The following is a 44,552-nucleotide window of genomic DNA, read 5'->3' as shown; positions in this document are numbered from 1 at the left end:
CGCGGCGGGGGCGCGGCGCGGCGGGGGCGCGGCGCGGAGCGGGAGCTCGGCCGCAGAGCGGGGGCGGGGGGAGCCGGGCCGCGTGGGGTGTTGGGGTCGGCGGGGGTCAGGTGTCGCGGAAGCCCTCGCGGAAGCGGCGGAAGAAGCCGCCCTCCGGCGGCAGCGAGGGCGCGGGCGGCGGTGCCGCGGTGCGCTGCCGGCCGACGGGCTGGTCGTAGTCGGTGCGCGCGATCGCGTCGACCACCTGCTGCTCGGTGAAGTGCTCGGAGTTTTCGATCATCGGCACGAATCCCACGAGGACGCCGTCGCGCATGACCTGGGCTTCGAGCCCGGCCGTGCCGTCGGTGTCCCAGATTGCCTGGCGCCCGTCGGTGAGCATGACCCGCACGCCGTACTGCGCCACGCCGGCCCGTTCCAGGTGCGCCGGCACGCCCCGCGCGCGGAGCGCGTCGACCACTCGCCGTGCCCGTACCTCGTCCATGCAGCGACCGTAGCCAGCAAAACTGGGAAGCGGCTGTGCGAAAGATGTGCGAGCATCCAGCGATGCCATCGCCCGAGGGATTCGACTACGACACGCGCGCCGACGGTGACGTGGTGATCACGCACCGGGGTCGTCCGGCGACCACGCTGCGCGGCGGCCGGGCGGCACAGTTCCTCGCCGAGGTCGACAGCGGCGACCCCCAGGAGGTCATGGCCCGCTGGACGGGCAACTACCGGCGCGGCAACGAGCGCACCGCCCGCAACCATCCGCGCAACCGCAGCTAGGGCCTGTGCCCTAGCGCGGCGCTATCGGCCACTCCTCGAAGTGCCGGCAGCGGCCATCGGGAGCGAACTGGACGATCCACAGGTCACGCCATACCTCTTCGACCGGGTCGCCGTATCTCACCTCGACCCGGACCACGGCGGTCTCGCCGTCGGACACGACGACCGAGCTGGTCATCGCGAACACCTCGTCGGGTCCGTCGCGCTCCTCTTCCCACATCGCCGAGATGGCTGACAGCCCGACGATCGGTTCGTGGTAGGGCCCCTGGAGGTAGGTCGCGTCGGGCGTGAAGAGCTCGGCGAGCACGTCGGTGCCCGGCGTGCGCCAGGCCCGCTCATAACCCGCCACCCACGATGTGACGTCCATGCCCCTCCAATCCGGCGCTCGTCTTGCGCTCACGCGGGCGTATGACCGTCAGACTGCCAGAGATACGCCGGGCGGCAGGGTCGCCTCGCGGAGGTGGTGCCGGACGGTGTCGCGCAGCGCCGACGCGGCGTGGGTCAGGGACGACTCGCGGCGGTGTGCCAGCGCGATAGTGCGCCGGATGCCGGGCGGAGCGAGCGGGGTGGCCCGGAGCCCGGGGCGGTTGGCGATCACCATGCTCGGCACGAGGGCGACGCCGAGGCCCGCCTCGACCAGGCCGAGCACGGTGTCCATCTCGCCGCCTTCGACGGCGAACGGCGGCACGAAACCTTCGCGGCGGCAGGCCTCCAGGGTGGCGTCGCGCAGGTCGTAGCCGGTCCGGAACATCACCAGCGGTTGCTCGCGCAGGTCGCCGATGCGCACCGAGCCGGCCGGCAGGGGCTCCGAGGAGGCTACGACCAGGCTCTCGCGCAGAATCGGCTCGGCGCTCAATGCGGGGTCAGTGCCCTGCTCGGGGAGGATGATCAGCGCGAGGTCGAGCTCTCCGCCGGTGAGGTGGCCGACCAAGTCCTGCGAGCCGCTCTCCTCGACGTGCAGGTCGATCGCTGGGTACGCCGCGCGGAACCGTCGCAGCACCTGGGGTACCAGTGAGGTGGCGACGCTCGGCGTGGCGCCGAGGCGCAGGCGCCCGCGCCGCAGGCCGACCAGGTCTTGCACCTCACGCCGCGCGGTTTCGACGTCGGCGAGGATGCGGCGGGCGATCGGCAGCAGCACAGCGCCTGCCGGGGTGAGCGTCGCGCCACCGCGCGCCCGGTCGAGCAGCGGGGCGCCGATGTCGGCTTCCAGGCTGTGAATCTGCTTACTGAGGGTGGGCTGGGTCACGCCCAGGCTTTCGGCCGCCCGAGTGAAATGCCCGAGATTTGCCACGGTCACGAAGTACCTGAGGTGCTGGATCTGCACACCGATAGCTTAGGTCTATTGTGAGCAGCACCGCCATGCATTGGACGAATCGTCGCATCGCACCTAGCGTCACCCGCATGGTCCTCCTAGCGACCCGCTCCACCGTCGGTAAGAAGGCGGTCATGGCGGTGACGGGCATCGTCCTGGTGCTCTTCCTCGTCGCGCACATGCTCGGCAATCTCAAGGTCTTCGTGGGCGCGGAATCGTTCGATCACTACGCCCACTGGCTGCGCACCATCGGCACGCCCGTGCTGCCGGAGTCCTGGTACCTATGGATCCAGCGCCTGGTGCTGACCGCATGCGTTGTCGCGCACATCTGGGCGGCGACCGTGCTCGCGATGCGGGCCCGCAGGGCCCGTCCGGTGCGCTACGCGCACCGCCGCCCCGTGCAGGGCAGCTACGCCGCGCGGACCATGCGCTGGGGCGGCGTGATCATCGCGCTCTTCGTCGTGTACCACATCCTCGACCTCACGACCGGCCACCTCAATCCGGTCGGCGACCGCGAGCACCCGTACGGGAACGTGCTGGCCGACTTCGCGCCGGAACGATGGTACGTAACGCTTTTCTACGTACTCGCTGTGGTCTCGCTGGGCTTCCACCTGCGCCACGGCCTCTTCAGCGCGCTGCGCACGCTCGGCCAGCGCACCACCACCGGCGAGCGCCGGGCACGGGCCGCGTCGCTCGGCTTCGCCGTCGCGCTCTGCGCCGGCTTTCTCTCGGTACCCCTGGCCGTCACCCTAGGGCTGGTGAACTGAATGTACTATGTGGACGGCGAACCGATCGCGGACACCAAGTCGCCGGACGGACCGATCGAGACCCGCTGGGACCGTCGTCGATTCGGCGCCAAGCTGGTCAACCCCGCCAACCGCCGCAAGCTCACCGTCATCGTCGTGGGCACCGGGCTCGCCGGCGGATCGGCTGCCGCGACGCTCGGCGAGGCCGGTTACCGGGTGAAGTCATACTGCTATCAGGACAGTCCACGTAGGGCACACTCGATCGCGGCGCAGGGTGGCATCAACGCGGCCAAGAACTACCGCAACGACGGCGACTCCATCCACCGGCTCTTCTACGACACGGTGAAGGGCGGCGACTTCCGGTCCCGCGAGTCCAATGTGTACCGTCTGGCACAGGTATCGGTCGAGATCATCGACCAATGCGTGGCGCAGGGTGTGCCGTTCGCGCGGGAGTACGGCGGGCTGCTCGACAACCGGTCGTTCGGCGGCGCCCAGGTGTCCCGCACGTTCTACGCGCGCGGTCAGACGGGCCAGCAGCTGCTGCTCGGCGCGTACCAGGCGCTCGAACGGCAGGTGGCCGCCGGCACCGTCGAGACCTACACCCGGCACGAGATGCTGGAGCTCATCGTCGTCGACGGGCGAGCGCGCGGGATCGTCGTGCGCGACCTCGTGACCGGCGAGATCCGTACCGACTTCGCGGACGCGGTGGTACTGGCCACCGGTGGCTACGGCAACGTCTTCTTCCTCTCCACCAACGCCAAGGGCTGCAACGTCACCGCGAGCTGGCGGGCGCATCGCAAGGGCGCGCTCTTCGCGAATCCCTGCTACACGCAGATCCACCCGACGTGTATCCCGCAGTCCGGCGAGCACCAGTCGAAGCTCACCCTGATGAGCGAGTCGCTGCGCAACGACGGCCGTGTCTGGGTACCACTCGAGGCCGGCGACCCGCGTGCGCCGGGCGACATCCCGGAGGCCGAGCGCGACTACTACCTGGAGCGCATCTATCCGTCGTTCGGCAACCTGGTGCCTCGTGACATCGCGTCGCGCGCCACCAAGAACGTCTGCGACGAGGGGCGCGGCGTCGGCCCGGGCGGCCTCGGCGTGTATCTCGACTTCGCCGACGCGATCGGTCGGCTCGGTCGGGACGCGGTGGAAGCCAAGTACGGCAACCTCTTCGAGATGTACGAGCGCATCACCGGCGAGGACCCGTACGAGGTGCCGATGCGCATCTACCCGGCCGTGCACTACACGATGGGCGGGCTCTGGGTCGACTACGACCTCCAGGCCACGATCCCCGGGTTGTTCGTGATCGGCGAGGCGAACTTCTCCGACCATGGCGCCAACCGGCTGGGTGCGTCCGCGCTGATGCAGGGACTCGCCGACGGGTACTTCGTGCTCCCCAACACCATCAACGACTACCTGGCGGCGGGCCCGTTCCCGCAGGTGGACGCCGGCCACCCGGACGCGGTCGAGGCCCGCACAGCCGTCGAGGACCGCCTCACCCGCCTGCTGGCCGTCGACGGCGACCGCACGGTCGACTCGTTCCACCGCGAGCTGGGTCGGATCATGTGGGACTACTGCGGCATGGAGCGCACTGAGGAAGGCCTGCGCAAAGCCATCGATTTGATCCGAGCACTGCGCGACGAGTACTGGCAGCGGGTGCGCGTCCCGGGCTCCGCGGCCACACTGAACCAGGCTCTGGAGAAGGCCGGCAGGGTCGCCGACTTCTTCGAGCTCGCCGAGCTGATGTGCGTCGACGCACTGCACCGCACCGAGTCGTGCGGCGGCCACTTCCGCGCCGAGAGCCAGACCGAGGACGGCGAGGCACGCCGCGACGACGAGCACTTCACGTACGTCGCGGCCTGGGAGTGGGCCGGCGCGAGCGCGCCGCCCGTCCTCCACAAGGAGGACCTGACCTTCGAGTACGTCCAGCCGAGCCAGCGGAGTTACAAGTGAACCTGACCCTGCGCATCTGGCGGCAGCCCGGTCCCGAAGACAGGGGCCGGATGGTCACGTACCGGGTCACCGACGTGTCGCCGAACATGTCCTTCCTCGAGATGCTCGACGTGCTCAACGAGCGGCTCACCCTGGACGGCGAGGAGCCGGTCGCGTTCGACCACGACTGTCGCGAGGGCATCTGTGGCATGTGCGGCCTGATGATCAACGGCGTGGCCCACGGCCCCGAACGGGCCACCACGACGTGCCAGCTCCACATGCGCCAGTTCAAGGATGGCGACACGATCGATGTCGAGCCGTGGCGCGCGCGAGCGTTCCCGGTAGTGAAGGACCTGGTCGTCGACCGTTCCGCGTTCGACCGGATCATCCAGGCCGGCGGGTACGTCAGTGCGCCCACCGGCAGCGCCCCGGACGCCCACGCGGTACCGGTGCCGAAGGCCGACGCGGACGCCGCGTTCGAGGCGGCGACCTGCATCGGCTGCGGCGCGTGCGTCGCCGCGTGCCCGAACGGTTCCGCGATGCTCTTCACCGCGGCCAAGGTCGCGCACCTCGGCCTGCTTCCTCAGGGCCAGCCGGAACGCCGCGACCGTGTGCTCGACATGGTGGCCGCCCAGGACGAGGCCGGCTTCGGCGGCTGCACCAACGCCGGCGAGTGCACCCCGGCGTGCCCGAAGGGCATCCCGCTCGAGGTGATCGGCCGCCTGAACCGCGACCACCTGAAGGCCACCGCCCGCCCCGCGCGCTAACCCGCCCCGGCCTGATCACGGCGGACTTCGTCGGGATTTGGCCTTGATCGGCGGGGAAAGGGCCAGACTGGGACGCCCTGGGGACGGCACAATGGCGGCGTGGAGCTGCCGATCATGCCGCCGGTGCCGCCGATGCTGGCCAAGGCCGTCAAGGACATCCCGCACGGTGCGATGAGCTTCGAGCCCAAGTGGGACGGGTTCCGGTCGATCATGTTTCGCGACGGCGGCGAGGTGGAGATCGGGAGCCGCAACGAGCGGCCCATGACCCGGTACTTCCCCGAGGTCGTCGACGCCGTCCTCGCTAGTCTGCCCGACCGCTGCGTGATCGACGGGGAGATCATCCTGATCGGTCCCTCGGGTGATCGGCTCGACTTCGAGATGCTCCAGCAGCGCATCCATCCCGCGGCGAGCCGGGTCAGGCTGCTGTCGGAGAAGACGCCGGCGCGGTTCGTGGCGTTCGACCTGCTCGCACTGGGTGACACCGACTGGACCGGGCGACCGTTCGCGCAGCGGCGGGCGGCGCTGGAGGAGGCGCTCGCCCGGGTCGCGCCGCCGATCCATCTGACTCCGGTGACGACGGACCGCTCGGTGGCGGAGCGGTGGTTCCACCAGTTCGAGGGTGCGGGGCTGGACGGGCTGGTCGCCAAGCCGCTCGACGGGGTGTACGAGCCGGACAAGCGGGTTATGTTCAAGGTCAAGCACGAGCGCACCGCCGACTGTGTCGTGGCGGGGTACCGAGTGCACAAGAGCGGGCCGGACCGAATCGGGTCCCTGCTGCTCGGTCTCCACAACGCGGCCGGGGAGTTGGCGAGCGTCGGGGTGATCGGAGCGTTTCCGATGGCTACCCGCCAGTCGCTCTTCGCCGAGTTGCAGCCCCTGGTCACCACGTTCGACGAGCATCCGTGGGCGTGGGCCCGGCAGGAGGAGGGCACCCGCACGCCCCGCAACGCCGAGGGCAGCCGGTGGGCGGCCGGCAAGGATCTGTCGTTCACGCCGCTGCGCCCGGAGCGGGTGGTGGAGGTGCGGTACGACCACATGGAGGGGGTGCGTTTCCGGCACACGGCGCAGTTCGTGCGGTGGCGGCCGGATCGGACCCCGGAGTCGTGCACGTACGACCAGTTGGAAGAGCCGGTGAAGTTCGACCTCGCCGAGGTCTTGAGCCCGGGCTGACGCGGCACCCACCGATCAAGGACATTCGCATCGATCAAGGGCAAACGCACGTGGAAAAGAGATCGAACCACGTGCGTTTGCCCTTGATCGACGTGAGCTGTGCGCGGCGCGCGCGGGGCGTAGGGCGCACGGCGCGCGCGGGGCGTAGGGCGCACGGCGCGCGCGGGGCGTAGGGCGCCTTTAGCGGCGGCGGTAGACGCCGGTGCTGCGGACGCGCTGGCGGGGGGCGGCCGCCGGGATCAGGCGCTTCATGTGATACCGGTGCAGCTCGGCGGCGCCACTTTGGTGCATGTCTTCGGAGACCGCGACCAGCTCCCAGCCCTGGTTGCCGGCCGTGTTCAGGTGGGTCAGCGCGGTGTCGCCGAACCCCGAGATGTCCTGGATGGAGCCATCCGGCCCATACCAGCTGAAGGTGACCTCCCACCCCGGCTCGTTAGCCCGCGCCTGGCGGCGCCTCACCAGCAACGCGTACTCCCACCTGACCACGCGTCCATTATCGGTCAGGTGGCGCTTGGCCGCTTGAGATAGTAGCGATGGACTTCGGTGCTGCCTTGAAGGTTGTTGATGTCCTCCTCGGACGAAACGAGCTCCCAACCCTTCTTGCCGGCGAGGTTGAGCTGCGCGATGGCCGTGTCGCCGAACTGGGTGACGTCCTGCCGGTCGCCGTCCGGCGAGTACCAGTAGAAGCTGATCCGCCAGTTCTGCCCCGAAGCCTCGCGTCGCCGGACGAGAAGCGCGTACTCCCACGTGTTCATCGGTCCATTATGGTCGGACGGTTTGGACGCTCGATCGCCACCCGTGGCAGCCATCGGGCGATCGAGTGGGGCAGCCACCAGGCCCGGGCGCCGAGCAGCTGCATCACGGCGGGCACTATCAGGCAGCGGATGACGAGCGCGTCGAGCAGGATCGCCACCGCCAGGCCCAACCCGAACTGCTGGAGCATCCGGTCGGGGCTGAGCAGGAACGACCCGAACACCACGACCATGATGGCGCCCGCGGCGGTCACCACCCTGCCCGTGGTGGCCATGCCTTCGCGGATCGCCCGTGCCGCGTCGCCGGCTCCTTCCCACTCCTCGTGCATCCGGGACAGCAGGAACACCTCGTAGTCCATCGACAACCCGAACACGATCGCGAAGATCATCACGGGCACGAATGCCTCGATCGGCCCCGGCTGCACGCCGAACGCGCCCTCCTGGAAGACGTACGTGATCACGCCGAGCGACGCGGCGACGCTGAGCAGGTTGAGCAAGGCGGCCTTCAGCGGCACCAGCAGCGACCGGAACACGACCATCAGCAGCAGGGCGGACAGGCCCACGACCACCAGGACGAACAGCGGCAGCCGGCTCGCGACCGCCTCGGCGAAGTCTTCGGCGGCGGCGGTGCTGCCACCGACGAGGTACTCCGCGCCGGTCTGCTGGGCGAGGCGGGGCAGCACGTCGTCGCGCAGCCGGTGCACCAGGTCGCTCGTCGCCTCGTCTTGCGGCTTGGACTCCGGAAACACGATCACCGTCGAGACCCCGTCGCCGGCGGGGGTCGGCGGCAGGACGGCCGCCACGCCAGGGGTACTCGAAATGGCCGACTGGACGGGCCCGGCGTCGCCGCGGACGACGACCACCAGCGGGCCGTTGAAGCCTGGCCCGAAGCCCCGTGCCAGCAGGTCGTAGGCCTGGCGGCTGGTCTTGCCCGGCGCGTCATTGCCGGCGTCGGCGAAGCCGAGCCGCATGCTCAGCGCGGGCGCCGCGACCAGCAGCAGCGCGACGACCGGCAGCAGCAGTGCGGGCCACGGCCGGCGCTGCACAGCCACCGTCCAGCGACGCCACGACGTGCCTTCCGCTCGTCCGGCCTTACGCCGCACCCGCCGCTCGACCCGCCCGCCGACGATCGCGAGCAGCGCCGGCAACAGCGTCAGGGACGCGACCATCGTCGCGAGTACGGTCAGCGCGACCGCGACGGCCACGCCCTGCAACGAACCCAGACCCAGGACGACCAGACCGAGCAGCGCGATGATCACCGTGCAACCGGCGAAGAAGACGGTGCGCCCCGCCGTGTCGAGCGCGGTCCGGACGGCCTGCTCGCGGTCGGCGCCGTCACGCAGCTCGGACCGGAACCGCGAGAAGACCAGCAGCGCGTAGTCGATGCCCACGCCGAGGCCGACCAGGATCATGAGCGCGGACGTGAAGTCGGCGACCGTGGTGACGTGCGACGCGAGCACGACCAACCCGACGGCCGAGCCCACCCCGAAGATCGCGATGAGGATGGGGAGGGTGGCGGCGACCAGGGATCCGAAGAGCAGGATCAGGATGACCAGCGCCGCGAGTAGGCCCACGCCCTCGGCGGCGCCGCCCTCGGACTCCTCGGCCCCGCGCACTGCGTCGCCGCCCAACTCGACGCGCAGGCCGTCGCCCTCGGCGGCCTGCGCGGTGTCGATGATCCGCCGCACGTCGTCGGCGGGGACGTCTTCCGCGCGGCCGTCGAGCGTCACCGTGGCGTAAGCGATCGTGCCGTCGCGCGAGATCGCGCCCTCCGTGCCGAACGGGTCGCGCACGTCGACCACGTGCGGCAGCTGGCGCACCTCGCCGAGCATCCGCTCGACGCGCGGCTGCGCGGACCGCACCCCGCCGCCGGCCTCGACGACGACCTGCACGGTGTCACCGGCCTGCGCGGGGGCGTGCTGCCGCAACGTGTCGATCGCGCGCTGGGACTCGGTGCCGGGCAGCGAGAAGTCGTTGTGGTAGTCGCTGCCGACGGCCTGCGACGCGGCGGTCACGCCGACCAGGACCAGCACCCAGAGCAACAGGGCCCACCAGCGACGGCGGTAGGACCACCCGGCGATGCGGACGAACCGGGAGCCATTCGGCGATCTAGTGGGCGGGGCGGAGGTCACGGCGGCCATGTGTAGTGACGCTAGGTATGCGGCGTGCCGTGCCACATCGCGCCGTGGGGGGAACCTGCGGTCACCCCACGGTGGTACGCGGACATGCTCCCGCGGGGCGACTCGCCGGACGCCGGCACGCATTACGCTCGGGCCGTGAGCCGCAGGAACGCCATTATCGACGCCGGCCTCGGCCTGGTGGCGTTCGCGCTGTCGGTGGGTGTGCTCGCGGCAGACGGGTTCGGCACGCCGGACGCGCGGGTGCGGCACCTCGACGCGCTTGGCGTGCTGCTCGCCGCGGTGAGTGCCCTGCCGCTGGCCGCCCGCCGCGTCGCCCCGCTGACCGTCGGCGCGGTCACGATCGCGGCCAGCGCCCTCCTGTATCGCTTGGGCTACGCGTTCGACCTGCCGCTCGGCCCGGCCGTCGCCGTGTACACGATCGGTCTGACCTGCGGTGGCGACCCTCGACCAGCGCGGCGGCGCCTCGCGGTGCTGGCCACCGTCGCGTTCGCGCCCGTGGTGGCCGCCGCTTACGCGGCCCGCGGCGAAGATGTCGGCGCGATCCTCGTGCCCGAGTTGGTGGGGCTGCTCGCCGCCTCCGCCGCCCTCGGGCTGGCCGGCGACCGCACCCGGCTGCGCCGCGAACGGATAGCCGGCCTGGAGGAGCGGGCGCAGCGCGCCGAGCGCGAGGCCGAGCGCGAACGCCGCCTGGCGGCCGCCGAGGAGCGCACCCGCATCGCTCGCGAGCTGCACGACTCCGCCGGCCACGCGATCAACGTGATCCTGGTGCAGGCCGGTGCCGCGCGCCTGCTCTATGAGCGCGACCCGGCGAGTTCGCTGCGCGCGATCGCCACGATCGAAGAGGTCGCCCTCGACACCATCGGCGAGATCGACAAGCTGGTGCGGGCGCTGCGTGAGGACACTGGCGCGCCGCCCGCGCCACCGCCCGACGCGTCCGCCCTCGAAGACCTGGTCCGGCAACACCGCCAGAGCGGCCTGGAGGTCGACGCCCACCTGGCGGTGCCGGGTGAGCTGGTGCCGCGCAGCGTGGCGTGGGCGGCCTATCGGATCCTCCAGGAGGCCCTGACCAACGCGGCGCGGCATGGGCGAGGCGCGGCGTCGGTGGCGGCGCGGTACGCGGCCGGCGCCGTCGAGATCACCGTGACCAACCCGGTGGTGGCGGGCCGTGCTGGCTCAGCGCGGGCCTCGCCCGGCGAGGTGGCACCCGCCGCCGCGACGGCCGGCGGCGGTCACGGCGTCGTCGGCATGCGCGAACGGGCAACCCTGCTGGGCGGCACCCTGTCGACGGCGGTCGAGCACGGCGTGTTCCGGCTGCACGTGAGCCTGCCCGTCGGCCGCTCCCCCGGCAGCGCCGCGAAGAATGCCCCACCGAGTGGCCCTTCGGGCGCTGCGGAGAACGGCCCGGAGAGCGGCACTGGCGGCGGAACAGACCGCGCCGAGACTGGCAGTGACACTGCCTCAGCACGGGGTGAGGCAGCGTGACGCCGCCCGACGGCCCGCTCGTCCGGGTGCTGGTCGTGGACGACGACGACCTCATGCGCGCCGGGCTCAGCGCCGTGCTCTCCAGCGACGAGACAGTCCGCGTCGTCGGCGAGGCCGGCGACGGCCGCGCCGCGATCGACCAGGCCCGCGTGCTGTGCCCCGACGTCGTGCTCATGGACGTGCGGATGCCCCGCATGGACGGCATCGCCGCCACCCGCGAGGTCGCCGCCGCCGCGCCGGGCGCCCGGATCCTGATCCTGACGACGTTCGAGGACGACGACTACGTGTTCGGGGCGCTGGCGGCGGGCGCGTCCGGGTTTCTGCTCAAGCGCACCCGCCCCGAGCAGCTCATCGCCGCGATCCACACGATCGCCGGTGGCGAGGCGCTGCTGTCGCCCTCGGTGACCCGCACCGTCATCGACCGGATGGCGCGCCAGCCGCCCCTGGCACCGCCCGACTCGCGGCGGCTGGGCGGGCTCACCCCGCGCGAGCGCGACGTGCTCGAACTGGTCGCGCGCGGCCTGTCGAACGCCGAGATCGCCGCCACCCTCGTGGTCGAGGAGTCGACCGTGAAGACGCACGTCAAGCGCATCCTCGCCAAGCTCGACCTGCGCGACCGGATACAGGCGGTCATCCTGGCGTACGAGACGGGCGTGGTGCGGCCCGGCGCCTGACGTACTCTCGCCGGCATGGCCGTTTCGTCGCACCTCGTACCCCTCGGCACGCCCGCGCCGGACTTCGCGCTGCCCTCGCTCGCCGGTCCCGAAGTGAAGCTGACCGACATCTCGGCGCCCGCGCTGCTGGTCGTGTTCCTCAGCAACCACTGCCCGTACGTGCGGCACGTCGAGTCCGCGCTGGGCGCGTTCACCTCCGAGTACGCCGGCAAGGGGCTCGCCACCGTCGCCATCTCGAGCAACGACGTCGTCAACTATCCCGACGACGATGTACCAGGGCTGGCCGCCCAGGTCGAGCGGGCTGGTTTCACGTTCCCGTACCTGGTGGACGCCTCGCAGGAGGTCGCCAAGGCGTACGCGGCGGCGTGCACGCCGGACTTCTTCCTGTACGACGGGCAGCGCCGGCTGGTGTATCGGGGCGCGTTCGACGAGAGCCGGCCGCGCAACGACCTGCCGGTGACGGGTGAGCTGCTGCGCGACGCGGTCGACCGGGTGCTGCGCGGCGAGGCGGTGCCCGAGCCGCACGTGCCGAGCATGGGCTGCGGCATCAAGTGGCGCGAGGGCAACGAGCCCGAGCCCGTGACGTTTCTGGGCTGAGCCGGCGGGTCAAGCCCGCCAGGGCACGACGCGCTGGGCGGTGGAGAGGACGAGCGCCATCACCACCGCCGTCGCGCCGGCGATGCCGGCTGCCGCGCCCGCGTACGCGGTTAAGAGCCGGCTTCGCCCCAGTTCGTCGATGGGTGTGGACGCGACGGCGTCGGTGATGCGGAAGGCGGCGGCCGCCGCGACCAGCAGCAACACGCCAGCCAGTGCCAGCAGCGCCACTGCGAACGGCCGCGCGTCACCGGAGCGCACCGCCACGTCGCGACCCTGTGCCAGTACCAGAAGAAGGCCCGCCACCGAGGCCCACGCGCCGGCGATCAGCACCGAGCCCACGACGTCGCTCGGCCGGTGCCAGCCGAGCGACATGGTCGCGACGCCGGCCACGCCGGCGTAGACCGCGCCGATCACGGCGCCGATCCCGCGCGCCCGCGGCGGCAGCACGAGCACCAGCGCGATCGCCACCGACATCGCGACCGTGGCGTGGCCACTGGGGAAGCTGTTGCCGGCGCTGGCGCGTTCGGGGTCGACGCCGAAGTCCGGCCGGTAGAGGCCCCACTTGAAGATCTGGCTGGTCAGGTTGGCGGCCACGACGAAGAGGGTCACCACCAGCGTCAGCAGCACCCGGCCGCGGGCGAGCGCGATGACCGCGATCACCACGGTGGCCACCGCGAGGGACGCCACCGAGACGGCGTTGAGGACGGTGTTGGCGAGGCCGTCGACCTCGTCCTGGCCGATGCGGTTGCCGGCCAGCGCGATGGTGTCTAGGAGCTGGCCGCGCTCGGTGCGCACGAAGAACCGCCACAACAGGAGGAGAGCCGCCCCTTGGACGGCGCCTACCACCAGAAGCCAGGCGGCCGGAAGCGCGATCGTGCCCACCCGGGCGCGGGCCTGCTCAACTGCGGTCACGGCACTCCTTATTCCCCCAAGCCGCCGACCTTACAACCTAGCGACGCCCTGATCACGAAGAAGAGCGGAGGCGGGCGAGCCGGCCCTGTTCGCCCGAGGCCCAGCAGGTGCCGTCGCCGGCGCAGTCGACGGCGTCGAAGCTGCCGGTGTCGAAGCGGGTCCAGGTGCGCCCGCCGTCGCGGGTCAGGTCGCTGCCGGTCGGGCCCACCGCGATCGCCGCCCGCTTGGTGCGGGGCAGCCAGGTGACGCCCGAGCGGTACGCCCCCGGCACGACCGCGGCGGTGGTCCAGCTGCGGCCGCCGTCGCGGGTCGCGGCCGCGGCGTCGGGTGCGACCGTCGGTGCCGCGAAGTCGCCGCCCACCGCGAGGCCCTGCCGGGCGTCCCGGAAGGCGAGCGAGTAGATGCCGGCGCTCGGGCCGCTCGGCACCGGGCTGTCGACGACGCGCCAGGTGCGGCCGAAGTCGTGGGTGCGGAAGACCCGTGCCGTGGCGCCGCCGCCGGTCGCGAACCACGCCCACGGCCTGCCGCGGTCGGCGGTCACGAGGCAGGTACCGCTGGCCGCGAACGCGAACTCACCCTCCAGCGCGGCCGGCATGGCGTACCCGGAAAGGACGCGCCACGAACGCCCGCCGTCAGCGGTGGCCGCGATGCGGAAGCGCCCGTCGACGGGGTCCGAGAGCGCGAGTCCTCGCCTGTGGTCGAAGAACGCGATGCAGTCGTAGAAGGCGCGCGGTTCGTCGTTGCGGAACGTCTCGGTCCAGGTGCGGCCGCCGTCGGCGGTCGCGTAGATGCGCGACGCCTCGCCTTCGCCGATCGACAGCGCCACCGCGCGGTCGGCGCTGAACGCCTCGATGTCACGGAATTGCAGGTCAGCGGTATCGGGCGGGCCGACCTGCTGCCATGTCCGTCCACTGTCGACGGTGCGCAGCACGGTGCCGGCGCTGCCGCTGGCCCACGCGACGTTGGCGCTGACGACGGACAGGCCGCGCAGCCGCGCGGTGACGCCCGTGTGGGAGAGCTCCCAGGTGGGTGATCTTCCGTGCGTGAAGCCGGCGAGCAGGAGAAGTGCGGGGACAAGTATCGACAGTGTCCGCAGTCTCATAGCCAGCAGGCTAGTCCCCCATCGCGGGCGCCGCCTCGGGACGGGCCTGGCGGATCGGGGTCAGGGATGCCGCCACCGCGATCAGCACGCATATCGAGCCCGCCGCGAGCAGCAGCGCCCGTACCCCGTACTGGGCAACGCCCACCGTCAGCACCGCCGCGCCGATCGGGCCGAGTGACATGTGGATCGTCCAGAACGCGGATGTGACCCGACCCAGCAGGTGCTCTGGCGTGACCTCCTGCCGCAGCGACAGCGAGCAGATCCCGGCCATGCTGGTGCCGAACACCACCACCGTCACCAGGCCAGCGATCACGGGCACCGACGTGGACAGGCCGATGCAGGCGATCGCGAAGCCGCTCACGGCGTACGAGCCGATCCAGCAGGCGCCGAAACCGAGCGCACGGCGGGCGCACGACACGAGGACCGCCGCGATGATCGTGCCGACGGCGCCGGCGGCGAGCACGTACCCGACGGTGCGGTCGGGCTGGTTCAGCTGGTGGCCGACGTAGAAGACGTAGATGTCGGTCAGCCCGGTGGTCAGGAACGCCAGGAATGCCAGCAGCACGGTCAGCGACCGCAGCACCGGGTGCTTCCACAGAAACTGGGCACCGACGAAGAAGTCACGCGCCGACACCCGGCTGGGCGCTTCGGATGGGCGGGCGCGGGGGCGGATGAAGCACAGCCCGATCGCGGAGACCGCGAACGTGCCGGCGTCGATCGCGACGGCGGCGGTCGGCCCGAAGACGCCGGAGATGATCCCGGCGAGCATGGGCCCGCCGACCCACGCGGTGGCGTACGTGCCAGAGAGGCGACCGTTGGCCTCGGTGATCCGGTCGGCGCCGACAAGGTACGGCACGGCGGCCACGTAGCCGACCCGGAACACCATCGCGAACGCGGCGGCGAGCGGCACGACGACGTACAGCAGCCAGATCTGCGGCGAAAACCACCAGACGACCGGTATCGATGCATAGAGGACGAAGCGGGCGACGTCGCAGACGATCAGCAGGGTGCGGCGGCGTACCCGGTCGGCGACGACGCCCGCGAAGATCCCCGCGATGATCGACCCGGCCGCGGCGACGCCGGTGAGCAGCCCCATCTGCGCGACCGAGCCGGTGGCGTGCAGCAGGAGCAGCGGCAAAGCCACATATGAGAACGAGTCGCCCGCCACGGACAGCGTCTGCGCGAACCAGAAGATGGTGAAGTCCCGGTTCCTCCACAGCGACTGGGACTCCATCACCACACCGACATTGGATCATTGTCCGCGCCATCGATCACCGTTAACATCCTCACATGGTGGTGATGCGAAGAACATTCATATTCTGTGTGGCCGCGCTGCTCGCGGTCAGTGCGGGTGGCGCGGTGCCGGCGGCGTCGGCGGCTCCTCTGCCCACCTCGCAGGGCGCCTACGGCGCCGTCTTCCGCGACGACAGCGGTCGCGAGATCGTGCTGCGCGGCTTCAACGTCGCGGGCAGCGCCAAGCTCGCCGAGAACGGCCTGCTGCCGTTCAAGAGCCGCGCGGACGCCGCCAAGTCGGCGCAGGCCATGCGCGACCTCACCGGCGCCAACGCCATCCGGTTCCTCATCAGTTGGGAGGGCGTGCAGCCCGCGCGGAATACCATCGACTACGGCTACCTGGACCGCGCGATCGAGCAGATGCGCGAGTTCACCGACCGGGGCATCCACGTGCTCGTCGACTACCACCAGGACCTGTACTCGGCGCACCTGTTCGACGAGGACAGCTGGTACGACGGCGACGGCGCACCCAAGTGGGTCATCGACCTGGGCGACTATCCCGACGAGTCGTGCGGCATCTGCTTCCTGTGGGGGCAGAACATGCAGAACAACGGCGCCGTCCGGGAGGCCGTCTACGACTTCTGGCGCAACAGGTACGGCGTGCAGGACGCGTACCTCACCCAGGCGGGCGCGGCGATGCGGTACCTGCGGCAGCGACTGCCCGCCGCCGCGTTCGACAAGATCGTGGGCCTCGACCCGTTCAACGAACCGTTCGACGGCGGGCTGGACGGTCGCTCAGGTGTCGAGTGGGAAGCTCGCTACCTGATGCCGTTCTACCAGAAGATCCGCGCCAAGATGGACGAGTCGGGGTGGGCCACCAAGCCGGCGTACGTCGAGCCGCTCGTCTTCTGGAACACCGCCTTCTTCGAGCAGGGTGGCCTGTCCACCATCTCGCCGCTCGGCACGCGGTACGTGTTCAACAGCCACTACTACGACGGCGCCCGCATCACGCTGGACCCCACCGCCGCCGGTGACGGCACGTACGCGTCCGCGATGAGCCGCATCCGTGACCGGGCCAAGTATCTCGCCACGGCGCCATTCGTCTCCGAGTTCGGCAACTCACTCCACAGTGACCGGACACCGTGGATGGTGCGCTCGATGTACCAGGGCATGGACGCCGGCATCCGCGGGGCGAGCTGGTGGGGCAGCCCGGCGTCGGGTGGCACCGTGCTGTCCAACACGATGTGGCACTGGGATATCTACAGTGGACAACACGAGGAGCCCGGTGATGGCTGGAACGACGAGGACCACTCGGTGGTCGCCGTCAACTCGTCCGGCGCCGTGGTGCCGCGCCTCGACCGGCGGGTACTCGACCGGCTCTACCCCAGCGCGGTCTCCGGCACGACGCTCGCGTTCGCGTACGAGGACCTGGCGCGCTCCGGGTACGCCGGCGCGGGCACGCAGCAGGCCTGGCTGACGGTACCGGCGAGCCTGCCGACCGTCCGGGCCCTCGCCAGCGGCCGGCAGTACGGCGTGCTGGTCTGGCGGGGCACCACCGGCACCACCGAACTGCACCTGCCGGGCTCGTTCGCGCCGGGCAGCACCGCGGTCGTCAGCGACGTCGGCGCGGTCTTCGGTGTACCCGCCAGCGGCGCGGTGTCGACGGCGCTGGAGGAGGGGTCGGCGACCGCCAGGCGGCTGCTTGTCGACGCCGGCAGCGGTGTGCACGTGGCGCTGGTGGTCAACGCCGCGGGCGGCACCGTGACAGCGGCACAGCTGGCGGCGGCACGCAGTGAGCTGGCCGCCTGGCGGGCTCAGCACTTCCCGTCGTAGGTGTTTGCGGGGCGCCGCCACCGTGGGACGGCGCCCCGCTACGTCAGGCGGGCCGGGGAACGGCGCCCTGGTGCGCGGAGAGGGTGCGGTAGCGGCGCATCTCCAGCAACAGCCAGCCGATGCTCACCACGCCCAGCACGACGTACGCGATCACGGACCCCAGGCTGTCCCACAGCGCGTGCAGCGCGACGGCCCCGGCGAACGTACCCACGAAGATCAGCACCCGCTTGCCCGTGGGGTGCGCCGCGAGCGCGAACAGCGCGCCGCAGGTCAGGCCGGTCCACGCGGTGTGCCCGGCGGGCGCGAGCAGCCCGCGGACGAAGAGCGTCTCCTCCACGGCGCCGATGCTGCCGTTCGAGGCGAGCAGCGCGGTGAACGCGTACCCCATCGTCTCCAGCGCCGCGAACCCCATGCCGCTCGCGACACCGATCACGAGCCCGTCGCTGGGGTCGCGGCGGCGCCGCCACAGCAGCGCGAGGATGATCGCCGGGACGATCAGCTTGGCGCTCTCCTCGATGATCGCCACGAACACCATCGGCAGGCCGCCCAGGTCGCGCAACGCGTCGTACTCCAGCTGCCCGGCCACGACCACGCCGAGCACGCCGCCGAGGAACGCCGCCGCCGCGAGCACCACCGCCGGCACCTGCCACCGCCCGGACCGGCCCTGCACGAACGTCAGGAACGTCGCCGGCACGACGGCCGCGCCGAGCAGGATCGTCGCCGGGACGAAGTTGGGGTTCTTGGTCTCGACCATCGTGCGGAGCACGAGAAGATACAGGGCCAGGCCGATCACCAGTACGGCGATCCACGCCCACCGCCGCCACACACGCGCCATGCCGGCACTGTACGACAGGCGGGTGGGCCGTGGTGCTGAACGCGTCCCATATAGCGAAATCCCATGTCATAATGCGCCGATGACGACCGAGGGGGACGCCGCACCGACGATCCAGACGGTGCAGCGGGCGGCCCTCATCCTGTGCGCGTTCACGGTCAGCCAGCCGTACCTGAGCCTCAAAGAGATCACCATCCGGCTCGGCGCGAGCAAGGCGACCGCGCACCGCTACACGAAGGCGCTGCGCGCCGCGAACCTGCTCCGCTACGACGAGCAGACTGCGCTGTACTCCCTCGGGCCGCAGGTGCTCACCCTCGCCGCGTCGGCGCGCGCCGGGCTGCCGATCGTGACCGTGGCCGAGCCGCACCTGGAGAAGCTCGTCAAGCAGGTCGACGAGACCGTGGTGCTGAGCGTGTGGGACGGCGAGGCGCCGACGGTCGTGCGGTCGGCCGACAACACCGACCACTCCGTGCGGATCAGCGTGCGCGCCGGCGCCCGCCTGGAGGTGACCGGCTCGGCGCAGGGCCGGGTGTTCTGCGCGTTCCTCCCGCCCGACCAGGTGCCCGGCCTGCCGAAGCTGCTGCACCAGTCGCCCGAGCTGGCCGGCGAGCTGGCCGCTATCCGCGAGCGGGGCGTGGCGGTGGACTCCCTCGCGCCGAGCGGGGTCCGTACCATCGCGGCACCGGTCTTCGAGGGTGCGACGATCATCGCGGCCATGGCCATCGTGGGCACGGCGGTGAGCGTGCCGCCCGATGTGGACTCGACGATGGCGAAGTCACTCGTCGAGACCGCCGGCGAACTCTCGCGCCGCCTGGGCTCCCTCAGCCCGTTCTGAGGGCTCGCGGGGCACGCGAGCTGGTGCTAAACGACAGCATCGCGAGCAGCGCGAGCAGGTAGGCGCGGCCTCGGTGGTGAGCGCGGCCTCGCGGCCCACCATCCACCGCGCCAGTTCGGGCGGCGCGGTCCCGCGCCGCCTGTCCGGTGTGGACGACCCGGCCGCCGCGCAGCGCGGTGACTCGGTCGGTGGCGGCTGTTATCTCGGCGAGCCGGTGGCTGATGAGGATGACTGCGCGGTGCTCGGCCCGGACGACCCGGCGCAACACCGCGAAGTGCTCCGCCGACTCGGCGCGAGGTGGGTCGGCGGACAGCACGATCCGGGGCGTCTGCGTGACGTTGCCGGACGACGGCAGGGGGTGTGTTTCTAGCGGGATATCACCAGGCGGTCGAGGTCAGGGGCCCAGTAGTGGGGATTGCCGAACTCCAGCGTGTTGGTGCCGGCCGCGAGCTTTACCGGGATGGTGACCTGGCCGACGTTCTCCCAGCCGCCGGTGGACGTGAAGTCGACGAGCAGCACGTCGCGGCCGTTGACGACGACGCCGGCGCGGCGCCACTCGGCAGTGACATAGTGGACGGTCACCTGGTATGTCCCCGCGCTGGGGACGGTGATGCCGGTGAACTCCAGCGTGTTGCGCCGCCCGTTGCCGATCCAGCCGACGACGGCGCCGCTGGACGCCGCGCCGAGCGCTCGCGTGCCGACCGAGCCGTGCCGGACGTTGCCGCTCGCCTCGGCCTCGCGGACCACCCGCACGGGCTGCGGCTCCGGTCCGGCCGGTGGCCGTATGGGCGGCGTGGTCGACGGCGGGACGACCGGCCGTGCGACCGGATCGCGGGTCGGATCGACCGCCCGCGGCGGGAGCGCCACCTGCTGCGCCTGGGCCCGACCCTCCGGGTTGGACACCGCGGGTTCTTCCGCTGGCTCCGGCTGGCTCGGCGCCCCCGTGGAAGCCACGAACGGCGGCCGCTCGGGCAGCGCGAACTCGTCGTCTGATGTGGACGAACCATAGAGGACAGCCGGGACGGCGAGCACGGCAGCCGCGATCGTGATGGCTTTCACCGGTACCGCGTACGCGCGATGCTGCCGCACCCGCACCGCGTCGGGGACCGAGCCGCCCGAGAAGTCGCGCCGAAGTATCAGCGTGCTCGTGGCCGGGGCCAATGACGTCTCCCGTCCCGGCGACACCGGCACTGTCAGGCCGCGATCCAGCCAGTAGACGTAGTCGTCCGGCAGATCGTCCACACTGGTCAGCGATACCCAGCCGCCTACCCGCAGATCCTCCGCCATGCGGCAGATACTAGCCGTAATGCGTCAGTAAGAGAAAGATTCGTTTTCTTGTTTTCATGGTTCGATCTGCGTGTCACGTCCGGAGCGGAGGCCTCCTTACCGATGGACCATACGGATGACCTGGCGCTACGGTTCGAGGAACACCGGAGCCACTTACGCGCGGTCGCGTACCGGCTGCTGGGCTCACTGGCCGAGGCCGACGACGCGGTACAGGAGGCCTGGCTGCGGCTCAGCCGCTCCGACAGCACGCAAGTGACGAACCTCGGCGGCTGGCTGACCACTGTCGTGAGCCGCATCTGCCTGAACCTGCTGCGCGACCGCCGGCACCGCGACGAACAGCCCCTCGACACCCGCGTACCCGACCCGATCGTCAGCGAAATCGACGGCGGCGACCCCGAACACGAGGCCGTACTGGCCGACTCGGTCAGCGTCGCGATGCTCGTGGTCCTGGAGACGCTGACACCGGCCGAGCGGCTCGCGTTCGTGCTGCACGACCTGTTCGCGATGCCGTTCGACGAGATCGGCCCGATCCTCGACCGCACGCCGACCACCACCCGGCAACTCGCCAGCCGCGCCCGCCGCCGGGTCCGCGGCGCCACCCCGACACCCGAACCCGACCAGGCTCGACAGCGCGCCGTCGTCGAGGCGTTCCTCGCGGCGGCCCGCGGCGGCGACCTCGCCGCCCTCGTCGACCTGCTGCACCCCGACGTCGTCGTCCGCTCCGACGGCGGCACCCTGCGCCCGAGCACCCTGGTGCGCGGCCCGCAGGCGGTCGCGCAGGGCGCGATCGTGTTCGCGCGGATCGCCGAGCTCACGCGTCCCACCCTCGTCAACGGGGCCGTGGGGGCAGTCGCCCTGTCGGACGGGCGAGTGGTGGCGGTGGCCGCGTTCACGGTGGCCGACGGCCGGGTACTGGAGCTGAACATCCTCTCCGACCCCGACCGCCTGTCCCTGCTCTAGGGCGTGTCGCCGGATGTTTGCGGGGATCATGCCCTAGACCCCTCTCGCCTACAGGGTGGCGACCAGCCGCTCCCCCTCGGACCATGGGCCGAAGCCGGTCTTCGAGTCCAGGTGCCCGACGTCGCCCGCGTCGTACAGCTCGGCACCCCAGTCGCGCGCGTAGCCTTCGAACTGGACCATTGAGCTGAACGGGTCAGTGCGGCTGGCGACGACGACCGACCGGAACGGCAAGGGCTGGCGCGGCACCTCGCCGATGAACACGTCGTCGTCCGGCTGCGGTGTCCACTTAGGATCGATATACGGCGGGGTCACGAGAAGCGCCGCCCGGACCGGTCCGGCGTGCCGGGCGGCCCACAATGCGACCGTCAGGCAGCCTGCACTGTGCGCGATCAGGACGGCGGACTCGTCGCTGGCGCTCACCGCCGCGTCGAGCGCGGCCACCCGCTCATCCGCGATGTACGGCGGGCCGGGCGGCTCCGGCGCCCACTGGTAGTTCGGATAGTTCTCCACCCACTGCCGCGTCCAGTGGTCCGCGAACGACACTCCCCGCCCCGGCACTACGAGATACCGCGTCACAACCCGCATGCTAACCCCCTTCCCCGCACGCTCCTTCGCAATGAGACCGGACCTCGCCAGCACCTGACACCACCCCGCCTCCCCCCGCCTCCCCCCCGCCTCCCCCCGCCGATCCCCGCCGATCAAGGGCAAACGCACGTGGTTCGATCTCAAAACCACGTGCATTCGCCCTTGATCCATGCAAACTCCCGTGATCGACGACGGGCTTTCGCGCCGGAACCACGGCCAACCAGACCACGCCAGCACACCGCCCGCACACCGCCAACAACCGCGCCAAACGCAGCCTCCGCACACCGCCGACAACCGCGCTAAACGCAGCGCCCGCACACCGCTGCAGCTCGCGCGAGCGCGGCGCCGTCCACGCCCGACAGCGCGCGAAACGCGGCGCCGCTGGCCGCCGGCAACAACCGTGCCGATACCGCGCCCAACTCACCGCCGAGGACCGCACGGGCACCGCGCCCCACTCACCGCCGGGACCGCGTGGGCACAACGCCCGCCCAGCGCCAACAACCCCGCGTAAGCGCGGCACCCACCCACCCGGTCTACCCCCGCCCCCCACAGCGGGTCGCAGCCCGGCCACGGCAACCTCAAGACCGCCGCCGCCCGACAACCCACACGGGAACCATTTTTGTGGTGTCGGCGTGTCGTGGCGGGCGTGGCGGTCGGGAGGGCAACGATCATCGCACGAACGTACGAGAATTAGTGCGTGCGGGAAACGTTGCAGCAGCTCACCGATGCCGCCGGCCAATGCGCCGACAGCCCGATGTGGTCGCTGCCCGACACCGACCTCGTCGACGCGTTGCGGGCGGTGCATGACGCGCAGCAGATGCTCGCCGCGGTCCAGCTGCATCTGGTCCGGGAGATCGACGGCCGGAACCTGCCCATCGCGCAAGAGGCCAGCAGCACCGCCGTCTGGCTCCGCGGGCGCTTGCATGTGAGCATCCATACCGCACGCCGGATGGTGGAGTTGGCCCGTGTGCTGGATCAGCGCCCGGTGCTGGACGCGGCACTGTCGACCGCGGCGATCAACGTCGAGCAGGCGCAGATCGTCGCCCAAACCATCCAAGATTTGGCCGGGGAGGTGTCGGCGGATGTGATCGACCTGGCCGAGAAGACGCTGCTGGTACAGCACGCCGACTGGGAACCGGTCATCCTCAAAAAGATCGCCGCCCGGATCCTGGCCCACGTCGCCCCAGAAGTGGCCGAAGACACCGACCGGCTGGCCGCCGAGCGAGATGAGAAACGCGCCCAGCGGGTGCGGGGATTCACCCTGACCAACAACGGCGACGGCCGCTACCGGGTCACCGGCTGGTTGGACGCCGAAGCCGCCGCCGTCGTCAACGCCGCCTTGGACCCGTTGTGTAAACCGGACGAGCGGACCGCCACCCAACGGCGGGCGGACGCCCTGGTGGAGGTGTGCCGGCTGGCGCTGCGCACCGAACAACTACCGGCCAATGGTGGGGACCGGCCGCAGATCGTGGTCACCGTCCCCTACGACATGCTCCGCCACCAACTCGGCCTCGGCCAACTCGACACCGGCGAACGGCTGAGCGCCCAGCAGGTACGCAGGCTGGCCTGCGACGCCCACATCATCCCCCTAGTCCTCGGCGGAGACGGACAAATCCTGGACGTCGGACAGTCCCGACGACTGTTCACCGGACCACTACGACGGGCACTCGTGGCAAGAGACGGCGGGTGCGCGTTCCCCGGCTGCGACCGGCCACCACGCTGGTGCGACGCACACCACATCACCGCCTGGACCGCCGGCGGAGCAACCGCCCTACACAACGGCGTCCTGCTATGCGGCTACCACCACCGGCTCATCCACCGTCGCGAATGGGAAGTCCGCCTTGGCGCAGACGGCAGACCCGAGTTCATCCCACCGTACTATGTGGACAGCTCGCGCAGGCCCCGGCGCAACCTCTACCACCGACGGACATGATTGGACCGATGCCCCGCGCTCCCCGTCGCCGCCAAGCGACACCGACACGTACTCCGGCATCCCGCCCGTGACGATGAATGAGCCGCTGCCGCGCTCGGCCAGACGTCCATCTGCGCACGCTCGACACCAGGCACGCTCGACACCAGGCACGCTCGACACCAGGCACGCTCGACACCAGGCACGCCGCTGTCGCGGCCGGGGCGGTACGGTAAACGCCGTGATCTGCCGCAGCGCCTACCGCCAGTGGATCACGCCTGACCTGCCGCTGTACGGCAACGACCACGAGCGCGGCGACTTCGCTCCCTGACCGGTTTCGCACTGCCGACTGGTCCGTTCCCTCCGACTCCATCGGGAGCTTTGCCGTGCAACGCCCATCCACCGGCGTGCTCGCCGTCCTGCGCACTGCCCAGGTCGCCCGGGTGCTCGCCGCCAGTACCGTCGGTCGTATCCCGCTCGCGTCGTCGCCGGTCGCGCTGTTGGTTTTCGCCCGGGAACGCTGGTCCATCGGGATCGCGGGGCTGCTTGTCGCCGCGTACACGATTGGGCTGGCCATCGGCGGGCCGATGTTGGCGCGGATCGCCGACCGGTGGCGCCAGCCACCGGTGATGGCCAGCGCCGTGACGGTCTCGACGGCCGCGTTTCTCGTGCTGGCGGCGGGTCAGCCGCCGCTGGGCGCCGCCGTGGTGGCGGCGCTGCTCGCGGGGGCGGGCGCGCCGCCGTTCGAGTCCGGCCTGCGGGTACTGTGGCGCGGCCTGCTGCCGGAAGAGCGGGTCCACACGGCGTACTCGCTGGACATCGCCGTCCAGGAGCTCATTTTCATCGCCGGGCCGCTCGTCTCGATCGCAGCGATCGGCGCGGGTGGCCCCAGCGCTGGGTTGTACGCGACCGCGGTGCTGCAATTGATCGGTACCATCTGGTTTGTCACGACGCCCGCCGTGCGCCGATGGCGCGGCGCGGCGGCCGATCGGCACTGGGCCGGCGCGCTGCGCGCGGCCCGGCTGCGTGTGCTGCTCGTCGCGGTGGTGCTGGTCGGTGCGGGTGTGGGCGCGCTGCCGGTGGCGGTGACGCGGTACGCGGAGGTGGCCGGCGCCCGCTCGTGGGCCGGCTGGCTGCTGGCCGCGCAGGCCACGGGCGCGCTGGTCGGCGGCCTGCTCAACACCCGCCTCAAGCTGCCCGAACGCCACCTGCCGTGGGCCGCCGCGGCGCTCGCCGCCGGCTACGCGCCTCTGGGGCTGGCACCGGCGCCGCCGGTCATGCTGGTGCTCGCGGCGGTCAGTGGGCTGGCGCTGCCGCCGCTGCTGACCGCGACGTTCGTGATGGTGGACGGGATCGCGCCATCCGGGACGGCGGCGGAGGCGTTCGCGTGGGTGGCGACCGCGTTCACCGCCGGCGCGGCGCTCGGCGCGGCGCTCGACGGCGCGATTCTGGATCGGGTACCGGGCGCGGCGGCCGGCTTCGTGCTGGCGCCGGTGGTGATCGGCGCCAGCACGCTGCTCTTCCGGCTGGCGGCTGTCAGCAGGGGTGCTGCGGCCGCGGCGACACCTCGGTGAGGTTGCCGTAGGTGCCGACGCCGCGGTAGTAGAAGAACCCGCCGCAGCCGTCGAGGTTGTCGAACCATGCGGTGCCGCCCTCGGCGTCCGGGCCGAGGGGGTACGTGATGCCGCTGTCGATCGTGGTCCACGGCCCGTCAGCGGTCGTCGAGCGCTGCAGGTCGATCGCCACCTGGCCCTTGCAGCCGCCGCTCAGCCAACCCGACACGTAGAGCATGTTGGCGCTGTAGCCGACGTTGCCCATGGTGAGCGTGCAGGCGCTGGTCTGCGCGCTCGCCGGTGCGGCGGCGCCGCTGCCCAGCGCCATCGCGGCGGTGACGGTGGCCAGCCACTTGGTGGTGCGTCGCATGATGATCCTCCCCAGGATGATGGTGCGGTAACGGATACAGCCTAGTGAATCTTGCTTACACAATCCTGAAAGATCCGTGAAAGCTCTGCTCGCTACCGTGGGGTATGGGTAAGGAGTGGATTGCCGTGCTGCCGCTGGTGGCCGGCGCGGTCGCGGTAGCGCCGGAGATCGGTGACGTGCTCACGCCGTCGCCGTCTCCCACGGTCGTCGTCGCCGGCGGCGACGGAAACGACATCCTGGTACCGCCGGGCGGAACCGCCGCGCCCGACGACGATCGGCTGTAACCACGGCTCCGCAACGAGGGGATCCGGCGCCGCTGTTCGTGGCGGCGGAACCAGACGGTTCACCGTTCCGGCTCGACTCGGTCGCCGGGCGGTATGTCGTGCTGTGCCTGCCCGGCCCAACTTCCGCCCCGGTCGCGGCGGAACTGCTCGACGACCGGCGGGTCACGTTCGTGACCGTCCTGCCCGACTCGCGCCAGCTCACCGGGCCCGCCACCATGCGACGCGTCTGCGACCCTGACGGTGCGATCAGTCAGGCGTACGGGGGACCCGCGACGTACGTGCTGTCGCCCAACCTGCGCGTGCTGCACCGGCTGCCACCCGAGCCGACATCACAGTCGCTTGTGGACCTGCTGGAGGGCCTGCCCTCGCTCGACGACGCCAGCATCGATGCACCCGTGCTCATCGTGCCCGACCTGCTCGAACCGGCCTTCCGCCACGAGTTGGTCCTCCACCACGCGCGCACCGGCGGGCAGCACACCGGCGTGATGCGCGCGCTGCCCGACGGCCGCACCGTGCTCGTCGACGACCCCGGATACAAGCGCCGCCGCGACGTGCTCATCACCGACGAGGCCATGCGCGCCGAGCTCCGCGACCGGATCACCCGCCGGCTCGTACCCGAAATCCGCAAGGCGTTCCAGTTCGAGGCGACACGCATCGAGCGGTACCTGCTCGCCTGCTACGACGCCGACGACGGCGGCTTCTTCCGCGCGCACCGCGACAACACCACGCCCGCGACCGCGCACCGGCGGTTCGCGGTGAGCATCAACCTCAACACCGGCGAGTACGAGGGCGGGCGGCTGCGGTTTCCAGAGTTCAGCCGGCGGCTGTACGACGTGGCGGCTGGCGGGGCGATCGTGTTTTCGTGCTCGCTCCAGCACGAGGTGACCCCGGTGACCCAGGGCCGCCGGTACTGCTGCCTGCCATTCCTCTACGACGAGGCCGCCGCAGCCTCGCGCCCTCCCACTCCGGGCGGATGATCCCGTCGCGGCGCGCTGGACAGTCCCGTGTGCCAGCGCGGGGCGCGCCGCTACGGCCGCAGGGGCTCGATCGCTTCCATCTGTGACAGCAGCGTTTCCCGACCGACAGCTCTAGGTAATAGACTGTGCCGCGCCCGGGCGGTACGGCTTGATGGTCTGGCGGGCGCGAGCCAGCGGGTTGGTGGTCTCGCCGATCGTGTCGAACATGACGCGGCCGAGCTTCGCGTGTGCCTCCACCGCTGGGTGCGTGGCGCCGAAGTTGCCTGTATCGGACAGTCCCTCGGCGAACAGCGCGTACGTCAGCACCGGTGCGCCGTCGGTGCCGAACATGACGCCGGCCTCGTGGCGCGCGCCCCCGAGGTCGTCGGTTTCGGCGCCGTACTTGGTGGCGACCCGGCTGCGCTCGTTCGACGACATGTTGCGCCGGACGCCGTCGTGATAGCCGTTGACCCAGCGGGTGACCCGCAGCATGAAGTCGCACGACGCCGGGGACAGCAGCGTCTTGTTGGCCAGCCGCCACAGCAGGTCGTGGGTCTCCCTGGGGGTGGTGACGCCAAGGAAGAACCGGTTGGGGTTGGCCACCGGCTCGACGCGCGTGTGGGTGAAGCCCTTCGCGGCCAGGATCTCGTTGAGTTCCAGGGCCGGCACGACGCGGCCGCACATGCGCACCGCCGTGTTGTCGGACATCACGAGCATCGCGGTGAGGAAGTTGGCGATCGTGATGTCGTCGCCCCACACGCCGTGCAGGTGGTAGATGCCGCTGCCGCCCAGGATGATGCTGGCGGGCAGGTCGAGTTTCTGGCCGAGGCTCAGCTCGCCACGGTCCACTTTGTCCAGTACCGCCGTGGCCACGAAGAGCTTCTGCACGCTGTATCCGTGGATGACGAAGTTGTCGTCGTCCGCCACGACCGGCTTCAGCGCACCAGCCGCGTCGACCGCCGCGATGTGCGAGTGCCAGATGCCGCCGGCTCTGGTCTTCTGAGCCTCGTACGTGTCGACGATCCTCTGCGGCCCGCGGGCAGGTACGCCCGGACGGGCGCTGGCAGGTGCGGCCCCGCCTGTCGCGCCCGCGACCGTTGCGGCCGCCGCCGCGGTCACGCCGATCGCGGCGCGCCTGCTGATCCCCTTGGACATCCCGATTCCTCCCCATGATCGTCTATGGATGCCCGCGACGGTACACAACCTCAGGGAGTAGTGATGACCTCTACTCAGGCTAGGACGGGTCGGGGTTGGTGGCTCGGTGGCGGCGGATCAGGTGCGCCACCCGACAAGAGCGCTGTACGGTCAGGGCATGCTCGGCCGCGCTTGGGGTATCGCCCGCTCACTCGCCATCTACCACGGCATCCCGGGGCGGCAGCGGCGCATGCGCCGCCTGTACCGGCAGTTTCTGGGGCCTGGCGACATCGGCTTCGACATCGGCGCACACGTCGGCAGCCGGGTCCGCGCGTGGCGGCACCTGGGGGTACACGTCGTCGCCGTCGAGCCGCAGCCGGACTGCCTGCGGGTGCTGCGGCTCTTCTTCGGGCGTGCCCGCGACGTCACGATCGTGGCCGGCGCCGCTGGCGCCAAGTCGGGCACCGTGCGGCTGGCCATCTCGAGCGCGGCGCCCACCGTGTCGTCCATGTCGCAGGACTGGATCGACTCGGTGTCGCGCGACGAGAGCTTCGCCAAGGTGCGGTGGGACCGCTCGATCGAGGTACAGGTGGCGACCCTGGAGGAGCTGATCGCCACCCACGGCACCCCGGCGTTCGTCAAGATCGACGTGGAGGGGTTCGAGGCCGACGTGCTGGCCGGGCTCACCACGCCGGTGCGCGGTCTGTCGTTCGAGTACCTGCCGTCCGCGCACGACGCGATGCTGGCCTGCCTCGACCTGGTGGAGAAGCTCGGCCGGTACCGGTACAACTACTCCCCCGTCGAGACGATGCGCCTCGCCAGCGACCGGTGGCTCGACGCGGCCGAACTGGTCACATTCCTCGAAGGGGTACGCGAGACCGGCCGGTCCGGCGACATCTACGCCAAGCGGGTGGACGGCTAACCGCCGACCAGCTCACCGATGTGCGCGGGTGCGAAGAAGTCGGCCGGCGACACGACGCCCGCGTTGAGACGGGCGAACTCGTCCATCGCCGCCTGGTTGCCGTTGATAGCGGTCAGCAACGCGACCAGGTCCGGTGGCGGCGGCTCCAGCGTGGCCAGTTCGGCGGTGAACTCGTACATCGGCAGCGAGCCCTCGTCGCGGGTCGCCTGGTACTCGGCCATCGCCTCCTCGTACGGCCGGGCGCCGGACAGCGACTCGTCGAGTGCGACAGCGCACAGCTCCGCGTCGCGGAACGCGTCCTGCATGCCCATCGCGGTGATGAAGTCCTTGTTGTAGCCGGCGTCTCCGACCAGCGCCCACCCCGGCCCGTACGGCTTGCGGAAGAAGTTCGGCACCGCCATGCCGGCGAAGCGCTCCTCGCGGGTGGCCGCGTCGACGCGTTCGACGAGCTGCGGCGCCATCGCGATCGCCTTCAGGTAGTTGCCCTCCACATCGGACTTGTTGGCCTCGAACTCCGCGTACGGCCAGCCGGTCACCACAAGCGTCACCCCGTCGTTGGTGGGCCAGGCGGCGATGCCCCGCCCGGGACGGACGTACGTCTCGAAGCGTCCGTTCATCGGCAGGCCGCTCCAGTACGTGTAGTAGCCACATAGGAGCTTCGGCTTCTCGTGGTACCGCTCGGCGCCGACCGCCTCGGCGACCAGCGACCGGAAGCCGTCCGCACCGACGACGACGCGGGCGCGCTCGGTGACCGGATGCCCGCCCCTGCCGTGGCCGCGTACGCCGGTCACCCGGCCGTCCTCGACAAGGATCTCGTCGACCGTGAACCCTTCGCGCATCTCGGCTCCCGCCCGCGCCGCCGCGTCAACGAGCACCTTGTCGATCTGGGTGCGGCGCGGGGCGTACGCGTGCGGCGTCTCGTCGGTGCCGGGTGCCCCGGAGAGCGTGAACGGACCGAAGTCGAACGCGTACGTGTCCACGGGCGGTACCCCGGTGGCGAGCATGGCGTCGAGTACGCCCCAGCGGCGCAGCGCGGCGATGCCTGGCGGGTGGATCATGTGGGTCGAGACGGTGTCGCTGGGGAACGTCGCCTTGTCGACGACCAGCACCCGGTACCCCTTGCGGGCCAGCAGCATCGCGGTGGGTGAGCCGGCGCACCGGGCGCCGACCACGATCACGTCGTATCCGTTGTCAGTCATGATCTGACGCTATGGCCGCCGCGGGCGGCCCCGCGTCGGAAGAAATACCCACGTTCAGACCAGGTCGTGCTCGTACGCGTACGCCGTCGCCGCCGACCGCGACGTCACCGCGAGCTTGGTGAAGATGTTGCTGATGTGGCGGTGGACCGTCTTCTCGCTCAGGAACAGCTCGGCCGCGATCGCCCTGTTCGTCTTGCCGGCGGCGACCAGCCGCAGCACCTCGACCTCGCGGGCCGTCAGCCGCCCCGCGCCGGGACGGCCTCCGGCGGCCAGCGCCCGCGCGTCGGGCACCGCGCCGAGCTGCTGGAACGCCCAGCCCGCCGCGTCCAGTTCGAGGGCCGCGCCGTCGCGGTCGCCGAGCGCCTGGCAGGCCAGCCCGATGAGCACCCGGGTGCGCGCGGCCTCGTACGGCGCGTCGAGCTCGTGCCAGCTCGTCCAGGCCGCCCGCAGCGTGGTCACGGCGGAGCGGGCGTCACCCTCGGCGAGCTGCACCGCGCCGGTCGCCCTCGTCGACAGGGCCTGCGCGTACGCGGTACGGGCGTCGCCCGCGATGTCTGCCAGTTCGTCCGCCGCCGCGCGGGCCTCGGCCACGTCGCCGGCCGCGATCATGATCTCGACGTGCGCGCTGAGCAGGTGCGAGCGGCCGACCCGGTCGCGGGTCTCGCCGACCGCCGTGCGCATCGCGGCGGCCGCGGCGTGGACCTGCCCCTGCGCCAGCCGCAGCAGCGCGAACCCGGGCTGCGCGCGGTAGCCGCGCCGGCTTGCCTCCCGGTACGCCTCCTCGGCGGCCGCGAACTCGCCGCGCACCCGGTGCAGCTCGGCCACCCGATAGTGGGCGGTGGCGGCGGCCGGCCGGTCCGCTAGCCGCTCGCACGCCAGCCGCGCCTCGTCGATGGCGTCGGGCCAGTCGCCGTGGATCTGCATCAGCTCCGCCCGGTGGACGAGGCACTGGCCGCGGTACGGGACCAGGTCCGGCTGGGTGTCGCACCAGTGGGTGAGGGCGGCTGTCCATTGGCGGGCTCGGCGCAGGTCGAACGCGTTCTGGCACTCCAGGAGCACCGCGCAGTACACGATGCCCGCCACCCGCGGCGAGACCTCGCCGGCGGTGACCGCGACCATCGCCTCGTCGAGCAGCGCGACGCCGTCGGTGATCTTCCCGGCGCGCACCAGCGCCTCGCCGCAGCCGAGCCGGCCGAGCGCGCGCAGGTCGGGCTCGTCGAAGCGGTCGCCGAAGCGGCCCGCGCCGCTGAATGCCGTGTACGCCGCCATCGGGTCGCTGTCGAGCACGGCGAGCGCGTCCGTCACCAGCAGGTAGCCGCGCTCGACGCAGTCGGCGCCGCACTCGTCGAGGATGCGCCGGGTGCGGGCCAGCCAGCCGCTGGCCCGGGCGTCTTCGGCGCGCAGCATGAGCCCGAACGCCAGCCAGAACGCGCACCTGGCGGCGCTTCGCGCGTCACCTGCTCGCAGCCACTGCTGGTGGGCGCGCAACCAGGCGTCGTCGCTCCCCTCGTCCTGCCCGCAGAGGTAGCCGGCGATCGCCAGCCGTTCGAGATCCGGGGGATCGACGGCCGCCGCTGACAGGTGGGCGTACGCGTCCGTCCACGCGCGCCGGTCGAAGGCCGACCGGCCGCGCTCAAGACCGTCTGTGCTCAAGGTCGCCGTCCGCGCTCATCCGCACCCCCGCCGCTTCGCCCTGAACGTACCGCTTCGCGTGCCCGGCATGCGCCCGTCTGTCGGCTCTCCTACCCTGGTGCGGTCCGGCGGCATGGGTCCAAGGCACGGGGAGGCACGGATGACCGACGTCGACTGGTCGCGGATGGGCTGGCGCTCCTGGTCGGATCTCGGCGAGGTCCGGGCCCGGCTCGCCGCCGGTGCCGACCCGAACACTCTGGTACGCGGGCGGGGCCGACCGCTGCACCAGGCCGCCCAGTGGGGCTCGGCCGAGGTGGTGGCGGAGCTGGCCCGCCTCGTCGACGACGTCGACGCCATCGACGACGGGCGCACCGCGCTGTGGGTCGCGGTCAACGAGGACAAGCCGGAAAATGCCCGCGTGCTGGTGGCCGCTGGCGCGGACCCAAACCGGCCGATGATGGCCGGCTGGTCACCGGCGCGGCTGAGCCTGGCCGGGGCGACGCCGGACCTGTTCGACACCGGCGCGACGCTCACCTCGGAGGAGGTCGCCGCCGCCGCGGAGGCGCGCCGCCTCGTCGACGCGCTCGCCGAGATCGACGGTGACGGCATGAGCCTGTGCTGCGTGATGGGCATCGACTCCGCCGAGGCGGTGCGGCGCTTGGACGCCACGGCCGTCGAGGGCGAGGTGGACGTCGAAGACATGTGGGATCGCATGGACGACGACGACTCTATCCTCATACTCGGCGTCACCGACGTGCCCGGTGGCTGTGTCGTCAGTCAGCCATGGGCGTACGGCGCGTCGATGCCGCTCGTCGCGCTGCTGCTGTCGGCCGGCACCGTCTGCTACGGGATGTACGCCAACCCCAAGAGCGGCAACCAGGGCGAGTCGGTCCACGACGGCGTCATCACCGGGTCGGACCTGCATCCGGGCGGCGGATGGTGCGCGGCCGACGCACCCGCCGCCGAGGTCCTGCGCACCTTCCTGTACCGCAACCACGCCATCGAGTACTGCTGCGCCTACGCGAACGTGCGCCCCGCCGACGCCCGCCCGTTCACCGAGCCCGACCGGTGGGTGCGGCTGCCCGCCCGCAACTGGTGGGCGATCAGCGCGAACTAGACGGAGAATCGGCGCAGCGCCACGGTCGTCAGGGCCGTCGCCAGCAGGAGCATCGCAGCGGTGGCGACGAGCGCCGGTGACGGGCCGCCGGCCAGGGCGCCCATGAAGTCGAGACCGGCGATGTCGTTGACGACGGCGTACCAGAGCGGCGGGTAGAGCGCCTGGAACAGCCGGTGGGTGCGGCTCAGTACGCCCAGGGCCAGCGCGAGCGCGGGGATGAAGGCCACGCCGGCCAGCCAGCCCGGAAGGTCGCCGTCCAGCGCCATCCGCAGCCCCGGGCCGGCCCCGACCAGCGCGGTGAGCACGACGCCGGCCAGCCACTGCGCGAGCGTGCGTCGCAGGGGCGAGGAGCAGGCGTCGAGCAGCGCCTCGACGCCGTGCTCGCGGGCCTGCGCGCCCAGCCGGGACCAGATCAAGACCGGCCAGACCCAGGCCGCGATCAGCAGCGGGCCCGCCGCGCGGGCGGGCGCGGCCGCGCCGGCTACGACGAGCGCAGCGGCGCCGAGCCACCACCACCAGGAGACCCCTTGGGTGAGAATCCGCAGCTCACCGGCCAGCAGGCGCGCGAAGGCGGCGCCACGTCGCGGGGCGGTTTGGAGCCTCGGGTACGCCATGGGCGGCACCGCCGCAGCGATGGCCGCCGGCGTGCTTCGCTCTGCTTCCCTCACGGAAACACCCGCGCGCGCTGGGTCGAAGCGGCCGAACCAGATCGCCGGCACCGCCGCGGCCACGGTCGCCACGAGCAGGACGAGCAGGCGCTCCCCCACGAAGCCGGCGGCGAGGTCGACGCCCGACCACTCGATCGCACGGGGCGGAACGTCGAGGTACATCAGGCCCAGCGAGATCTCGGTGACCGTGATGCCGTGCGCGGCCAGATCGTCCCTCATGGACTTGGCGAACACGTGCACGCCCAGGCCGCCCAGCGGGGCGCCCGCCGACTGTCCGGCGATCATCGTGGCCAGCGAGACGAAGAACCAGACCACGTTGCCGAACCCGGTACGCAGCACGGGGATCGTCTCGAACAGCACCGCGGCGGCCGCGGTGAGCGCCAGCACCGGCAGCGTGAACACCGCGAACGGCAGCAGCAGCGCGACCGGGTCGATCGCCCTGGACTCGCCGCGCGCCAGCTGCATCACCACCGCGGTGCCGGCGAGTACGGCGGCCATCGACCCCAGCACCAGCAGGTTGCTGAGGTACTTGCCGACGAGGTAACCCGAGGTCCGCAGCGGCGTGGCGGCGAGCAGCTGCCCGACGCCGCTGCGCTCGTCGCGGGCGATCGCCGTGCGTACCACGTAGAAGCCGCCGGCCGACAGCCACAGCGCACCGGCGAGCGCGGTCACGGTGCCGATGTACGCGCTGTCGTAGGTGCCCCGGTAGGCCCCGGTATTGACGATCGTCCAATGTGCGTTCGTGGCGGGTGCGGCCAGGTACCCCAGTCCGACGGCCGCCAGCAGCACCACCGCGTACGCCGGACGGCGTACCCGCTCGCGAAAGTCCGCGACAGCGAGCGCGCTCAGCAGGCGCGGCGTCATCGCCCGACCTCCGCTGTTGCGCCGACCGCCGCGAGGTACGCATCCTCAAGATCCGGGGTAACGCGCGTCGCGTCCGGTCCCGGTGCCGCCGGCGAGAGCAGCCGCACGCGTACCCCCCGCGGGGTGTGGACCATCCTGCTGACGAGGTACCGGCTCTGCGTGGTCGCGATCGCGTCCGGCCCGACCACGGTCTCCCACACGTGCCCGTCCACGCCGCGCAGCAACTGCTCCGGGGTGCCGCGGCGCAGCAGCCGGCCGTTGGCGACGATCGCGATGTCGCTGGCCACCGACTCGACGTCCGACACGATGTGCGTCGACAGCAGCACCAGCCGGTCGGCGGCCAGCTCGCTGAGCAGGTTGCGGAACCGCACCCGTTCCTGCGGGTCCAGCCCGGCGGTGGGCTCGTCGACGATGAGCACCCGCGGGTCGGCGAGCAGCGTCTGCGCGATGCCGACCCGGCGCAGCATCCCGCCGGAGTACCCGCCCAGCGGGCGCTTGGCAGCCTCGGTCAGGTTGACCAGCGCCAGCAGCTCGTCGACGCGGGCGCGTGCCGACCGCGCAGACAGGCCCTTGACGGCGGCCAGGTACGACAGGAACTCGCGCGCGGTCAGGTTCGGGTACACGCCGAAGTCCTGCGGCAGGTATCCGAGCTGCCGGCGCAGCACGTCCGGCTTCGCGACGACGTCGGTGCCGTCGAAGAGCACCCGCCCGCTCGTGGGCCGGGTGACCGTGGCCGCGATCCGCATCAGTGACGACTTGCCCGCGCCGTTGGGGCCGAGCAGTCCCACCACCCCGGTGCCGAGCCGCAGGCTCAGCCCGTCTACGGCCCGCTTCTGTCCCTTGTAGACCTTGGTGACGTCGATCAGCTCGAACATCAGGACACCTTCCGTACCTGGGCCGTGTGCCCCTCGCCCGCGGCGGCGGTGACGGTGCGCTGGCTGGCCGGGTCGCTGCGCAGGGCAGGCCGCCCGGGTGCGGCGGTGACGCGGTACGTCTCGGGCCCACCGGGTAGGGCGACCTCGACATTGCCGCTGGCGCGAGCCTGGACGCGGGTGGGAGCGCCGGCGAAGGCGAGGGTGACGTTCCGCTCGCTGGAGGTGGCGGCGACGTCGGTGGAGCGCGCCCCTGTGACGTCCACATTGAGCTGGGCGGTGAGCCGCAGCGCGCCCGACGGATCCTCGACCCGCAGCCACGCGTCCGTCACCGTCGCGGTGAGGGCGCCGCCGAGCCCGACGGCGCGTACCGGGGAGTCGCTTGTCACCGTGACCGCGACCCCGGTCGGCACGTGCACGATGTGCCGGCCGCCGCAGTCGGGCACGAAGCCGCTGCAGGTGACGCTCAGCCGCAGCGTCGCGCCGTCCATGGACCAGGACGCGTTGTCGCCGGCGGTGGCCTTGCCGGTCAGCGACCGCTCCACCTCGACCGCCCTGCCCGTGCCGGCCGTGCTCGTGCCGGTCTTGCTCGTGCCGGTCTTGCTCGTGCCGGTCTTGCTCGTGGCGGCCACCAGGCGCAGGTCGGTGCCGGCGCTGTCGATGACGAGCCGGTCACCGGTAAATGTGAAATCGCGCCGGTCCTCGCGGGTCTCGTTGACCGCCCGCACATCGGTGCAGCCGGCGGCGGCCATAACCGCCGCGATTGCCACTAACGAAACAAAACGCATGTAAGGGCTCCTGCCGGTCTTTAAGGGATGCCTCAGCACACCACCCAGCACCGGTCCGGAGCACTACGCCCAGACGCCCAACCAGAGGTAGGGCTAGGCATACCGCGCCGGGCAGGGAGCGCGGGCTAGCGTGGTCGGGTGCCCGTACCGACGCCGCGGACCGCGATCGAGGCGGTCGCCCGGCGGCGGTTCCTGGCCTCCGGGTGGCCGTGGCGGTCCCTGGTGTACCTGCTGACGACCCCGCCGCTGATGCTGGCCGCCGGGCCGGCGCTGGCGCTGCTCGCCCTGCCCTGGCTCGTCCTGCTGCGGCGGGTCACGGCGTGGGACGACCCGTCGCTCGCCGGGCTGGCGCTCCTGCTGGTGGCCGGAGCGGTGCTGCTCGCGGCCCTCGGCCCGCTGGTGGCGCTGCCGCTCGGCGCGGTCGAGCGGTGGCGGCTACGCCTGGTGGACACCCGGCCGGTCGCGTCCGCACACCGGCGGCCGAGGCACGGCGCGTGGCTGCGCACCCGGTACGCCGAGGCTGCCACCTGGCGCGAGCTGGGCTACGCGGCGCTGCTGTCCACTGTGATACCGCTCGGGTACGCCGTCACCCTGGTCCTGGTGGTGCTGGTCGGCGCCTGCCTCGCCAGCCCCTTCCTCGTCTCGAAGGACGGTCCGATCGCGCTCGGCCTCGGCCAGGTCGGCACCGTCGGTGAGGCGGTGCCGTACGCGCTCGCCGGTGCGGCGCTGCTGCCAGCGCTGCCGTACCTGCTGGCGCTGCTCGCGGGCGCCCACGCGGCGGTGGCGCGGGCGCTGCTGTCAGCCGGTGCGGGAGAGCGGCTGCACGCCGAGCTCGTCGAGGTGTCCCGGTCGCGGGCCCGGCTCGTCGACGCGTTCGAGGCCGAGCGCCGGCGGATCGAACGCGACCTGCACGACGGCGCCCAGCAGCGGCTGGTCGGCCTGACCCTCCAGCTCGGGCTGGCCCGCCTCGACCTGCCACCCGACTCGCCCGCCGCCCAGGCCGTCGCCGGCGCGCACGACCAGGCCAAGCAGCTGATGGCCGAGCTGCGCGAGCTGATCCGCGGCATCCACCCGCAGGCGCTCACCGACTCTGGGCTGCCCGCCGCGCTACGTGAACTGGCCGACCAGTCGGCGATCCCGGTGACCGTCCACACCGAACTGTCCCGGCGGCCGCCCGCGCCGATCGAAACCGCCGCCTATTTCGTGGCCGCCGAGGCACTCGCCAACGTGTCCAAGCACAGCGGAGCCACGTCCGCGAGCGTCACCGCGACGCTCGACGGGCACGTCCTGGCCGTCGAGATCCGCGACAACGGCCGCGGCGGCGCCGACCCGGGGCGCGGCACCGGGCTGACCGGCCTGGCCGACCGCGTGTCCGTCGTGGACGGACGCATGTACCTGACCAGTCCGGCCGGCGGGCCGACCCTCATCCGCGTGGAGATTCCGTGCAGGCAGAACAGCAACCGGTCCGGGTAGTCCTCGCCGAGGACGGCGTGCTGCTGCGCGAAGGGCTCGCCGGCCTGATGGGACGGTTCGGGTTCGAGGTGGTGGCGGCGGTCGGCGACGCGGACGCGCTGCGTGAGGCCGTCACCGCGCACTCCCCCGACCTGGTGGTCACCGACATCAGGATGCCGCCCGGCTTCAGCGACGAAGGGCTGCGCGCCGCCGTCGACCTGCGCCGGGCACACCCCCGGCTGGCGGTGGTGGCGCTGAGCCAGTACGTGCAGCAGGGGTACGCCACCGCCCTGCTCGACTCGGGCGACGGGCGGAGGGTGGGCTACCTGCTCAAGGACAGGGTGGTCGACGTCGAGGAGTTCGTGGCCGCGCTCCGGCAGGTGGTCGGTGGGGGTACGGTCGTCGACCCGGAGGTGGTGCGGCAGCTCCTGCGCCGCCGCAGCGACCCGATCGCTCAACTGTCCACACGGGAGCGCGAGGTGCTCGGGCTGGTCGCCGAGGGCCACTCCAACGCGGCCATCGCCCGCCTCCTCGTGGTCTCCGAAGCGGCCGTCGGCAAGCACGTCGGCAACATCCTGGCCAAGCTGAGCCTGCCGCCCACCGACGACTCCAACCGCCGCGTGCTGGCGGTGCTGACCTACCTGCGCAGTTCCTCGGTCAGCGATTGAGTCGCTTGTAGATCGGGGCCAGCCGCTTGTGCAGGCTTTGATACACGTCGAACGCGCCGTCGTACACGGCCCGCGCCTCGGACGACGGCTGGAAGACCTGGTCGTCGCGCATCAGCCCGCGGATGTCGTCGAACGACAGCATCCCCGTGCCCACCGCACCGATCCAGCCCGCGCCGCGCGCGTTGACCGCTACCGGCTGGGCGTCGCGGCGGATCTCGATGCCCAGCACGTCGGCGAAGATCTGGCACCACGAGTCCGACCGCGCGCCGCCGCCGGTGATGACCATCGACGTGACCGGCGCGCCGAGAAACCGGTCGACCGCCCGCGTGAGCCAGCGCGTGTTGAGCGCGACCCCCTCGAACACCGCGCGCAGCAGGTCGGAGCGGCTGGTGTCGAGGGAGATGTTGAAGAAGCCGGCACGCAGGTTCGGGTCGTCGACGGGGGCGCGCTCGCCGTACAGCCAGGGCGTGTAGAGCACGCCGTTGGCGCCCGGCGGCACCGTCGGCAGGATCTTGTCGAACGCGTCGAAGATCGACCCCTCGTCGCGGCTGACGTGCCCGGCGCCCAGCAGCGGGTCGTCCAACTCGACGACCTTGTCGCGCAGCCAGGTCAGGTTGGCGCCGGCGGTCGCCTGGAGGGCGGTCATCAGGTACCGGTCGGGGATCGCGCAGGGCACCGAGGCGATCTGGGCGACGACGTCGGTCTTCTTGCGGGGCACGTGCGCGGCGATCCACGAGGAGGTGCCGAGGTACAGGTGCGGCTCGTTGTCGCCGGTGGTGCCCGCGCCGATCGCGGCGGCGGTGTTGTCGATCGCACCGGCCACCACCCGCACCGACTCGGGCAGCCCCAGGTGCTCCGAGGCGCTCCGCGACAGCGTGCCGATCACCTCGGTGCACGCGACGATCGGCGGCAGCTTGTCGCGGTCGATGCCGCAGTCGGCGACCAGGGCCGGCGAGTACCGGATGTTCGTGGGCCGCCGGTTGTCGGTGACCCAGGAGGTCAGGATCGAGTCGACGGTCGCGACCACGCGGCCGGTCAGCTTCAGATTGATCCAGTCGAGCACGTTGAGGAACGCCGCCGTCTGGGCGTACACGTGAGGCATGTCGTCGCGGACGAGCAGCATGTGCGCGGCGGGGTCCTTGCCCGTGGACGATGGCACGCCACCGGTGAGCCGCAGCCAGCGCGCGACCCTGCGCGCCGACAGCCCTCCGACCGACGGACGGCCACCGAACTGCTTGCGCAGGTGCGGAGCACCGCGCATGTCGAGCCACGTGATGCAGCGCGTCAGCGGCTCGCCGGCGGCGTCGACGGCGATCGTGCCCTCGCCCTGCGTGGACGAGCACACGGCGGTGACCGCCTGCATGTGCTCCGGGTGAGCGCGCCCGAGTTCGGCGGCGACCTCACCGAGCGCGTTCCACCAGGCGACCGGATCCTGCTCCGCGCCGCCGCCCGGCAGCACGTGCAGCGGCACCGGCCGCTCGGCCCAGCCGGTCACGGTGCCGTCGGCCGCGACCAGCGCGGCCTTCATGCCCGAGGTGCCGAGGTCGATCGCGAGGACCTGCGGCGCGACCCCTACCAATCAGACCCCTTCCACCTGCGCGAACACCTGGTCGAACCGCTCCAGCGCCGCGTCGATCACCTCGTCGGTGTCGGCCATCGACGTGTACAGCCGGGAGCCGGCCAGCGTGATGATGCCGTGGGCCGCGTAGGCCGCGCCCATCTGCTCCATCAGCCGCTTGCGCCCCTTGTTCTCCTTAAGCAGCTTGATCGGGCTGCGCATGTCCATCAGCATGACGCCACTGCACTCCAGGTGGACGATGGACCCCTGGTTGTAGGCGACGTACGGCAGACCGTACTTGTCGATCAGGCGCTGCAACCCCCGGGTGAGGCGGTCGCCGGCCCGGCCCGCGATGACCGGGGCGTTCGTGCGAGCCATCTCCTGGATCGCGAAGTAGCCGGCCGCGCACGACAGCGGGTTGGCCGACAGGGTGCCGCCGACCTGGATGTGCGCGCCGCTCTTGCCGTCGAGGCCCGAGCCGAACACGCTCATCACGTCGGCGCGGCCTCCGACGCCGCCGGCCATCGGGTACCCGCCGGACACCGCCTTGCCGAAGACCGTCAGATCAGGGGTCACGCCGAAGTAGCCGGCCGCTCCGCCGAGACCGACGCGGAACCCGGTGACCACCTCGTCGAAGACCAGCAGCGCACCGAACTCGTCGCACAGCTTACGGACCTTCTCGTTGTAGTCCTTCGGCACCGGCCGGGTGCCCGACTCGGGCCCGAGCGGCTCGACGATCACGGCCGCCGTGCCGCCCCGCACGCGGTTCTCGATGAGCTTGCGCCTCAGCTCACCGATGCTGTGCGGGAACGCCTCCCGGGTGCGGGCGGTCACGCCGAACGGAATGCCCTTCGCGTTCATCCGGAAACTACCGGGCACGCGCAGGCCGTACACCATCGTGTCGGACCAGCCGTGGTAGGCGCCGCCGACCTTGATGACCATCTTGCGGCCCGTGACGGCCCGTGCGGCCCGGACCGCCGCCATCACCGCTTCGGTACCGGAGCCGAGCGACCGGTACATCTCGATGTGCGGCATGTACTGGTTGATGATCTCGGCGAGCTTCAGCTCGTACTCGTGGAACAGCCCCGTCACCGGCCCGGACTCGCGGATCACCGCCGCGACCTGCTCGTTGACCGGCGCGTAGTTGCTGCCCAGGATCGTCGGCCCGCCGGCCTGAAGGAAGTCGATGTACGTGTTGCCGTCGCGGTCGGTCAGGTAGGCGCCCTCGGCCCGGTCGACCGCCAGCGGGAACGGGTAGTTGAAGGCCAGGTTGTGCTGGACACCGCCGGGGATGCGCTTCTTGGCCCGGTCGGTGATCTCCTTGCTGCCGCGGCACTTGGTCTCGAAGTAGTTCAGCACGTCGAGCAGCGCGTCGTGCCGCAGCCCGCGCGTGGGCTGGTCGACCAGCGCCTTGAGCCGCCGCATGGTGTCGTCTACGTCGAGGTACTCGCTGATCGCGTAGCCCGTCTCGGCTCGCGGTGCTTCTTTCACCTCGTCCGCGCTGGGAAGTTCCTCGTCGACGGGTACCCGGATCGGCGGCACCGCCTTGGTGATCTGCTCCGCGATCCGCTTCTCGTCCTTGCGCAGCTTGCCGAAGGCGATCTCGCGGATCGCCGCCGGGATCGTGTACACCTTGCCGGTCTCGGTCGTGAGCGCCAGCAGGTACGCGATCGAGACCTTCTCCAGCAGCGCCATGTTGAAGACGGCGCGCTCCGGGTCGGTGCCGACCGCGACGACGCCGTGGTTGGCGATGATGAACGCGTTGTCGCCCCCGGCGACCTTTTTCTGCACGTTCTTCGCCAGGAACCCGGTGCCCGACGGCGCGTAGTCGATGATCGCGACCTTCTTGCCGAGGAAGCGCACCTGCTCGTCGGTCAGCGCGGGGATCTCCTTGCGCAGGAAGGCCAGCGCCGACGCGTACGGCTGGTGGGTGTGCACGATGGCGTTGACGTCGGGCCGCTCGCGGTAGATGTTGGCGTGCATCCCGCACTCGATCGACGGTTTGAGCTCGACACCTGATCCGTCGGGCACGTGCTTGCCGTCGAAGTCGACGATGCAGACGTCTTCGGCGCGCATCCGCTCGTACCCGTAGTTGCTCGGCGTCACGGCGTACAGCTCGCGGCCGGGAATGCGGACCGAGACATTGCCCTCGGTCGCTTTGAGGTAGCCGCGTTCGAGCATCGTGCGGCACATGTCGACGACGTGCTGGCGAGAGGTCCGGTGCTCCACGTTTTCCATGGTCTCCGGGGCGGCCGGATGAATCACCGTCTCCCGGACAGCGAGATTCGACCGGTTTCTTATCACGGCGTGACAACATTGGCCGGTGACCCCATGGCAGCGGCTACCCGCCGACCTCTCGCCGGCGATGCGCCCCCACCTGCCGGCGACCGTGCAGGCCGTCGCCAGCGCCATCACCGATACCACGCCCGCGTTCGCGACGATCCAGGACGCCAAGTTCGAGCGCGACGTTCACACCGCCGTACGCGTCGCGATCGAGCGCTTCCTCGACCTCGTCGGCACCGCCGAGCCCGCGCTGCCGCCCCGCTTTCGCGACGTCTTCGTCAGCCTGGGCGCCGCCGAGGCCCGCGAGGACCGCGGCCCGGAAGCGCTGCTCGCGGCGCTCCGGACGGCCTCTCGCCTGCTGCTGCGCATGGCCTGCGACGCGCTCGCCCGCACCCGCCCAGTCGGCACCGACGAGCTCATCGACCTGTCCGACGCGATCAGCGCGTACGTCGACGAGCTGGCCGCCGCGAGCACCGACGGCTTCGCGCTCCAGGTGCGCGAACAGGCCGGCGAAGGCGACCGCCGCCGGCGCCGCCTCGCCGAACTCCTGCTACGCGGCGGCACCGCCCCGAACGTGGCGCTGGCCGCCGCGTCCGCCGTCGGCTGGCCCGACCTCGACACGGTCGTGCCCGTGCTGCTGCCGCTGGACCAGGCGCGCGACGCCCGCTTCCGGTACGGCGCCGACGGCGTCGTCACCGAACGCGGCCACGACGCTGTACTCCTCCTACGGGCTCCGCCCACCTCCGTTCCCAATGAATCCGTCGTCGGCCCCGCCCTCGGCTGGCCACAGGTGCCGGAAGCGGTGCGGCTCGCCGAACTGACCGCCGAACTCGTCGGAACCAGCCACGGCCCGGTCTTCGTCGACCACCACCTCGCGACGCTGGCGCTGCGCGGCGAACCCGGCGCCCTGGCAGTGCTCGCCGCCCGCCGGCTGGCGCCGCTGGCCGGGCTACGCCCGACCCAGCGGGAAAACCTACTGGCCACTCTGCACAGCTGGCTGCGACATTGGGGCTCGCGGGCGGCGGTCTCGGCCGAGCTGTTCGTACATCCCCAGACGGTTAGCTACCGCCTCGGCCGCCTACGCGACCTACTGGGCGACGACCTGGACGACCCCGCGACCCGCTTCGAACTCCTCCTGGTCCTGACCGCCCGCACCCCCTGAGGCCCCACCCAACCCGTCCCGCAAGCCACGCCGTCCCGCAAGCCACGCCGTCCCGCGCGCCACGCCGTCCCGCGCGCCACGGCCGTCCCACGCCACGCCGGCCCCGCCGGCCACGCCACCCCCGCCGGCCACGCCAACCCCGCCGGCCACGCCCACCCCGCACACCGCGGCCTGCGACCCCGCCCGGGCGCGCACGGCCCGCCTGGCCTGCTCGTCGATCAAGGAGATCTGCGTCGACCAAGGGCGAATGCACGTGGAAAAGAGATCGAACCACGTGCGTTTGCCCTTGATCGACGGGAGCCGCACAGGCGCGGGAGCGCCGCGCGCGGCGCGGCAATGGATCGCGCGGCGGCGGGCGGCAGGCGGGCGGGCGCGGGAACCGCGGGCTGGGATCGGGGCTCTATGGTTTGTGTGAAGGCGCGGTGGATGGTGGCCGTGCTCGTTGCAGCCGCGGCCGGGTGTGACGGTGGTTCGGCGCCGGATGGCGCTACGCCCCCGCCGGGCACCAGGGCGCCGGCCAGTGCCACGGCCGCCGGGTGCGCGCGACCGGCGGCCGGCAGCGCTGACGCGGTGGTGCGGCCTGGCCCTACCAACGGGTTGCCGGCCTCGCCGGGCGGCGATCCGCTCGTGATCGAGACGGTCATCCTGGATCGGGAGTGTCGACCGGCCACGGGTGCGGAACTGCGGATCTGGCACACCGACGCGCAGGGGCGCTACGGTCCGGCGGACTCGGAGAGGTGCTGCTACTACGAGGGCACGGTGCGCACTGACCACAACGGACGGTTCCGGCTGGAGACGATCAGGCCGGCTCAGTACCCGGAGGCGAACTCGCCGCCTGCCCACGTACACATGGAGATCCGGCACGGGTCGACGGACCTTGCGACGCAGTTCGTGTTCGGCGTCGCGTCGCCACCGGCGACGGTGGCGCCGGCCGGCGACCTCGTGACGGTGGTCCTGCGCCGTGCGGGCGCAGGCTGGCATGGCGACGCCGTGCTCGTCCTCTGACCGGCCCGCAGCCCTTCGCCGCCGCGAGCCGCCACGCCGCACGGCCAGCCAGAGGACCCGAGAGCCGCAGCGCCGCCACGCCGCACGACTAGCCGAGGCTCGCCAGAGCCCGCAGCGCCGCCATGCCGCGCTGACCGCCGGGCCTGCCGACGGCTGGCGCGGCGATCAAGGAAATCCGCATCGATCAAGGGCGAATGCACGCGGAAAAGAGATCAAACCACGTGCGTTTGCCCTTGATC

43 protein-coding genes are annotated in these 44,552 nt (G+C 71.6%); 21 read left to right on the top strand and 22 right to left on the bottom strand.

What is annotated here, in order from left to right:
• Positions 1 to 106: 106 nt before the first annotated feature.
• Complete coding sequence (locus V6V89_RS31560; protein ID WP_334623183.1) at positions 107 to 481, bottom strand: hypothetical protein; 375 nt, start codon at positions 479 to 481, stop codon at positions 107 to 109.
• A gap of 62 nt (positions 482 to 543) precedes the next feature.
• Between V6V89_RS31560 and V6V89_RS31555 the strand changes: the two genes are divergently transcribed.
• The gene (locus V6V89_RS31555) at positions 544 to 765 is read left to right on the top strand and encodes a hypothetical protein (protein WP_334623182.1); all 222 of its coding nucleotides are present in this window, start codon (positions 544 to 546) and stop codon (positions 763 to 765) included.
• Positions 766 to 775: 10 nt separating this feature from the next.
• Here V6V89_RS31555 and V6V89_RS31550 read toward each other — a convergent pair whose 3' ends face one another.
• Both V6V89_RS31550 and V6V89_RS31545 read right to left on the bottom strand, forming a co-directional pair.
• On the bottom strand, positions 776 to 1,129 hold the full coding sequence (locus tag V6V89_RS31550) for a YybH family protein (RefSeq protein ID WP_334623181.1): 354 nt from the start codon (positions 1,127 to 1,129) through the stop codon (positions 776 to 778).
• A 48-nt stretch (positions 1,130 to 1,177) separates the two neighbouring features.
• Positions 1,178 to 2,086 carry a LysR family transcriptional regulator gene (locus V6V89_RS31545; protein WP_442935256.1) on the bottom strand — a complete coding sequence of 303 codons (909 nt, stop codon included), beginning with the start codon at positions 2,084 to 2,086 and terminating at the stop codon, positions 1,178 to 1,180.
• 77 nt (positions 2,087 to 2,163) lie between these two features.
• Here V6V89_RS31545 and V6V89_RS31540 point away from each other — a divergent pair, with 77 nt between their 5' ends.
• From V6V89_RS31540 to V6V89_RS31525, 4 genes are all read left to right on the top strand, one after another.
• Entirely contained in the window at positions 2,164 to 2,841 is a 678-nt protein-coding gene (locus V6V89_RS31540) for a succinate dehydrogenase cytochrome b subunit (protein WP_334623180.1), read from the top strand.
• On the top strand, positions 2,842 to 4,776 hold the full coding sequence (locus tag V6V89_RS31535; protein ID WP_334623178.1) for a fumarate reductase/succinate dehydrogenase flavoprotein subunit: 1,935 nt from the start codon (positions 2,842 to 2,844) through the stop codon (positions 4,774 to 4,776). It begins immediately after the preceding gene.
• Positions 4,773 to 5,522, top strand: a complete 750-nt coding sequence (locus tag V6V89_RS31530) for a succinate dehydrogenase/fumarate reductase iron-sulfur subunit (protein WP_334623176.1) — start codon at positions 4,773 to 4,775, stop codon at positions 5,520 to 5,522. Before V6V89_RS31535 ends, V6V89_RS31530 begins: the two co-directional genes overlap by 4 nt.
• A gap of 99 nt (positions 5,523 to 5,621) precedes the next feature.
• The gene (locus V6V89_RS31525; RefSeq protein WP_334623174.1) at positions 5,622 to 6,692 is read left to right on the top strand and encodes an ATP-dependent DNA ligase; all 1,071 of its coding nucleotides are present in this window, start codon (positions 5,622 to 5,624) and stop codon (positions 6,690 to 6,692) included.
• 180 nt (positions 6,693 to 6,872) lie between these two features.
• Here the strand turns inward: V6V89_RS31525 and V6V89_RS31520 are convergent, their stop codons facing one another.
• From V6V89_RS31520 to V6V89_RS31510, 3 genes are read right to left on the bottom strand one after another with little or no spacing between them, the layout of a single operon-like run.
• Entirely contained in the window at positions 6,873 to 7,196 is a 324-nt protein-coding gene (locus V6V89_RS31520; protein WP_334623188.1) for a hypothetical protein, read from the bottom strand.
• Positions 7,193 to 7,447 (bottom strand): hypothetical protein, encoded by a 255-nt coding sequence (locus V6V89_RS31515; protein ID WP_334623172.1) that lies wholly within the window; start codon positions 7,445 to 7,447, stop codon positions 7,193 to 7,195. Before V6V89_RS31515 ends, V6V89_RS31520 begins: the two co-directional genes overlap by 4 nt.
• Complete coding sequence (locus V6V89_RS31510; protein WP_334623170.1) at positions 7,444 to 9,585, bottom strand: MMPL family transporter; 2,142 nt, start codon at positions 9,583 to 9,585, stop codon at positions 7,444 to 7,446. Before V6V89_RS31510 ends, V6V89_RS31515 begins: the two co-directional genes overlap by 4 nt.
• A gap of 135 nt (positions 9,586 to 9,720) precedes the next feature.
• Here V6V89_RS31510 and V6V89_RS31505 point away from each other — a divergent pair, with 135 nt between their 5' ends.
• The 3 genes from V6V89_RS31505 to V6V89_RS31495 are packed head-to-tail and all read left to right on the top strand — an operon-like array spanning position 9,721 to position 12,338.
• On the top strand, positions 9,721 to 11,067 hold the full coding sequence (locus V6V89_RS31505) for a sensor histidine kinase (RefSeq protein ID WP_334623169.1): 1,347 nt from the start codon (positions 9,721 to 9,723) through the stop codon (positions 11,065 to 11,067).
• Positions 11,064 to 11,741, top strand: a complete 678-nt coding sequence (locus tag V6V89_RS31500; RefSeq protein ID WP_334623168.1) for a response regulator transcription factor — start codon at positions 11,064 to 11,066, stop codon at positions 11,739 to 11,741. Before V6V89_RS31505 ends, V6V89_RS31500 begins: the two co-directional genes overlap by 4 nt.
• Before the next feature lie 15 nt (positions 11,742 to 11,756).
• Positions 11,757 to 12,338, top strand: coding sequence for a thioredoxin family protein (locus V6V89_RS31495; protein ID WP_334623167.1), 582 nt, complete (start codon positions 11,757 to 11,759; stop codon positions 12,336 to 12,338).
• 9 nt (positions 12,339 to 12,347) lie between these two features.
• On the opposite strand, the gene V6V89_RS31490 is transcribed toward V6V89_RS31495, so the two are convergent.
• Genes V6V89_RS31490 through V6V89_RS31480 form a run of 3 tightly spaced genes read right to left on the bottom strand, consistent with a single transcriptional unit; the run spans position 12,348 to position 15,586 of the window.
• The gene (locus tag V6V89_RS31490) at positions 12,348 to 13,250 is read right to left on the bottom strand and encodes a phosphatase PAP2 family protein (protein ID WP_334623166.1); all 903 of its coding nucleotides are present in this window, start codon (positions 13,248 to 13,250) and stop codon (positions 12,348 to 12,350) included.
• A 52-nt stretch (positions 13,251 to 13,302) separates the two neighbouring features.
• Positions 13,303 to 14,352 (bottom strand): WD40/YVTN/BNR-like repeat-containing protein, encoded by a 1,050-nt coding sequence (locus V6V89_RS31485; protein ID WP_334623165.1) that lies wholly within the window; start codon positions 14,350 to 14,352, stop codon positions 13,303 to 13,305.
• A 10-nt stretch (positions 14,353 to 14,362) separates the two neighbouring features.
• Positions 14,363 to 15,586, bottom strand: coding sequence for an MFS transporter (locus V6V89_RS31480; RefSeq protein ID WP_334623187.1), 1,224 nt, complete (start codon positions 15,584 to 15,586; stop codon positions 14,363 to 14,365).
• 65 nt (positions 15,587 to 15,651) lie between these two features.
• Between V6V89_RS31480 and V6V89_RS31475 the strand changes: the two genes are divergently transcribed.
• Positions 15,652 to 17,418 carry a cellulase family glycosylhydrolase gene (locus V6V89_RS31475; protein ID WP_334623164.1) on the top strand — a complete coding sequence of 589 codons (1,767 nt, stop codon included), beginning with the start codon at positions 15,652 to 15,654 and terminating at the stop codon, positions 17,416 to 17,418.
• A gap of 43 nt (positions 17,419 to 17,461) precedes the next feature.
• Here V6V89_RS31475 and V6V89_RS31470 read toward each other — a convergent pair whose 3' ends face one another.
• Positions 17,462 to 18,253: a PrsW family intramembrane metalloprotease gene (locus V6V89_RS31470; protein WP_334623163.1), complete on the bottom strand. Its 792-nt coding sequence runs from the start codon at positions 18,251 to 18,253 to the stop codon at positions 17,462 to 17,464.
• A gap of 79 nt (positions 18,254 to 18,332) precedes the next feature.
• On the opposite strand from V6V89_RS31470, the gene V6V89_RS31465 reads away from it, so the two are divergent.
• Positions 18,333 to 19,085: an IclR family transcriptional regulator gene (locus V6V89_RS31465; RefSeq protein WP_334623162.1), complete on the top strand. Its 753-nt coding sequence runs from the start codon at positions 18,333 to 18,335 to the stop codon at positions 19,083 to 19,085.
• Here V6V89_RS31465 and V6V89_RS31460 read toward each other — a convergent pair.
• The gene (locus V6V89_RS31460) at positions 19,072 to 19,401 is read right to left on the bottom strand and encodes a hypothetical protein (protein ID WP_334623161.1); all 330 of its coding nucleotides are present in this window, start codon (positions 19,399 to 19,401) and stop codon (positions 19,072 to 19,074) included. The two genes, V6V89_RS31465 and V6V89_RS31460, sit on opposite strands and share 14 nt — an antisense overlap.
• Before the next feature lie 50 nt (positions 19,402 to 19,451).
• Entirely contained in the window at positions 19,452 to 20,372 is a 921-nt protein-coding gene (locus V6V89_RS31455) for a hypothetical protein (protein ID WP_334623160.1), read from the bottom strand.
• Positions 20,373 to 20,474: 102 nt separating this feature from the next.
• Here V6V89_RS31455 and sigJ point away from each other — a divergent pair, with 102 nt between their 5' ends.
• Positions 20,475 to 21,332 (top strand): RNA polymerase sigma factor SigJ, encoded by an 858-nt coding sequence (gene sigJ, locus V6V89_RS31450; protein ID WP_334623159.1) that lies wholly within the window; start codon positions 20,475 to 20,477, stop codon positions 21,330 to 21,332.
• A 48-nt stretch (positions 21,333 to 21,380) separates the two neighbouring features.
• Here the strand turns inward: sigJ and V6V89_RS31445 are convergent, their stop codons facing one another.
• Positions 21,381 to 21,908: an RBBP9/YdeN family alpha/beta hydrolase gene (locus V6V89_RS31445; protein ID WP_334623158.1), complete on the bottom strand. Its 528-nt coding sequence runs from the start codon at positions 21,906 to 21,908 to the stop codon at positions 21,381 to 21,383.
• Between the two features lie 706 nt (positions 21,909 to 22,614).
• Between V6V89_RS31445 and V6V89_RS31440 the strand changes: the two genes are divergently transcribed.
• Together V6V89_RS31440 and V6V89_RS31435 are read left to right on the top strand one after the other, a co-directional pair.
• On the top strand, positions 22,615 to 23,850 hold the full coding sequence (locus tag V6V89_RS31440) for an HNH endonuclease signature motif containing protein (protein WP_334623157.1): 1,236 nt from the start codon (positions 22,615 to 22,617) through the stop codon (positions 23,848 to 23,850).
• A gap of 362 nt (positions 23,851 to 24,212) precedes the next feature.
• Positions 24,213 to 25,400 carry an MFS transporter gene (locus V6V89_RS31435; protein WP_334623156.1) on the top strand — a complete coding sequence of 396 codons (1,188 nt, stop codon included), beginning with the start codon at positions 24,213 to 24,215 and terminating at the stop codon, positions 25,398 to 25,400.
• Here V6V89_RS31435 and V6V89_RS31430 read toward each other — a convergent pair.
• The gene (locus tag V6V89_RS31430; RefSeq protein ID WP_334623155.1) at positions 25,363 to 25,749 is read right to left on the bottom strand and encodes a hypothetical protein; all 387 of its coding nucleotides are present in this window, start codon (positions 25,747 to 25,749) and stop codon (positions 25,363 to 25,365) included. The genes V6V89_RS31435 and V6V89_RS31430 overlap by 38 nt on opposite strands.
• Positions 25,750 to 25,853: 104 nt before the next feature.
• Between V6V89_RS31430 and V6V89_RS31425 the strand changes: the two genes are divergently transcribed.
• On the top strand, positions 25,854 to 26,033 hold the full coding sequence (locus tag V6V89_RS31425) for a hypothetical protein (protein ID WP_334623153.1): 180 nt from the start codon (positions 25,854 to 25,856) through the stop codon (positions 26,031 to 26,033).
• A 38-nt stretch (positions 26,034 to 26,071) separates the two neighbouring features.
• Positions 26,072 to 27,010, top strand: coding sequence for a 2OG-Fe(II) oxygenase (locus V6V89_RS31420; RefSeq protein ID WP_334623152.1), 939 nt, complete (start codon positions 26,072 to 26,074; stop codon positions 27,008 to 27,010).
• A gap of 111 nt (positions 27,011 to 27,121) precedes the next feature.
• Here V6V89_RS31420 and V6V89_RS31415 read toward each other — a convergent pair whose 3' ends face one another.
• The gene (locus V6V89_RS31415) at positions 27,122 to 28,144 is read right to left on the bottom strand and encodes a serine hydrolase (protein ID WP_334623151.1); all 1,023 of its coding nucleotides are present in this window, start codon (positions 28,142 to 28,144) and stop codon (positions 27,122 to 27,124) included.
• Between the two features lie 157 nt (positions 28,145 to 28,301).
• Here V6V89_RS31415 and V6V89_RS31410 point away from each other — a divergent pair, with 157 nt between their 5' ends.
• On the top strand, positions 28,302 to 29,045 hold the full coding sequence (locus V6V89_RS31410; RefSeq protein WP_334623149.1) for an FkbM family methyltransferase: 744 nt from the start codon (positions 28,302 to 28,304) through the stop codon (positions 29,043 to 29,045).
• Here V6V89_RS31410 and V6V89_RS31405 read toward each other — a convergent pair.
• A complete protein-coding gene (locus V6V89_RS31405) occupies positions 29,042 to 30,244 on the bottom strand; it encodes an NAD(P)/FAD-dependent oxidoreductase (protein WP_334623148.1) in 1,203 nt (400 codons plus the stop codon). The two genes, V6V89_RS31410 and V6V89_RS31405, sit on opposite strands and share 4 nt — an antisense overlap.
• Positions 30,245 to 30,298: 54 nt before the next feature.
• The gene (locus V6V89_RS31400) at positions 30,299 to 31,897 is read right to left on the bottom strand and encodes a helix-turn-helix transcriptional regulator (RefSeq protein WP_334623147.1); all 1,599 of its coding nucleotides are present in this window, start codon (positions 31,895 to 31,897) and stop codon (positions 30,299 to 30,301) included.
• Positions 31,898 to 32,036: 139 nt separating this feature from the next.
• Here V6V89_RS31400 and V6V89_RS31395 point away from each other — a divergent pair, with 139 nt between their 5' ends.
• A complete protein-coding gene (locus V6V89_RS31395; RefSeq protein WP_334623146.1) occupies positions 32,037 to 32,993 on the top strand; it encodes an ankyrin repeat domain-containing protein in 957 nt (318 codons plus the stop codon).
• Here the strand turns inward: V6V89_RS31395 and V6V89_RS31390 are convergent.
• Genes V6V89_RS31390 through V6V89_RS31380 form a run of 3 tightly spaced genes read right to left on the bottom strand, consistent with a single transcriptional unit; the run spans position 32,990 to position 36,185 of the window.
• Complete coding sequence (locus V6V89_RS31390) at positions 32,990 to 34,525, bottom strand: hypothetical protein (RefSeq protein ID WP_334623145.1); 1,536 nt, start codon at positions 34,523 to 34,525, stop codon at positions 32,990 to 32,992. The two genes, V6V89_RS31395 and V6V89_RS31390, sit on opposite strands and share 4 nt — an antisense overlap.
• Positions 34,522 to 35,400, bottom strand: coding sequence for an ABC transporter ATP-binding protein (locus V6V89_RS31385; protein WP_334623144.1), 879 nt, complete (start codon positions 35,398 to 35,400; stop codon positions 34,522 to 34,524). The genes V6V89_RS31390 and V6V89_RS31385 overlap by 4 nt, the downstream gene beginning before the upstream one ends.
• Positions 35,400 to 36,185, bottom strand: coding sequence for a hypothetical protein (locus tag V6V89_RS31380; protein ID WP_334623142.1), 786 nt, complete (start codon positions 36,183 to 36,185; stop codon positions 35,400 to 35,402). Before V6V89_RS31380 ends, V6V89_RS31385 begins: the two co-directional genes overlap by 1 nt.
• A 138-nt stretch (positions 36,186 to 36,323) precedes the next feature.
• Between V6V89_RS31380 and V6V89_RS31375 the strand changes: the two genes are divergently transcribed.
• Together V6V89_RS31375 and V6V89_RS31370 are read left to right on the top strand one after the other, a co-directional pair.
• Entirely contained in the window at positions 36,324 to 37,658 is a 1,335-nt protein-coding gene (locus tag V6V89_RS31375) for a sensor histidine kinase (RefSeq protein WP_334623141.1), read from the top strand.
• 47 nt (positions 37,659 to 37,705) lie between these two features.
• Positions 37,706 to 38,305 carry a response regulator transcription factor gene (locus V6V89_RS31370; protein WP_334623186.1) on the top strand — a complete coding sequence of 200 codons (600 nt, stop codon included), beginning with the start codon at positions 37,706 to 37,708 and terminating at the stop codon, positions 38,303 to 38,305.
• Here V6V89_RS31370 and V6V89_RS31365 read toward each other — a convergent pair.
• Together V6V89_RS31365 and V6V89_RS31360 are read right to left on the bottom strand one after the other, a co-directional pair.
• Entirely contained in the window at positions 38,295 to 39,884 is a 1,590-nt protein-coding gene (locus V6V89_RS31365) for a xylulokinase (protein ID WP_334623140.1), read from the bottom strand. The genes V6V89_RS31370 and V6V89_RS31365 overlap by 11 nt on opposite strands.
• Positions 39,885 to 42,101, bottom strand: coding sequence for an aminotransferase class III-fold pyridoxal phosphate-dependent enzyme (locus V6V89_RS31360; protein ID WP_334623185.1), 2,217 nt, complete (start codon positions 42,099 to 42,101; stop codon positions 39,885 to 39,887). It abuts the gene before it with no gap.
• A gap of 85 nt (positions 42,102 to 42,186) precedes the next feature.
• Here V6V89_RS31360 and V6V89_RS31355 point away from each other — a divergent pair, with 85 nt between their 5' ends.
• Together V6V89_RS31355 and V6V89_RS31350 are read left to right on the top strand one after the other, a co-directional pair.
• Entirely contained in the window at positions 42,187 to 43,308 is a 1,122-nt protein-coding gene (locus tag V6V89_RS31355) for a helix-turn-helix domain-containing protein (protein ID WP_334623139.1), read from the top strand.
• Between the two features lie 435 nt (positions 43,309 to 43,743).
• Complete coding sequence (locus V6V89_RS31350; RefSeq protein ID WP_334623138.1) at positions 43,744 to 44,313, top strand: dioxygenase family protein; 570 nt, start codon at positions 43,744 to 43,746, stop codon at positions 44,311 to 44,313.
• Positions 44,314 to 44,552 lie beyond the last annotated feature (239 nt).

Source organism: Micromonospora sp. CPCC 206061, from assembly GCF_036906915.1.
Classification (GTDB): domain Bacteria; phylum Actinomycetota; class Actinomycetes; order Mycobacteriales; family Micromonosporaceae; genus Phytohabitans.
Note: the sequence above shows the minus strand (reverse complement) of the source record. Positions and strands in the feature narration are given on the sequence as shown.

Coding starts and splice junctions, on each gene's coding strand:
- V6V89_RS31560 (WP_334623183.1), bottom strand. CDS start 481: ATGGACGAGGTACGGGCACGGCGAGTGGTCGACGCGCTCCGCGCGCGG.
- V6V89_RS31555 (WP_334623182.1), top strand. CDS start 544: ATGCCATCGCCCGAGGGATTCGACTACGACACGCGCGCCGACGGTGAC.
- V6V89_RS31550 (WP_334623181.1), bottom strand. CDS start 1,129: ATGGACGTCACATCGTGGGTGGCGGGTTATGAGCGGGCCTGGCGCACG.
- V6V89_RS31540 (WP_334623180.1), top strand. CDS start 2,164: ATGGTCCTCCTAGCGACCCGCTCCACCGTCGGTAAGAAGGCGGTCATG.
- V6V89_RS31535 (WP_334623178.1), top strand. CDS start 2,842: ATGTACTATGTGGACGGCGAACCGATCGCGGACACCAAGTCGCCGGAC.
- V6V89_RS31515 (WP_334623172.1), bottom strand. CDS start 7,447: ATGAACACGTGGGAGTACGCGCTTCTCGTCCGGCGACGCGAGGCTTCG.
- V6V89_RS31510 (WP_334623170.1), bottom strand. CDS start 9,585: ATGGCCGCCGTGACCTCCGCCCCGCCCACTAGATCGCCGAATGGCTCC.
- V6V89_RS31495 (WP_334623167.1), top strand. CDS start 11,757: ATGGCCGTTTCGTCGCACCTCGTACCCCTCGGCACGCCCGCGCCGGAC.
- V6V89_RS31485 (WP_334623165.1), bottom strand. CDS start 14,352: ATGAGACTGCGGACACTGTCGATACTTGTCCCCGCACTTCTCCTGCTC.
- V6V89_RS31480 (WP_334623187.1), bottom strand. CDS start 15,586: ATGGAGTCCCAGTCGCTGTGGAGGAACCGGGACTTCACCATCTTCTGG.
- V6V89_RS31475 (WP_334623164.1), top strand. CDS start 15,652: ATGCGAAGAACATTCATATTCTGTGTGGCCGCGCTGCTCGCGGTCAGT.
- V6V89_RS31470 (WP_334623163.1), bottom strand. CDS start 18,253: ATGGCGCGTGTGTGGCGGCGGTGGGCGTGGATCGCCGTACTGGTGATC.
- V6V89_RS31465 (WP_334623162.1), top strand. CDS start 18,333: ATGACGACCGAGGGGGACGCCGCACCGACGATCCAGACGGTGCAGCGG.
- V6V89_RS31455 (WP_334623160.1), bottom strand. CDS start 20,372: ATGGCGGAGGATCTGCGGGTAGGCGGCTGGGTATCGCTGACCAGTGTG.
- sigJ (WP_334623159.1), top strand. CDS start 20,475: ATGGACCATACGGATGACCTGGCGCTACGGTTCGAGGAACACCGGAGC.
- V6V89_RS31430 (WP_334623155.1), bottom strand. CDS start 25,749: ATGCGACGCACCACCAAGTGGCTGGCCACCGTCACCGCCGCGATGGCG.
- V6V89_RS31425 (WP_334623153.1), top strand. CDS start 25,854: ATGGGTAAGGAGTGGATTGCCGTGCTGCCGCTGGTGGCCGGCGCGGTC.
- V6V89_RS31415 (WP_334623151.1), bottom strand. CDS start 28,144: ATGTCCAAGGGGATCAGCAGGCGCGCCGCGATCGGCGTGACCGCGGCG.
- V6V89_RS31410 (WP_334623149.1), top strand. CDS start 28,302: ATGCTCGGCCGCGCTTGGGGTATCGCCCGCTCACTCGCCATCTACCAC.
- V6V89_RS31405 (WP_334623148.1), bottom strand. CDS start 30,244: ATGACTGACAACGGATACGACGTGATCGTGGTCGGCGCCCGGTGCGCC.
- V6V89_RS31395 (WP_334623146.1), top strand. CDS start 32,037: ATGACCGACGTCGACTGGTCGCGGATGGGCTGGCGCTCCTGGTCGGAT.
- V6V89_RS31390 (WP_334623145.1), bottom strand. CDS start 34,525: ATGACGCCGCGCCTGCTGAGCGCGCTCGCTGTCGCGGACTTTCGCGAG.
- V6V89_RS31385 (WP_334623144.1), bottom strand. CDS start 35,400: ATGTTCGAGCTGATCGACGTCACCAAGGTCTACAAGGGACAGAAGCGG.
- V6V89_RS31380 (WP_334623142.1), bottom strand. CDS start 36,185: ATGCGTTTTGTTTCGTTAGTGGCAATCGCGGCGGTTATGGCCGCCGCC.
- V6V89_RS31370 (WP_334623186.1), top strand. CDS start 37,706: ATGGGACGGTTCGGGTTCGAGGTGGTGGCGGCGGTCGGCGACGCGGAC.
- V6V89_RS31360 (WP_334623185.1), bottom strand. CDS start 42,101: ATGGAAAACGTGGAGCACCGGACCTCTCGCCAGCACGTCGTCGACATG.